Annotated in this window: 50 protein-coding genes; 13 read left to right on the forward strand and 37 right to left on the reverse strand. The window is 70.7% G+C overall.

What is annotated here, in order from left to right; genetic code table 11:
- The 8 genes from VF139_15500 to VF139_15535 form a co-directional block, all read right to left on the reverse strand.
- Positions 1-357, reverse strand: a 357-nt coding sequence (locus tag VF139_15500) for a cupin domain-containing protein (protein ID HEX6852801.1), incomplete at its 3' end; no start/stop codon positions are given.
- The gene (locus VF139_15505) at positions 354-833 is read right to left on the reverse strand and encodes a DUF4188 domain-containing protein (protein HEX6852802.1); all 480 of its coding nucleotides are present in this window, start codon (positions 831-833) and stop codon (positions 354-356) included. The genes VF139_15505 and VF139_15500, both read right to left, overlap by 4 nt.
- On the reverse strand, positions 830-1228 hold the full coding sequence (locus tag VF139_15510) for a RidA family protein (protein ID HEX6852803.1): 399 nt from the start codon (positions 1226-1228) through the stop codon (positions 830-832). Before VF139_15510 ends, VF139_15505 begins: the two co-directional genes overlap by 4 nt.
- Before the next feature lies 1 nt (position 1229).
- On the reverse strand, positions 1230-2141 hold the full coding sequence (locus tag VF139_15515) for a hypothetical protein (protein ID HEX6852804.1): 912 nt from the start codon (positions 2139-2141) through the stop codon (positions 1230-1232).
- A gap of 4 nt (positions 2142-2145) precedes the next feature.
- A complete protein-coding gene (locus tag VF139_15520) occupies positions 2146-2478 on the reverse strand; it encodes a hypothetical protein (GenBank protein HEX6852805.1) in 333 nt (110 codons plus the stop codon).
- Positions 2479-2539: 61 nt separating this feature from the next.
- Complete coding sequence (locus VF139_15525) at positions 2540-4894, reverse strand: M14 family zinc carboxypeptidase (GenBank protein ID HEX6852806.1); 2355 nt, start codon at positions 4892-4894, stop codon at positions 2540-2542.
- 49 nt (positions 4895-4943) lie between these two features.
- Entirely contained in the window at positions 4944-5756 is an 813-nt protein-coding gene (locus VF139_15530) for a hypothetical protein (protein ID HEX6852807.1), read from the reverse strand.
- On the reverse strand, positions 5753-6529 hold the full coding sequence (locus VF139_15535; GenBank protein ID HEX6852808.1) for an enoyl-CoA hydratase/isomerase family protein: 777 nt from the start codon (positions 6527-6529) through the stop codon (positions 5753-5755). The genes VF139_15530 and VF139_15535 overlap by 4 nt, the downstream gene beginning before the upstream one ends.
- 53 nt (positions 6530-6582) lie before the next feature.
- Here VF139_15535 and VF139_15540 point away from each other — a divergent pair, with 53 nt between their 5' ends.
- The 6 genes from VF139_15540 to VF139_15565 all read left to right on the forward strand — a co-directional run bounded on the left by VF139_15540 (position 6583) and on the right by VF139_15565 (position 11312).
- Positions 6583-7527, forward strand: coding sequence for an NADP-dependent oxidoreductase (locus VF139_15540; protein ID HEX6852809.1), 945 nt, complete (start codon positions 6583-6585; stop codon positions 7525-7527).
- Positions 7524-8330, forward strand: coding sequence for an alpha/beta fold hydrolase (locus VF139_15545; protein HEX6852810.1), 807 nt, complete (start codon positions 7524-7526; stop codon positions 8328-8330). The genes VF139_15540 and VF139_15545 overlap by 4 nt, the downstream gene beginning before the upstream one ends.
- A gap of 273 nt (positions 8331-8603) precedes the next feature.
- Positions 8604-8993: a hypothetical protein gene (locus VF139_15550; GenBank protein ID HEX6852811.1), complete on the forward strand. Its 390-nt coding sequence runs from the start codon at positions 8604-8606 to the stop codon at positions 8991-8993.
- Positions 8990-9457, forward strand: a complete 468-nt coding sequence (locus VF139_15555; GenBank protein ID HEX6852812.1) for a prepilin-type N-terminal cleavage/methylation domain-containing protein — start codon at positions 8990-8992, stop codon at positions 9455-9457. Before VF139_15550 ends, VF139_15555 begins: the two co-directional genes overlap by 4 nt.
- Before the next feature lie 8 nt (positions 9458-9465).
- Positions 9466-10665, forward strand: coding sequence for a DNA polymerase IV (locus tag VF139_15560; protein HEX6852813.1), 1200 nt, complete (start codon positions 9466-9468; stop codon positions 10663-10665).
- A 5-nt stretch (positions 10666-10670) separates the two neighbouring features.
- Positions 10671-11312, forward strand: coding sequence for a MarC family NAAT transporter (locus tag VF139_15565; GenBank protein ID HEX6852814.1), 642 nt, complete (start codon positions 10671-10673; stop codon positions 11310-11312).
- Here VF139_15565 and VF139_15570 read toward each other — a convergent pair.
- Both VF139_15570 and VF139_15575 read right to left on the reverse strand, forming a co-directional pair.
- Positions 11272-13206: a molybdopterin-dependent oxidoreductase gene (locus VF139_15570; protein ID HEX6852815.1), complete on the reverse strand. Its 1935-nt coding sequence runs from the start codon at positions 13204-13206 to the stop codon at positions 11272-11274. The two genes, VF139_15565 and VF139_15570, sit on opposite strands and share 41 nt — an antisense overlap.
- A gap of 22 nt (positions 13207-13228) precedes the next feature.
- Complete coding sequence (locus VF139_15575) at positions 13229-15184, reverse strand: PAS domain S-box protein (GenBank protein HEX6852816.1); 1956 nt, start codon at positions 15182-15184, stop codon at positions 13229-13231.
- Between the two features lie 55 nt (positions 15185-15239).
- Here VF139_15575 and VF139_15580 point away from each other — a divergent pair, with 55 nt between their 5' ends.
- The 4 genes from VF139_15580 to VF139_15595 are packed head-to-tail and all read left to right on the forward strand — an operon-like array spanning position 15240 to position 18397.
- Complete coding sequence (locus tag VF139_15580; GenBank protein HEX6852817.1) at positions 15240-16520, forward strand: nucleoside transporter C-terminal domain-containing protein; 1281 nt, start codon at positions 15240-15242, stop codon at positions 16518-16520.
- Between the two features lie 49 nt (positions 16521-16569).
- Positions 16570-17040, forward strand: coding sequence for an RNA polymerase sigma factor (locus tag VF139_15585; protein HEX6852818.1), 471 nt, complete (start codon positions 16570-16572; stop codon positions 17038-17040).
- A 2-nt stretch (positions 17041-17042) separates the two neighbouring features.
- Complete coding sequence (locus VF139_15590; GenBank protein HEX6852819.1) at positions 17043-17417, forward strand: hypothetical protein; 375 nt, start codon at positions 17043-17045, stop codon at positions 17415-17417.
- A complete protein-coding gene (locus tag VF139_15595; protein HEX6852820.1) occupies positions 17399-18397 on the forward strand; it encodes a hypothetical protein in 999 nt (332 codons plus the stop codon). The genes VF139_15590 and VF139_15595 overlap by 19 nt, the downstream gene beginning before the upstream one ends.
- A gap of 13 nt (positions 18398-18410) precedes the next feature.
- On the opposite strand, the gene VF139_15600 is transcribed toward VF139_15595, so the two are convergent.
- Genes VF139_15600 through VF139_15625 form a run of 6 tightly spaced genes read right to left on the reverse strand, consistent with a single transcriptional unit; the run spans position 18411 to position 24474 of the window.
- The gene (locus tag VF139_15600; GenBank protein ID HEX6852821.1) at positions 18411-19691 is read right to left on the reverse strand and encodes a sugar phosphate nucleotidyltransferase; all 1281 of its coding nucleotides are present in this window, start codon (positions 19689-19691) and stop codon (positions 18411-18413) included.
- A 40-nt stretch (positions 19692-19731) separates the two neighbouring features.
- Complete coding sequence (locus VF139_15605; GenBank protein HEX6852822.1) at positions 19732-20343, reverse strand: archaemetzincin; 612 nt, start codon at positions 20341-20343, stop codon at positions 19732-19734.
- Between the two features lie 9 nt (positions 20344-20352).
- Positions 20353-21564, reverse strand: coding sequence for a glycosyltransferase (locus tag VF139_15610; GenBank protein ID HEX6852823.1), 1212 nt, complete (start codon positions 21562-21564; stop codon positions 20353-20355).
- Entirely contained in the window at positions 21561-22235 is a 675-nt protein-coding gene (locus VF139_15615; protein HEX6852824.1) for a DUF5752 family protein, read from the reverse strand. Before VF139_15615 ends, VF139_15610 begins: the two co-directional genes overlap by 4 nt.
- Positions 22232-23029, reverse strand: a complete 798-nt coding sequence (gene otsB / locus VF139_15620) for a trehalose-phosphatase (protein HEX6852825.1) — start codon at positions 23027-23029, stop codon at positions 22232-22234. Before otsB ends, VF139_15615 begins: the two co-directional genes overlap by 4 nt.
- On the reverse strand, positions 23026-24474 hold the full coding sequence (locus VF139_15625) for a trehalose-6-phosphate synthase (GenBank protein HEX6852826.1): 1449 nt from the start codon (positions 24472-24474) through the stop codon (positions 23026-23028). Before VF139_15625 ends, otsB begins: the two co-directional genes overlap by 4 nt.
- A gap of 293 nt (positions 24475-24767) precedes the next feature.
- Between VF139_15625 and VF139_15630 the strand changes: the two genes are divergently transcribed.
- Complete coding sequence (locus VF139_15630; protein ID HEX6852827.1) at positions 24768-29423, forward strand: GNAT family N-acetyltransferase; 4656 nt, start codon at positions 24768-24770, stop codon at positions 29421-29423.
- A gap of 7 nt (positions 29424-29430) precedes the next feature.
- On the opposite strand, the gene VF139_15635 is transcribed toward VF139_15630, so the two are convergent.
- The gene (locus VF139_15635) at positions 29431-29886 is read right to left on the reverse strand and encodes a hypothetical protein (GenBank protein ID HEX6852828.1); all 456 of its coding nucleotides are present in this window, start codon (positions 29884-29886) and stop codon (positions 29431-29433) included.
- Positions 29887-29974: 88 nt separating this feature from the next.
- Between VF139_15635 and VF139_15640 the strand changes: the two genes are divergently transcribed.
- The gene (locus tag VF139_15640) at positions 29975-30799 is read left to right on the forward strand and encodes a hypothetical protein (protein HEX6852829.1); all 825 of its coding nucleotides are present in this window, start codon (positions 29975-29977) and stop codon (positions 30797-30799) included.
- Here VF139_15640 and VF139_15645 read toward each other — a convergent pair.
- The 20 genes from VF139_15645 to VF139_15740 all read right to left on the reverse strand — a co-directional run bounded on the left by VF139_15645 (position 30733) and on the right by VF139_15740 (position 46634).
- Positions 30733-31704, reverse strand: coding sequence for a 2-dehydropantoate 2-reductase (locus tag VF139_15645; protein HEX6852830.1), 972 nt, complete (start codon positions 31702-31704; stop codon positions 30733-30735). The genes VF139_15640 and VF139_15645 overlap by 67 nt on opposite strands.
- Positions 31701-32888 carry an ABC transporter permease gene (locus VF139_15650; protein ID HEX6852831.1) on the reverse strand — a complete coding sequence of 396 codons (1188 nt, stop codon included), beginning with the start codon at positions 32886-32888 and terminating at the stop codon, positions 31701-31703. The genes VF139_15645 and VF139_15650 overlap by 4 nt, the downstream gene beginning before the upstream one ends.
- On the reverse strand, positions 32885-33832 hold the full coding sequence (locus VF139_15655) for an ATP-binding cassette domain-containing protein (protein ID HEX6852832.1): 948 nt from the start codon (positions 33830-33832) through the stop codon (positions 32885-32887). The genes VF139_15650 and VF139_15655 overlap by 4 nt, the downstream gene beginning before the upstream one ends.
- 116 nt (positions 33833-33948) lie before the next feature.
- Entirely contained in the window at positions 33949-34527 is a 579-nt protein-coding gene (locus tag VF139_15660) for a DUF6448 family protein (GenBank protein ID HEX6852833.1), read from the reverse strand.
- A gap of 154 nt (positions 34528-34681) precedes the next feature.
- Positions 34682-35191, reverse strand: coding sequence for a GNAT family N-acetyltransferase (locus VF139_15665; protein HEX6852834.1), 510 nt, complete (start codon positions 35189-35191; stop codon positions 34682-34684).
- Positions 35188-35493 carry a type II toxin-antitoxin system Phd/YefM family antitoxin gene (locus VF139_15670; protein HEX6852835.1) on the reverse strand — a complete coding sequence of 102 codons (306 nt, stop codon included), beginning with the start codon at positions 35491-35493 and terminating at the stop codon, positions 35188-35190. Before VF139_15670 ends, VF139_15665 begins: the two co-directional genes overlap by 4 nt.
- The gene (locus VF139_15675) at positions 35493-35888 is read right to left on the reverse strand and encodes a type II toxin-antitoxin system VapC family toxin (protein ID HEX6852836.1); all 396 of its coding nucleotides are present in this window, start codon (positions 35886-35888) and stop codon (positions 35493-35495) included. The genes VF139_15670 and VF139_15675 overlap by 1 nt, the downstream gene beginning before the upstream one ends.
- An 87-nt stretch (positions 35889-35975) precedes the next feature.
- Positions 35976-36698, reverse strand: coding sequence for a DUF2071 domain-containing protein (locus VF139_15680; GenBank protein ID HEX6852837.1), 723 nt, complete (start codon positions 36696-36698; stop codon positions 35976-35978).
- Positions 36695-36976 (reverse strand): DUF2007 domain-containing protein, encoded by a 282-nt coding sequence (locus VF139_15685; GenBank protein ID HEX6852838.1) that lies wholly within the window; start codon positions 36974-36976, stop codon positions 36695-36697. The genes VF139_15680 and VF139_15685 overlap by 4 nt, the downstream gene beginning before the upstream one ends.
- 86 nt (positions 36977-37062) lie before the next feature.
- Positions 37063-38472: an NADH-quinone oxidoreductase subunit N gene (locus VF139_15690; protein ID HEX6852839.1), complete on the reverse strand. Its 1410-nt coding sequence runs from the start codon at positions 38470-38472 to the stop codon at positions 37063-37065.
- On the reverse strand, positions 38472-40013 hold the full coding sequence (locus VF139_15695) for an NADH-quinone oxidoreductase subunit M (protein ID HEX6852840.1): 1542 nt from the start codon (positions 40011-40013) through the stop codon (positions 38472-38474). Before VF139_15695 ends, VF139_15690 begins: the two co-directional genes overlap by 1 nt.
- Positions 40010-41869: an NADH-quinone oxidoreductase subunit L gene (nuoL, locus tag VF139_15700; GenBank protein ID HEX6852841.1), complete on the reverse strand. Its 1860-nt coding sequence runs from the start codon at positions 41867-41869 to the stop codon at positions 40010-40012. Before nuoL ends, VF139_15695 begins: the two co-directional genes overlap by 4 nt.
- 3 nt (positions 41870-41872) lie before the next feature.
- On the reverse strand, positions 41873-42172 hold the full coding sequence (gene nuoK / locus VF139_15705; GenBank protein ID HEX6852842.1) for an NADH-quinone oxidoreductase subunit NuoK: 300 nt from the start codon (positions 42170-42172) through the stop codon (positions 41873-41875).
- Positions 42169-42648 (reverse strand): NADH-quinone oxidoreductase subunit J, encoded by a 480-nt coding sequence (locus VF139_15710; GenBank protein ID HEX6852843.1) that lies wholly within the window; start codon positions 42646-42648, stop codon positions 42169-42171. The genes nuoK and VF139_15710 overlap by 4 nt, the downstream gene beginning before the upstream one ends.
- A complete protein-coding gene (locus VF139_15715; protein ID HEX6852844.1) occupies positions 42645-43175 on the reverse strand; it encodes a 4Fe-4S dicluster domain-containing protein in 531 nt (176 codons plus the stop codon). The genes VF139_15710 and VF139_15715 overlap by 4 nt, the downstream gene beginning before the upstream one ends.
- On the reverse strand, positions 43163-44167 hold the full coding sequence (gene nuoH, locus VF139_15720; protein HEX6852845.1) for an NADH-quinone oxidoreductase subunit NuoH: 1005 nt from the start codon (positions 44165-44167) through the stop codon (positions 43163-43165). Before nuoH ends, VF139_15715 begins: the two co-directional genes overlap by 13 nt.
- Positions 44164-45312: an NADH-quinone oxidoreductase subunit D gene (locus tag VF139_15725; GenBank protein HEX6852846.1), complete on the reverse strand. Its 1149-nt coding sequence runs from the start codon at positions 45310-45312 to the stop codon at positions 44164-44166. The genes nuoH and VF139_15725 overlap by 4 nt, the downstream gene beginning before the upstream one ends.
- Positions 45309-45770 carry an NADH-quinone oxidoreductase subunit C gene (locus VF139_15730; GenBank protein HEX6852847.1) on the reverse strand — a complete coding sequence of 154 codons (462 nt, stop codon included), beginning with the start codon at positions 45768-45770 and terminating at the stop codon, positions 45309-45311. The genes VF139_15725 and VF139_15730 overlap by 4 nt, the downstream gene beginning before the upstream one ends.
- Complete coding sequence (locus VF139_15735) at positions 45757-46275, reverse strand: NADH-quinone oxidoreductase subunit B family protein (protein HEX6852848.1); 519 nt, start codon at positions 46273-46275, stop codon at positions 45757-45759. Before VF139_15735 ends, VF139_15730 begins: the two co-directional genes overlap by 14 nt.
- Positions 46263-46634: an NADH-quinone oxidoreductase subunit A gene (locus VF139_15740; protein HEX6852849.1), complete on the reverse strand. Its 372-nt coding sequence runs from the start codon at positions 46632-46634 to the stop codon at positions 46263-46265. The genes VF139_15735 and VF139_15740 overlap by 13 nt, the downstream gene beginning before the upstream one ends.
- An 89-nt stretch (positions 46635-46723) precedes the next feature.
- On the opposite strand from VF139_15740, the gene VF139_15745 reads away from it, so the two are divergent.
- On the forward strand, positions 46724-47932 hold a 1209-nt coding region (locus VF139_15745), incomplete at its 3' end, for an isocitrate dehydrogenase kinase/phosphatase AceK regulatory subunit (GenBank protein ID HEX6852850.1).

The raw sequence follows: 47932 nt of genomic DNA on the forward strand, positions 1-47932 counted from the left end.
CTTCCCTTTCGGCGCGGTGAGGGTGTCGTGCTCCACGTTCCCGGTGTTCCGCACGCCGGCGGGCTCGAAGAGCATCACCTCGACCTCCTCGTCGGCGACGGGACGATGCTCCACCCCGCGCGGGACGACGATCGCCTCCCCTGGACCGAGGGCGACCGTGTGGTCGCGGAACTCCATCCGGAAGGATCCTTTCAGGCACAAGAACAGCTCGTCCTCGTGCTCGTGGTGATGCCAGACGAACTCGCCCTCGAACTTGACGAGCTTCACCTCCTGGCCGTTCAGCGACGCGACGACCTGCGGGCGCCAGTGCTCCCGGATCGCCGCGAGGCGGTCGGCCAGGACGATCTTGTCGGTCACGACGCGCCCCCGCTCATTCTTCCCCTCGCCGACGCGCGCGGCCCGGTCGCGGGGACCGAGCGTGTCGCCTTCGCGAGCCCGAACGGGGGCATGTTGACGTAGATGCACTCGACGTCGCCGGGAGGGACCCGGAAGGTCTCGTGCCAGACGCCGACGTCGCCGTTCGATCCGACCGCGCGGTTGAAGGCGGTCCAGGCGGGAAGGTGCGCGGCCTCGCGGTTCTTCGCGTACGCCTCGAGCGCGCCGAACGATTTCCAGTACTGCACGAGCACCGTCGTCCGGCCGACCCACTGCATGCCGCCCAGGCAGCCGATCTCCGGACGGGCCTCGAGCTCGCGGAGCATGCGCCCCATGGCCCGCATCACGGGCAGCCACTTGTGGGGCTTCCACCAGCGGTTGATCCGCATGCCGACGAGGAAGACGATCACCTCGTCGTCGACCAGCGCGGTGTGCCGGCCGGGCACGACGGTCCTCACGCTCCCGCCTCCGTCACGTACGCCTCGGCCTCGACCTCCACGAGCATCGCGGGGTCGATGAGCGCGGCGACCTCGACCATCGTCGCGGCGGGGCGGATCTCGCGGAAGAACTCCCCGTGGGCGCGGCCCACCGGCTCCCAGTTCGCGATGTCGACGACGAACATCCGGGTTCGGACGACGTCGCGCACGGAAGCCCCGGCACGCTCGAGCGCCGCCTCGATCGTCCGCAGCGCCTGCATCGTCTGTGCGTAGGCGTCCCCCGTCCCGACGAGGCCGTCCGGCGTCATCGCGGTCGTGCCGGCGACCCACACGTGCGGACCGACGCGCACGGCGCGCGAGTAACCGACGACCGATTCCCAGGGGCCGCCGCTGGCGACGTTGCGTCGCGGCGCCACCCTACCCTCCGCCTCCGCGCACGGGCGGCGCCGGCTCGGCCGCGGTCTCCGCCGACTCCCGCAGCTTCTCGATGACCTCGTCGTAGTACGGGCGGTCCTTGAGGCTGGCGTATTCGCCCGGGAAGCAGATCGTCGTCAGATCGGCGGCGGCGTCCGGGGCGAACGCGGACAGCGACACCGCGCAACGGGCTCCGTTGGCCAGCCGCGTGTTGTCGATGACCGGAAAGTCGAACCAGCCGACGTCGAACGTCGCGCGGGTCTCGAGCCCCGCCTCGGTGCCGTCCTGCGCCTGGACCTCGAGCCGCACGCGGACCTGCTGCAGCTTCGGATCGCTGTCCAGCACGCGCAGCGCCACGCCGAACCTGCTCCCGCCGACGGACATGGTCTCGCCTTCGAGCTCGACGCCGGTTCGGCCCACGCGCGCCAGCTCCTCGAGGTCCACCGTGCGCCGGAAGCTCTGCCCCTTTCCTTCGAGCGAGAAGAGCTGTCGCGCCGTGATGTCGCGTGCGACGCGCCGCATCCGGGCGATCTGCTCCTCCGCCTTGCGGTCGGAGGAGCCCAGGAGTCGGCGCTGGATGTCGAGGAACAGCGGCTCGAGGTTCAAGGAGTCGTGGAAGTTGTAGGCGAGAAGCTCGAGGTTGAGCAGCTTCGAATCGACGTCCTCGGCGCCGGGCCGCAGGAACGACTGGATGATCGAGACGAACATGTCCTTCCGGAGGCTCGATTCCGCCTCCTCGCGGCGGCTCATCAGCTCGGAGTAGAGGCGGGCGTTCGTTTCGGCGGCCTGCCGGCGATCGAGGACCTGCGAGCCGATCAGGCCGACGTAAGCGACCGAGATCGCCGTCAGCAACCCGCCGAGCGGGTGGAGGAGAACGGCGAGCTTGTCCCAGAAGTCCTTCGGCTCCCCGGCCACGGCGCTATTTCCGCTTCGCGACGAGTTTCCCGTCCTTCGTCTCGAGGACCACGTCCACCTGCGCGGGGTCGTCGTAGGAGACGACCTCGAGGGTCGCGGACTGCCCCTTGGCGGAGATCGTCAAGGTGCACTTCCCGGCCTCGGCGAGGACGAGGTGGTACGACCCCGCCTTGTCGACCTTGACCTCGGGATAGGCCTTGGCGCCGCACTTGGCCGATACGGCGGCGCCGGCGGCGGGGGTGCTCCCCTCGAGAATCTTGCCGTAGACCTCTCCGGCGGAGGCTGCGGACACGGCGAGCGCGAGGATCGCGACGGCGGGGACGAGGCGGTGCGTCATGGTCGGCTCCATTCCCCCCCTCGGGGGCGGAGCGAGCCTAGCGCAGACGGCGGGGTCGGGGCTACCGGGTCCCTTCCCCCGCCGGGCCCACGCCCGAGACGAGGTAGTAGAGGACCGGTCCGGACGCGGCGTCGCGGAACGCCGTCGGCGAGGCGTCGAGATCCTCCGACGAGACGTCCGCGAAGGCGGCGCGATTGGCCGGCGAGGTCGAGCGGTAGACGCGGTACCCGGTCAGCCCCGGGTAGCTCCACCACGCGAACGTGGCGCCCGACGCGTCGCGTGCGACCGAGCGGAACTTCATCTCGGGGGTCGAAGCCTCGAAGGGACGGCCGCAGATCTCGACCGACCAGCCGCGAAGCTGGCCCGTGTTCGAGGGCACGCCGTCGTTGACCTCGAGGCGCCACGTCCCCGACGAAGGCTCTCCCACGAGCCTCGAGAGCGGCTCGGCCGAGGTCCGGTCGGTCGGGAACCACGCGACGATGTCGTCGGCGGAGCCTCCCGTGCGCGAGTGCAGCATCACGGGCACGCCCGACGGCGAGACGACCTTCACGTGGAGGTCGCCGACGTAGGTGTGGCCGATGTCGGTGCGCACCCGCACGCTCGCGATCTCGACGTTCGAGGGGAAGGCGAGGGTGCTCGACGCCGTCGCGCGGTCGAGGATCGACTTCGGCGTGTCGGACGCGGCCACGGTCGTGCAGCTCGCCCCCTTCGCGGAAAGGAAAAACGGCTCGCTCGTACCCGACCCTTCCGCGCTCGTCCACGCGAAGGCGAACCCGACCTTGTGGCCGTCGGGCACCGCCGGATCGATCTCGACGCCGAAGTGCGGGGCGAGGGATTCCGCGGCGGCCCCCGCGGCGAGGTTCGGGAAGGCCGCCTGGGGACGCGTAGCGCGCGCGAACGCCGTCGTCGGCACGATCGTCGCGGTGATCCCGCTCGCCGCGCTTCCGAGGTTGCGGAGCGTGACGGCGAGATCGGTCGACTCCCCCGCGTCCAGCACCCCGTTCGCCCCGTCGACGACCCTGACCGCGTCGGGCTGCAGGTCGACGGCCAGCGGGTCGAGCGCGACGTCGAGGCGCGTCGGCGGCGAGCCGGGGGCGATCTCCACGTCGCGGACGATCCGCGACGCGTACCCGGTCGCGGAGAACCGGACGTCGTAACGCCCCGGCGTCAGGAGACGGTGGTAGTCGCCGACCTGCGGGTCGGTGAAGCTCTTCATGTCGTTCCCGACCGTCGTGATCGTCGCCGCGAGCGGCGCCCCCGAATCGGCGCCGCGCACGATCCCGCGCAGCCCTTCGTGCGCCCGCTCGAGGTATCGCAGCATCGACTCGCGGTTGTCCGTCCAGAACTGCCCGAGCTGGTTCGCGGCGGGCCACTTCGCCGCGCTGACCTCCAGGGTGATCTCCTTCCCGCCGCGCCAGACGTACATCCAGTCCTGCATTCCGCCGCGGATCGCGTACCAGTCGGACCCGTTGCAGATCCCGCGGTCGAACGACGCGTCGGCGTTGGAGGCGAACATCGTCGGATTCGCATCGGCGTAGGTGCGCGCGATCGACACGAAGGTGCTGTCGTCGGGGCTCACCGCGTAGGTGGAGACGCCGCTCGGGGTGGAGTCGTACGGGTAGTTCGCCACGACGGCCCCGCCGTGGAAGTTCGCGGTCAGCACGGGCGAGGTCCCCGACGTCCAGTTCATGACGTGTTGCGTCTCGGGCTGGCGTCCGGCCGGCGTGTCGGCCGGGTCGTCGTACTGGTCGGGGAAGTCGCGGTTGAGGTCGTAGTTGTTGGCGTTGTAGCGGCGCAACGCGGCGGTGCCGTCGGGGTTCATCGACGGGAGGATCCAGATCTCCGTGGAGTCGACGAGGCTCGAGACGCGGCTGTCGGTCGCGTAGCGGTCGGTGAGCCAGTGGAGCAGCTCGATGCACATCTCCTTGCCGACGACCTCGTCTCCGTGCATCGCCGCGATGTAGCGGACTTCGGGCTCGTCCTCCTGGGCGTCGGGGTTGTCCGTGATCTTCATGATCCAGAGGTCCCGCCCCTGGACCGACTTGCCGATCGAATGCAGCCGCGCGATCGAGGGATGGTCGGCGGCGATCTGCTGGAGCTCCGCCGTCAGGGTCTCGTAGGTGTGGTAGGCGGCGGCCTCGGGCTCCGGCCCCGGGATCTCCTCGGGAAGCTCGCTCGCGACGAACCCGAGCTCGCGGAGCTTTCCGAGCTCCTCCTCGATCACGTAGACGCGCGCCCAGGTCCCGAACACGCCGTCCACGTCGAGGTCGAGGTCGTGGAAGAGCTTCAGGTCGGCCAGGCGGTCGTTCAACTCGACGCGGACGGCGAAGACGCGGCCGGGCTCGCCGCGGCCGGCGGCGAATGCGGGAACGAAGGCGGCTGCGGCGAGGAGGCAACATCCGAGGAATCGGAGCAAACGGCACCCCCGGGGGACGAATGGGTTGTACGAGGCGGACGCCCGGCCGTCAAGGGAGCTCCCCGAACAGCGGCTCACGCTCGTAGTATTCGAAGAATATCGACGGCGCGACGTCCACCGGGATCCCGAGCGCGCGGCGCGCCTCGGACCCGTCGGGGGCGAACCCGCGCGACAGCAGCCTTCGGACCGTTTGCGCGATCGTCCCCCGGAACCCGCAGACGTAGACGACCGCGCGGGAAGGAGCGAGCTCCCCACGGCCGAGCCCGGCCGCCCGCTCGACGACGTCGATCCGATCGTCGTCAAACAGCGTCTCGACGCGGCCGCGGAACCCCTGCCAGCCGGGGTCGCCGCCGCTGAGCACGGGGATGTAACGCCCGCCGAGGATCTCCTCGAAGGTCTCGTGGGCGGTGAACTCCTCCGGGTCGCGCGCGCCGTGAAGCAGGACGGTCCGTCCGTCGTCCCCGAGCTCGCGCACGATCGACAGGAACGGGGCGACGCCGGTCCCCGCCGCCACCAGGATCCGGGCCCGCGGGTCGTCGCGCCCCACCGTGCGCTCCACGGTCACGTCCCCTTCGAAACCCGGCCCGATCCCGACGCGGGCCCCCTCCGGCAGGGCGAACAACGTCTCGACGAACGCGTCGTCGCGACGCGTCTGGCGTCGCACGAGAAACTCCAGGGTGCGTTCGGAGGGGGGGGAAGCCACCGAGAGCGGGCGGGAGCAACGCGCGCCGTCGGGGTCCACGAGGGAGAGCACCGTGTGCTGGCCGGCCTCGAACGCGACCGGCGCGTCGGGGAGCACCCGGAACAGCGCGAGCCCGCCGCCGGCGCTCCGGCGCCCGAGAAGGGCGGCGTTGAGGCTCACCGTTTCCGGCCCGACAACCCCGCGACGATCTCCTCGACGCGCGCCCGCGTTCCCGGCGAGAACCACGCGTCGAGCCACTCCGGCAGTCGCGCGGCCTCCTGGGCGCGGATCTCCGCGACGGCCGACTCCCGCAGGTAGCGCTTGGTCGTCGCGAGCGACGCGGCGTCCTTCCCGAGGAACTCCTGGATCCGCTCGAGACACGCGTCGTCGAAGCGCTCCGCGTCCACGATCTCGTGCGCGAGCCCGGCCGCCACCGCCGCGTCGTCCTTGAAGTTCCGCCCGAGGAGCGCGACTTCCGTCAGGCTCGACGGGGAGATCGCGGCCCGCAGCAGACGCGCGACGCCGAAGGGGAGCGGCACGCCGACCTTCACCTCGTTGAGCCCGAGCCAGACCCCGCGGCGGGCGAGCCGCCAGTCTGCCGTGAGGGCCAGCACGAGCCCGCCGGCCACCGCGTGGCCGTGCAACGCCGCCACGACCGGCTTGGGGAAGGCGAACATCTCGACCACGCACGCGCCGAAGTCCGCCATGAAGGCCGCCATCGCGTCCCGGTCGAGCGGGAGGAGGTCCTGCAGGTCGAGCCCCGGGCAGAAGAGCTTCCCCTCCCCGCGAAGGACGACGGCGCCGGCCCCCGGATCCCGCGCGAGCTCCCGGAAGGCGGCGCGCAGGCCGGCGACGAGATCCGGGTCGATGGCGTTGGCGTGCTCCCCCGCGAGGGTGACGACCCCGAACCCGTTCTCGACGTGGGCGCGAACCGGAACGCTCGAAGACGGCAAGGCTCACCTCCGAAGCGCGTCATTATAATGGTCGCCTTCCACGGAGACGCTCCATGCGCGCCATCGCGATCGACGCCTTCGGAGGCCGCGACCGCCTCCAGCTTCGGGACCTGCCGCGACCCAAGCCGTCGCGCGGCGAGATCCTGATCCACGTCGTCGCCGCCGGGGTGAACCCCGTCGACTGGAAGATCCGCGAGGGGCTGCTGAAGGACGCGTTCCCGCATGCGTTCCCCCTCATCCCCGGCTGGGAGGCGGCGGGGGTCGTCGAGGAGCTCGGCGAGGGGACGCAGCGCCTGCGCAAGGGGGACCGGGTCTGGACGTACGCCCGCAAGCCGGTCGTCCAGGGGGGGACCTACGCCGAGTACGTGGCCGTTCCCGAGTCGTGCTGCGGGCTGATGCCCGCGAACCTCCTGTTCGAGGAAGCGGCCGGGGTGCCGCTCGCCGGACTGACCGCCTGGCAGGAGCTCCGGCGCGCCGGCGTCACGAAGGGGACGACCGTCCTCGTGCATGCCTCGGCGGGCGGGGTCGGGCACTTCGCCGTGCAGCTCGCCAGGCACCTCGGCGCGCGGGTCGTCGGCACGGCGGGCCCCTCGAACCAGGAGTTCGTGCTGGCGCAGGGAGCCGAGGCCTCGATCGACTACACGCGCGACGACTTCGTCGAGGCGGTGCGGCTTCGATTCCCCGGCGGAGTCGACGTCGTGCTCGATCACGTCGGAGGCGAGACGCTCGAGCGGAGCTTCTCGGCGCTGCGCCCCGGAGGGGTCGTCGTCGGGATCGTGGAGCCCCCCGACCCCGAGCGGGCCCGCGCCGCTGGGGTCCGCGCGGAGTACGTGTTCGTGGAACCGGACGCCGATCAGCTCCAGATCTTCGCGTCGCTCGCGGAGCGCAAGGCGCTCCGCCCCCAGATCCGGAAGATCTTCCCGCTGCACGATGCCGCCGCCGCCCACGAGGCGAGCGAGTCCGGTCACACGCGCGGCAAACTGGTGCTGGCGCTGTGACCCGCTCGATGCGCGAGGGCTTCGTCTCGACCCCCGACGGAGCGAGGATCACCTACCGGGCCCGCGCGGGGCGCGATCCGTGGATCCTCCTCCACGGCCTCGGGTGCGACGCGACCATGTGGGACGGCGTCGTGCACGCCCTTCCCCCCGAGGTCGGGCTCGTGGTCCTCGAGCTGCGTGGCCACGGCGGCTCGACGCTCGGTTGGAGATCGCCCTCGGTCGACCTTTGGGCCGACGACGTGCTGCGCGTCGCCGGAGCCGAGGGGCTGACCTCCCCCGCGCTCGCGGGATTGTCGATGGGCGGCTACACGGCCCTCGCCGTCGCCGCGAAGTCCCCGGGATTCGCGCGGGCCTACGCCCTGATCGACACGTCGGCGTCCCCCGACGACGACAACGGCCGCCTTCGGCGGGCGAACGGGCTCGCGACCCTTCGCACCTCCGGCTGGCGCGACTACGCGATGGGTCTCCTCCCGGACCTTCTGCTGGAATCGCGCGAGGACTTCCCGCGGCACAGGGATCACCTGCTCACGATGTTCGACCGGGCGCGCGAGGCCGGGCTGGTCGCCGCGCTCTTCGCCCTGGCCTCCCGCCCCGACCGGCGTTCGCTCCTGCCCTACCTCCAGGCGCCGTGCGCCGTCGTCGTCGGTGAGGCCGACCGACTGACCCCCGTGGAAAGAGCCGAAGAAGCCGTCAACGCCCTCCCCCGCGCCCGGTTGTTCGTCCTCCCCGGCGTCGCCCACATGAGCGCGATGGAGGATCCCAGGGGGGTCGCCGAGGCCATTCGGGAGGCCGACACCCTCTGACGCCGGGGGCGGCAATTCGACTCTGGTGGGGAAGCCGACCTCGTTGCATATTGAGCAGCGCTTCGCCCGCTCGGCATTCCGAGCGGACTTGCAGGAGTCATGAGCAGGACGTCTCCTCCTTCGTCCCGTAGGCGACGGCGTCGGGCGACCGGCGTCATCCGAGACCCCCACGGGAACCGGATTTCCACCGACGCCCTCGGCGCCGGGGAGAAGCCCCCCGCGCCGAAGGGCGCCAAGCCGCAGCCGACGGCGCCGCGTCCGAGGCCGCGGCCGGTGCCCGTCGAACCCCCGGGGGGCCTGCGTCCCGCGTTCACGATCATCGCGCTGCTCGTCATCCTCGTCGGCGGGGCGTACCTGCTCCTCCCGCCCCCTCCGGTCGCCGCGCCGGTGCCGCGCGACGAGGCGGCGACGACGAAGGCCCTCTACCTCGGCGTGCTCAAGATCGAGGCGTACCGCAAGCTCAACGGCATGCTCCCCTTCGAGATGGAGGTCGCCAACATCCGCAGGAAGGACGGCTACGCCTACGAGCGCGTGGACGACCGCCACTACGTGCTGACCTTCCGGGAGGCCGACGGCCGCCAGATGAGCTTCGACTCGCACACGCCGATCGAGCGGTTCTTCGGCCCTCCCGAGGCGGTCCTCGGCGACGGGGAGGGATCGTGAGGCGCGCGCAGGCCGGGTTCACGCTCGTCGAGCTCCTGGTCGTGCTCGCGGTCCTGTCGATCGTCTCCGCGATCGCGGCCGTCAACCTGCAGGACGCCTATTACCGCGGTCGCGCCGTGAAGATCATCGAGGACGTGAACGCGATCAAGGTCGCCGCCTTCCAGTACTACACCGACCACGGCCGGTTCCCCCGCGACGTGGACGGGGGGCGCCCCCCGGAGGGGCTCGAGACCTACCTCGGCGGGCGCGTGCGCTGGGTCATGAGCGACTACAGCTACGACTGGGACCTGTGGATCCGTCCCGACGGCGACCCGGCGCACCCCGCGACCGGCGTGCTCATCGGGGTGTCGTTTCTCACTGAGAACCCTAAGCTGCGCGCCTCGGTCCTGCGCGTCTACCGTGGGCCGATCCTGCAGACCCTCTCGCAGAGCACGACGTTCGTCATCGAACCGTACCGGCCGTAGCCGCCGCGATGCGCGTCATCCTCCACGTCGACATGGACGCGTTCTACGCGGCCGTCGAGGTCCGGGAGGACCCGTCGCTTTCCGGGAAGCCGCTCATCATCGGGCACCGCGGGAGACGCGGCGTCGTCTCGACCTGCTCGTACGAGGCGCGCCGGTTCGGAGTCCGGTCGGCGATGCCCGCCGTCACGGCGGAACGGCTCTGCCCCGACGCGGTCTGGCTCCCCGGCAGGATGGACCTTTACGTGGAGGTCTCCCGTCGCATCCGGCGCCTGTTCGACGCGACGTCCCCCCTCGTCGAGCCGCTGTCGATCGACGAGGCGTTCCTCGACCTGACCGGGATCGCCGGCGACCTGGCGGGAGGGAGGGCGCTTGGGGCCGCGCTCAAGGGACGGATCCGCGACGAGGAGCGACTCACGGCGTCGGTGGGCGTCGCCCCGAACAAGTTCCTCGCGAAGGTCGCGTCGGATCTCGAGAAACCCGACGGGCTCGTGGTGCTGCCTCTCGAGGAGGTTTCGACGCGGCTGTGGCCGATGCCCGCGGGACGCCTGTGGGGCGTGGGGCCGAAAACCGCCGAGCGCCTCCGCCAGGGAGGGATCCGCACCGTCGGCGACGTCGCCGCGGTCCCCGCCGCGGCGCTCGCGGCGCTCGTCGGCGAGGACGGCGCGGCGCACCTCCACGCTCTCGCCCACGGACGCGACGATCGACCGGTGGTCCCCGATCGGGAGGCGAAATCCGTCTCCGAGGAGCGCACGTACGGCGAGGACCTCACCGACCCCGAGGAGATCGACCGCGCCCTGCTCGCGCGCTCGGAGGGGGTCGCCCGGACGCTCCGACGCGACGGCCTGGTCGCGCGCACGGTTCACCTGAAGGTCCGCACCGGCGACTTCACGACGTGGACGCGTGCCGCGACCCTCCCGCGCCCGACCGATCTCGCCGACGTGATCCTCCGCGAGGCCCGGGCGCTCCTTCGCGACCGCATCGACCTCGGCGGACGGGGCGTGCGCCTGCTCGGCGTGGGCGCGAGCGCCCTCGAGCGCGCCGGCGCCGCGCCGCCGGCGCTGTTCGAGGATCCGGAGGAGGCGCGGCTGCGCCGTCTGGCGGTGGTCGAGGACGCGTTGAAGGACCGCCTCGGGGAGGACGCGGTCACCCGCGCGCGCCTGCTCCGACGGGGCGAAGGCGAGGCCTCCTCGCTCCCGACGGTAGACTGACCGGCGTGACCGACACCCTGCTCGAAGGAGCGAAGTTCGCCCTCGCCTGTTTCGTGGCGATCTTCACGATCGTGAACCCGTTCTCCGCGGCCGGTCTGCTCGTCGCCCTCACGCCGGGGGACAGCGACGAGAGCCGGCGCCGCCAGGTCGACCGGGCGATCGTCTTCATGACGGCGATCATGCTCGTGGCCTTCTTCGCGGGAGCGTACGTGCTGCGCTTCTTCTCGATCAGCCAGCCGGCGCTGGTCCTGGCGGCGGGGCTGCTCGTGGCGCGCAGCGGCTGGCGGACGCTGACGGGAACCGACCGTCTGACCCCCGCTCAGCGGGAGGACGGCCTCCACAAGGTCGACATCTCGTTCACCCCGCTCGGCATGCCGCTTCTGGCCGGGCCGGGGACGATCTCCGTGCTGATCGGCCTCGCCGCGGACTCGAGCGGCGCGATGCGCGACGGGGCCGCGGTCGTGGCGATCCTCCTCGTCTCCCTCGTCAGCTGGCCGGTCCTCCGCGCCGCCCCGGCGGTCGTGCGCCGCATGGGGAGCTCCGGGGAGGCGGCGCTGTCGAAGGTGATGGGCCTGCTGATCCTCTGCGTCGGGATCCAGTTCCTGATCAACGGGATCGCGATGGTGGTCCGGGATCTCGCGCGATGAGCCGCACCGGCGTGTCGTAGTAGACCGCCCCGCCTCCTGCATCGGTCATCCGCGCGGGCACGAGCGCGTTGGCGCACCGCCCGTCCTTCAGCCAGCCCCCCTTCGCCATCAGGACGACGTCGCGCCGCTGCCGGTCGTCGAAACGCAGGCGCACCCCCATCGAGCCGATCTCCGACTCGACGTCGACGATCTCGCCGTCGGCGAAGCCGCGCGCCGCGTCGGGGTGGACGGTCGCCTCCGCGGGACCGTCCTGCTCTTTCGCCCACTGCGACGACTGCGCCTTTTCCGTCGAGAACGCCATCAGGAACAACGGTCGTTCACCCGGAGCCTTCGGGGGCTCGACGTCGACCTCCTGGATGAGATTCACCTTCCCGGAGGCGGTCTTGAACTTCCTGTCGGCGAAGAGGACCTTCGCGGCGAACGGGTTGCGAGGGTAGCCGTCGCGCAGCGCTTCGAGGGGGATTCCGGATTTCGCGAGGATCCTGCGCTTCCAGCTCTCCGCCCCCTCCTCGAACGCCGCGCCGAGCCCGACCCGCGAGGCGAGCGCCTGCACGATCTCGTGGTCGGTGCGCACGTCCCCGGGGCGCGCGGCGACGGGGCGGACCTCGCCGAGGTGGTGATGACCGTACGCGCCGACGAGGTCGTCGTCCTCCAGCATCGTCGTGGTGGGCAACACCACGTGCGCCGCGAGGGCGGTGTCGGTGAGGAACGCGTCGACGACCACGGTCAACTCGCGGGACTCCAGGGCGTGTCGTACCGTCGCCGACTCGGGGAGCATCGCGACGGGGTTCCCGGCGGTGACCCAGACCATCCGGACGGCGGGGTCGGTCGCTTCGAGGATCTCGCGCCCGAGCAGCGGCTCCCGGAGCGTGCGCGACGCCCCGGTTTCTCCCTTCACGAACGACGTATCGAAGGCTCCGCGGCGCTTGAAGTAGAACGACACGCCGCCCCCGGGGACGCCGAGGTTCCCCGAGATCGCCCCGAGCGCGTCGAGCACGCGCACCGTCGCCGACCCGCGCGCCTTCCGCTGCATTCCCCACCCGACGAGGATCGCCGACGGCCCGTCGCCGTAGAGGTCGGCCAGCGCCCGGAGGTCCTCGACCGGGACGTCCGCGAGCGCAGCCCAGCCTTCGAGGGAACGGGACAGCGCCTGCGCACGGAACGCGTCGAGGTGATCGCAATAGGCGGCGGCGTCCGGGTCGGTCTTGCCGGTCTCGAACAGGCGACGGGCGACCCCGAAGGCCAGCGCGATGTCCCCCCCCGGAATCGGCTGCACGAATCGCTCCGCGAGGTCGGCCCCACGGTGGCGGACGGGATCGACGAGGACGATCCGCGCCCCCTTCGCCTTCGCTTCCTTGAGGACCGGGAGGAGGTGCACGTTGCTGACGTGCGGGTTCTTCCCCCACAGGACGATCGTCCGGGCGTTCAGGAGGTCGAAGAGGTCGTTCGAGTCCTCCTCGCCGAAGTCCGTCAGCTGCGCCGCGTCCCCGGCCCCCGAACAGATGTCCCCCACCTTGATCGCGGTCGGCCCGAACGTCTCGAAGAACAGGTCCGTCGTGAATTTCACGAGCCCGAGCGTCCCGCCGCTGCGGTAGTGGAGGATCGCGGCCGGACCGGACTCCGACTGGATGCGCAGCATCTTCTCCGCGATGAGGTCGAGCGCATCGTCCCAGCTCGCCGGCCGCAGCGTGCCGCCGCGACGGACGAGGGGGGTCGTCAACCGGTCGGGGTGGTACTGGCGCTCGAGAAAACGGCTGGTCCGGTAACACAGGAACCCGCGCGTGACGGGATGATCGGGGTCTCCCTGGATCCTGACCACGCGACCGTGCTCGACGGTCGCGACGATCCCGCAGGCATCGGGGCAATCTCGGTTGCAGGTCGTGCGCAGGCGCATGGGTCGGAGGATAACGGCCGATTCAGGGGGCGTCGAGGACCTCGCGCACCCGCCTCCCCAACGCCCCCGGCGTGAACGGTTTCGCGAGGAACCGGACCCCCTCGTCGAGGATCCCGCGGTGCACGATCGCATTCGCGGTGTACCCCGAGACGAACAGGACGCGGCATCGGGGGTGGCGGGCCTGCACGTGCTCGGCGATCGCGGGCCCGCTCCGCTTCGGGAGGATCACGTCGGTCAGGAGCAGGTCGATCGCGTCCGGGTGTCGATCCGCGATCGCGGTCGCCTCCGCGCCGTCGGCGGCGACGAGCACGCGGTAACCGAGCGCGGCGAGGGAATCCGCGGCCATCCTCCGCACGACGGGCTCGTCCTCGACGAGGAGGATCGTTTCGTCCCCTCCCGCGGACGGGGGGATCGGTCGCGCGGCGACCGTCGACTCCGCCGCGACGTCGACCTGCGGAAGGTAGATCTTGAACGTGGTCCCGCGCCCGATCTCGCTGTAGAGCCAGATGTGCCCCCCGGCCTGGCGCACGATCCCGTACACCATCGACAGCCCCAGGCCGGTCCCCTTCCCCGCCTGCTTGGTGGTGAAGAACGGCTCGAAGACCCGGGCCTGGGTCTTCGCGTCCATGCCGACGCCGGTGTCGCTGACCGCGAGCAGCACGTAGCGACCCGCCACGACTCCGGGATGCTGGCGGGCGTACTCCTCGTCGAGGTGCACGTCGAGGGTCTCGAGGGTGAGCGTCCCCCCCGCGGGCATCGCGTCGCGGGCGTTCACCGCGAGATTGACGAGCACCTGCTCGAACCGCCCGGGGTCGATGCGCACCGCGCCGAGCTCGGGGGCGAGCGAGCTGTGCAGCTCGACCGTCTCGCCGAGCAGGCGCCGCAGCAGGCGCTCGACGTCCCGCAGCAGGCCGTTGAGGTCCACGACCCGGGGCTGGACGATCTGCTTGCGCGCGAAGGCGAGGAGGTGGCTCGTCAGCTCGGCGGCCCGCTCCCCCGCCGCCCGCACCTGGCGCACGAACTCGACCAGGCGCGCGTCGCCCGAGAGCTGCGCCTCCAGCATCTCCGTGTACCCGAGGATCGCGGTCAGCAGGTTGTTGAAATCGTGCGCGATCCCTCCCGCGAGCCGGCCGATGCTGTCCATCTTCTGCGCGTGGAGCAGGCGCTGCTCGAGCTCGCGCAGCTCGGTGATGTCCTGGATCGTCCCCACGACGCGCGTCGGACCGCCGTCGGGGCCGAGGAGCACCCCGGAGCGCTGGAGCACCACCCGGATCTCGCCGTCGCGCGCGGTCACCCGGTATTCGACCTGACGCTCACCGGGGTTCGCCGCGAGCCCCTCGACGAACGCCCGCACGGTGTCGCGGTCGTCGCCGTGCACGTCGGCGAGGAACTGCTCGAAGTTCGGAGGCGCACTTGCCGCCTCCCTTCCGAAGATCCGGAACGTCTCCTCGGACCAGTCCAGGCTCCCGCCGGCGTCCATCTCCCAGGTTCCGACGCGGCCGATCCGCTGCGCGCGCCGGAGCGCCTCGTCGCGCGTCCGCAATTCCGCTTCGAACGCCTTGCGCTCCGTGATGTCCCGGAGGACGACGGTGTAGACCTTCCCGCCGGTGGTGTCGGCCTGCGAGATCGACGCCTCGACCTCGACTTCCGTGCCGTCGGCCCGCAGGGCCCGGACCTCGCCGAGCGCACCCATGCGCCGTGCGGTGGACCCCGTCGCCCCGAACGATCGGACCCACCCTTCGTGCCGGGACCGGAACCGCTCCGGAAGGAAGCGGGCGAGCGGCGAGCCGACCGCCTCGGCGGCCGAGCACCCGAACATCTGCTCCGCCGCCCGGTTGAAGAGCACGATCCGCTGCGCCTCGTCGACGCTGACGATCGCGTCCATGGCGGACTCGAGAATGGCGGCGAGTCGGCTCTCGTTCGGGCCGGGGGAACCGGAAAGCTCCACGTTGGACCTCGGTGCGCTCCCCTCGGGCATGCGGGAGTGTAACGCCGCGCCGCGGCATCGCCAAGGGGAGCTACGATGCGCCGCCATGACCGCGCTGAACCTGATCTCCCTGCTCGGCGTCGTCGTCCTGGCGGCGATCGCGTGGGCCGCGGGGGGGTTCCGGCGGCCGTTTCCGGCCCGTACCGTGCTCGGAGCCGGGTGCCTGATGGTCGTCCTGGCGGCCGGACTGTTCTGGCTCCCCCCTGCCCGCGTCGCCCTTCTCGCCGTCAACGACGTCGTCCTCGCGGTCCTCGGTGCCGGCCAGGCCGGGGCGCGCTTCCTGTTCGGCCCGCTCGCCCTCAACCCCGGCGAGACGGGTCCCGGCGGCGAGGTGTCGGTCGGCTTCGTGCTGGCGGCGCAGGTCCTCCCCGCGGTGATCTTCTTCGCGTCGCTGATGGGGATGCTCTACCACCTGCGCGTCATGGAGCCGGTCGTCCGCCTGTTCGCGAAGGTCTTTCGCGGGACGATGCGCCTGAGCGGGGCGGAGGCCCTCTCGGGGGCCGCGAACATCTTCGTCGGCGTCGAGTCGGCGATGACGGTGCGCCCGTACCTCGAGCGCATGACCCGTTCGGAGCTCCTCACCCTCGTCAGCTGCGGGATGGCGACGGTCGCCTCGACGACCCTCGCGATCTACGTGTCGTTCCTCAGAGACTCCTTCCCCCTGATCGCGGGGCACCTCGTCTCCGCCTCCGTCCTCGCGATCCCCGCGGCGGTGCTCGTCTCGAAGCTTCTCCTCCCGGAGGAGGGCATCCCCGAAACGCTCGGCGCGGTCCCCCCGCTCGATCCAGGCTCCCGCCATGCCAACGCCTTCGCGGCCCTCACGGCGGGGGCGTGGGACGGGCTGAGGCTCGCGGCGGGAATCGCGACCCTGCTGATCGCCGTCCTCGGCGTCGTGGCGCTCGTGGACCTCGCTCTCGGGAAGGCACCGGGGGACCTCAACCTCGCCCGCCTGCTGGGCTGGGTGTTCGCGCCGCTCGCGTGGCTGCTGGGCCTCGACGCGAAGGACGTCCTCCCGGCGGCGAGCCTGCTCGGCCAGCGGGCGATCCTCACCGAGGTCGTCGCCTACGGCGAGCTCGCGAAGCTCGCGGCGGCGGGGACGATCACCCCGCGGACCGTGCTCGTGATGTCGTACGCGTTGTGCGGCTTCGCCCACGTGGCGTCGGTGGGGATCTTCGTGGGGGGGACGGCCGCGTTGTGCCCCTCGCGCCGGGACGACCTCGCCGGCCTCGGGCCGAAGGCGCTGATCGCGGCGACGCTGGCGACGTTGATGACGGGGGCGCTCGCCGGGGTCTTCTACCACGGGCAGACGGGGTTGATCGCGCCGTGAGAGGATCGCCCCACTTCGGGGTTGGTTCCTTGCAGGAGGCGCGAACGGGGTGGCCGAATCCCTCGATGTGAGGTCGATCTTCGAACGACACCATCTCGGGGTGTTCCGCTACCTCCGCCGCATCCTCGGAAGCTCCGCCGACGCCGAGGACCTGACCCAGGAGACCTTCCTCCGGGTGATGCGGGGGCTTCCCGGGTATCGGCCCGACGGGCGTGAAGCGGCGTGGGTCTACGAGATCGCCCGCAATCTCGCCCTGAACCGCCGTCGCGACGTCGCGCGACGCCCCGCGATCCAGTCCGCGATCCCGGAGATCCCGAACACCGCCCCACCTCAGGTCGAGCTCCAGCAGGCGCTCTCGACCCTCCCCGACCTCGACCGGGACTGCTTCCTGCTCCGCGAATCGGGGGGCCTCGGCTACGCGGAGATCGCCGCGGCCTGCGGCATCACCGAGGACGCCGTCCGTTCCCGCATCCACCGGGCGAGAACCGCGCTGCGCGCGGCCCTTGCCGGGACGAGGTGACCATGCACGACGAAGCGCTCGAGCTTCTCTCCGCCTTCCTCGACGGCGAGGTGGTCGATTCCCGCGCCCTCGCCGAGGCCCTCTCGCAGCCCGGGGCGCGCGAGGCGCTGCGCGACTGGACGCTCCTTCGGGCGGAGCTTCAGGACGGTGCGAAGCCGTCGCCCGCCTTCTACGCGCGGATGGACGTGAGCCTCGTTCGCGCGGCGGAGCCGTGGTGGCGCCGGGCGGTGCCGATCCCCTGGCCCGCGCTCGCGGCGGCGGGGGGGATCGTGCTCGCCATGGTGCTCTTCGCGGGCCGAGAGCGACCGGAAGCGCCTCCGTTTCCGACGCGCACGTTCACTTTCGAGGAGGGTGTCGAATGGCACGCGCAGTCGTAATTCTGCTCACCGCGGCTCTCGGGCTGACGGCCCAGGCCGCCACCGGGGATACCTATTCGGTGTCCCTCGAGGCCCGAGGCACGCACGTCAGGTCCGGGCTCGTGTTCGGGCCGACCGAAACGGTGTCGGACGCGGGCGCCGAGGTTCGCGTCGGAGAGTCCGCCTACGTCTATCTCTCCTTCTGGCGGCTCCCGTCCGGCGACTACTGCAATCGGGCCTCCGGGGGCTCTCGCTCGTTTGAAGAGATGCGCCAGAACCAGCCGGAGCCTGGCCACGAGGCGTTCCTCGCAACGATCCGTCCTCTCGGAAGCGAAATCGGAAAGGTGAAGTTCGAGGTCGACTGGGAGCAACTGCGTCGAGACGAATCGGGGCCCGCCGTGCGCGTCGGAGGCGACGTGCGCGTCGTGGAAATGCCCGAGGGCGAGGTTCATGTCCTCGATTTCCTCGCGGGGAAACCGACCGCCGAATCGTACTGCTACGCGAACGTCACCATCGGTGTCCGAGCCCGGATCCGCGAGGACGAAGCCCTCGCCGGCGCGCGATTCGGATACGACGTGTGGTGGAAGCACACCGACGAAAAGGGACGCATCGAGAACCGGAGATTCGTCGGTTCTGGGCGCCAGGGCGAGCCCCTGACCTTCAACCTCGGCGAGCGACGCCAGCCGGTTCCGGAGAGCCACGAGGGGAAGCGCTGGGATTCGATTATCGAGATGGTCGGAGAAGTTCAGGCGCGGGCTCGTGCGGATGGACGGATCGACCTTCGTCTCGGCGCGGGTCGCTGGGTGAGCACGGAACTGACCGGGACCCCGAGAACGGGCGGAATCGGCGACGGCGGCCGAAAGGTCGTGACGGTTTCACCGGGCGAAACGATCGCGCTGCGGCTGCCCTCGCCGCGAGGTAGGGCGGAGTTCGTCGATTCGAAGGCGTTCTACGCCGGCCACACCGACGAGTTGATCCTCACCGTGACGCGCGAAGAATAGGGACTGTCCCTATTTAGATGGTCGTTTCGTCGGGGATCACGGCGTTCTTGCGTACGATGACGATCCCCTCGCGGATGGCCCAGCCCGGTCCGTCCGCCTCCTGCAGCCCCTGCTTGTTGGTGATGCGGACGTTGCGGCCGATGTGCGCGTTCTTGTCGACGATCGCGTTCTGGATCAGCGTCCCCTCGCCGATCCCCGGCGGCGGGGAGCCGGGAGGCGCCGGCGGGAAGTAGGGGTCGAGCCCCATGATCAGCGAGCGCCGCACGGTCGCGTGGGTGAGGATCGAGCGGACGCCGACGATCGAGTCCTCGATCGTCGAGCCCACGACCTGCGTCCCCTCGCACAGGATCCCGTTGTTGAACCGCGTGGCGGTGATCACCGAGCCCGGGAGGTACCGCGGGTGGGTGTAGAACAGCCAGTTCGGGTCGCGGAACGAGAACGGCGGGTCGGCCTTCACCAGGTCCATGTGCGCGTCGTAGAACGACCGGATCGTCCCGATGTCGCGCCAGTACCCGCCGAAGGCGTAGGCCTGGACACGTTTCTCCTTCACCAGCGACGGGATCACGTGGTGGCCGAAGTCGCGCAGCTCCGGCCGGAGCGCCGACGCGAGCACGTCCTTGTTGAAGATGTAGATCCCCATCGACGCGAGGAAGGGTTTGCCCTCGGGGAGGCCGTACCGCGCAAGCAGCTGCGGGTCCGCCTCCATCCCCGCCCGCCCGGCGGCGTCCTTCGGCTTCTCGCGGAATTCCACGATCCGCCCCGTCGGGTCGGTGCGCACGGCGCCGAGCTCGCAGATCTCGGACTCCGTGCACGGCAGGACGCCGATCGTCAGGTCGGCGTTCGACTCCAGGTGCTCGCGGAGCATGAGCCGGTAATCCATCCGGTACATGTGATCGCCGGAGAGGATCATCACGAAGTCGCCGCGCGACTCGACGATGAAGTCGAGGTTCTGGCGGACGGCGTCCGCGGTCCCCTGATACCACGTGTCGTCGCCGGGGGTCTGCTGGGCGGCGAGGATCTGGACGAACCCCCTCGAGAAGTGATCGAAGGCGTACGTGCGCACGATGTGCCGGTGGAGCGAGACGGAGTTGAACTGCGTGAGCAGGAACATCCGCTCCATGCCGGAGTGGATGCAGTTGCCGATCGGGATGTCGATCAGCCGGTACTTGCCCGCGATCGGGACCGCGGGCTTGGAGCGCTGCGACGTGAGCGGGTCGAGCCGCTGCCCGCGCCCTCCGCCCAGGATGACCGTGATGACGTCGTGTTCCCGGCCCGTCGTCGGGACGCCGACCATGGGTACCCCTCCCGTAAGGGGGGAGTCTACAACGTCAGGCTCACCGCTTGACGATGCCGGAAGTCAATCGTTTGGCGCAGGCGGCGCAGAACCGCTCGTCCTTGAAGTCGATGTCCGCGAGCGCCCCCGTCGGCGCCATCACGCACCGCGGGTCCCGGCACTCCGGAAGCCCCTTGAGGCTTCCGATCGCCTGGAGGAGGACCTTGACCACCCGCGCGCGCTGTTTTCCGGGGTCGGCCTTCCGGCGGTAGAACGCCTCGCGCAGCCGCCGGACCGAGAAGACCGCGACGCGGTTCCGGGCGTCCATCTCCCCGAAAACCCCCTCGGTGTCGGGCTTGAAGAGGTCCACGTCGGTCACGAAGACGATCGCGTCGGGGTTGGCGGCGGGGACCATCACCTTCCCGGGCTCGGCGGGGGAGCCCCCCACGAGCTTCGCGACCCCTAGCCGGGAGAGCCCGGCCCTCAGCTCCGCCAGGAACGGCCCCGCGCGGTGCTGCCCCCGACCCACTTCCTCGGAGGTCCGCGGTACCGGGGCGGGCTGGCGCATCTCGACCGGGCGGCCGAGGACCTTCGAGACCTTGGCGACGGCCGCCTCGAGCTCGACGGGATCGAGTTTTCCGACGGGAACCACGGTCACGCGAAGTTCGGACATGGCGCCATCTTACGGCGCCCGCCCGGTGATCGAAAGGAAGAGGGTGAGCCAGTCCCGGAGGTGCCGGGTGAGCAGGAAGCGGTAGCGGACGAGCTCCCGCCCCTCCGTTCCCATCTCCCGCGCGGCCTGCGGGCGGTTCAGCAGATACCGGATCCGGAACGCCAACCCCTCCTCGGAGTGGACCAGGAATCCGGTCCGATGGTCGTGGACCTGCAGCGTGATCCCTCCCACGGCCCCCGCGACCACCGGTCTCCCCTTCCAGAGCGCCTCGGTGACGGTGAGCCCGAACCCCTCCTTCGTCGAGTTCTGGATCACGACGGTCGCCGCGCGCTGGAGCGCGTTGATCTCGAGATCGCTGTCGGGGGGGATGCTCAGGACGTGGACGTCGGGGTCGCCGCCGGCCTCCTCGCGGACCTCGCGCAGGACCTCCGCCCCTTCGGGGTCGTCGTCCGCGGTGCCGCCGACGAGGACGAGACGGCAGTCCTGCGTCCGGCGGACCTGACGCCAGGCGCGGATGACCCCCACCGGGTTCTTGAAGCGGTCGAAGCGGGAGACCTGGACGAGCAACGGCCGCGACCGGTCGAGGCCGAGGCCGGCGAGGCGGCGGTCGATCTCCCCTTCGGAGATCTCCCGGTTCTTGTCCGCGAGGGGGTCGATCGACGGGGGGATCAGGTATTGCGGGTGCGGCAGGTTCTGCGCGAACGGCGCGAGCGAGAACACCGACGCGTCGTAGGGCTCGACGAACCCCCGCAGGAATCGCCACACGGGGCGATAGGGCTTCGAGGCGTCGATGTGGCATCGCCAGATCCACGGGCAGCGTTTCTCGGCGAACCGGATCAGCGGAGCGGGCTGCGGGTCGTGGATGACGACGACGTCGGCGTCGAGCTCGAGTCGGGCGGCGTTCTTCCGGTTCGTCTCGAGGTAGGCCTCGCGCTGCGCGGGGGTGAGCTCGAGTCGATCCCCCTGCAGCGCGTTGTGCATGCGCTTGGTCGTCGCGAAGTACTCGGGGGTTCCCTCGAGGACCTCCCAGCGGGCGTCCAGCCCGAGCTCGTTGAAGAGCGGGACATGCCGCGCGAGCAGCTCCGCGACCCCGCCGCCCACGCGCGTCGAGTTGACCACCACGAGTCGGAGCCCCTCGAGTCGCGCCGCCAGCCGCCGGAGCAGCGCGATCCGGTCGCGGCCGACGACCTCGGCGTACTGATCGAGCCGGGCGGCCTTCATGCGTCGCCCTCCTCGGGATGTCCCTCCAGGATGCGCAGGATCCGGTGGCGCAGCTCCTCGAGGCTGAAGAAGTAGAAGTCGATCCGGCGAAGTCGTGAGACCTCCGCCGACGCGCCGAACTCCGCCTCGAGCCAGCGGGAGTAGTCGTCCGCTCCGCCGCGCAGCTTCGCCTCGTGGAAGTGGAAGTAGAGGCTGCTCAGGGGCGCATGGGCGATCCCCTCGTGCAGCTCCGCGACGCTCCACGCCTCGCGATCGGTCGGAAGCTCGAGGTAGTGCCCGGAGGCGAAGTGGAACTCGAATCCGCGCCGGGCCCACGGAACCCCGGCGAGCCCGTCGAGGTGCTCCTCCACGACCTCGAGGACGACCGCCCTGGCCTGCTCGAGGTCGGTCCGCTTGAAGGGCTCGATCGCGCTGAGCTTCTCGGCGAGCGCGCGATCGCCGAGCGCCTCGGCGACCCAGGTCGCGAAGTCGTTCGGGTAATCCCACGACCCGTAGCGATGCGCGAGGAACGACCGGTACAGGTGGTGGTGCACGACCTCGCCGGGAACCCGACGGAGCTGGTCGGCGAGCTCCTGGAGATTCGCCGCGCGAAGCCCCGTGACGACGACGAGCCCCTCGTAGTCCACGAACCGGAACGGCGCGCGCGCGCGCACCGACGCCAGGGCGGTCAACGGACACCTCCTTCCGAGAATCGCGCGAGCGCGTGGAGAAAGCGGTGCATCGCGTCGGGCGAGGCCAGCCGCCAGCGGGCCGCGGTCGCGATCCCCGGCGGGCCGACCTGGACCGTCGTCGCACCGGGACCGAGCGCCCGGAAGAGGTCCTCGTCGGTGCGATCGTCCCCCGCGGCGACGACCGAGGGGTCCTCCGGCGCGGCCTCCCGCACCGGGGGCCACGTCGCGGCGACGCGTCCCTTGTGCGCGCCCGCCGGGCGCAGCTCCGTCACCCGCCGCCCGCCGATCCGCTCGAGCCCCGACAAATCGTCCCGCGCGAGCGTGCGACGCAGCTGAAGCCGCCACGCGCTCAGCCTCGAGTCGTCCAGCTCGCGATCGTGGACGGCGAAGCCGGCGGGCTTCCGCTCGACGAAGACCCCGTCCCAACCCTCGGCGAGACCCTCGACGCGCCGCGCGAGCCTTTCCAGGCGCTCCGACATCGCGGGTTCGAGCGCGAGCCGCACGCCGGGGGCCTCCAGGCCGTGGCTCCCGAAGATGGCGATCGGACGCCCCCCGAACAGCTCGAGCACCTCCGCGGCCGGTCGACCCGAGACGAGCGCCGCCCGCCATCCGAGCGCCCCCAGGCGATCGAGCGACGCGAGGATCCCGCCGGGAATGCGGACCTGCTCGGGACGGCGAGCGATCGGGGCGAGGGTGCCGTCGACGTCGAGGAGCAGCACGCGGGCGGCCGCCCGGCGACGGGCGGCGGCGGCCACGTGGGTCGCGAGCGCCTCGGGTCGCACGGCGGATCTCACCCCGCGCGCTCCGCCCGGACCGCCCCCCCGGGGGGGAGCGCGAGGCAACGTTCCGCCCATGCCGTCGCGGGGTTGGCCTCCACGAAGGGGCGCATCCGGTCCATCCGCTCGCGCCGCTCGCGCTCGGGCATCGAGAGCGCGCGGACGAGGGTCGTCGCGAAGGCCTCGACGTCGTTCGGGTTCACGGCGAGCGCCCCCGGAAGATGCTCGGACACCCCCGCGAACTCGCTGAGGACGAGCACGCCGTCCCCGTCCCGCCGCGACGCCACGAATTCGGGGGCGACGAGGTTCATCCCGTCGCGCAGGGGGGTCACGAGCACGACCGACGCCGCGAGGTAATGCGCGACGAGCTCGGGACGGTCGAGCGCCCGGGCGCGGTAGTGGATCGGAACCCACCCCTCCCCTCCCCACTCGCCGTTGATCCGGCCGACCTGGCGGTCGATCTCCCGCTTCATCTGGCGGTATTCCTCGACCTGGTGGCGGCCGGGCACGACGACCTGGAGGAAGGCGAAGGTCCCGGCTTTGGACGGGTTGGTCCGGAGCATCCGCTCGACGGCGAGGAACCGCTCGAGGATCCCCTTGGTGTAGTCGAGCCGCTCGCCGCCGAAGAGGATCGGACGCGGGCCGTAGGCGCGGCGGATCTGCACGGAGCGGGCCTTCACCTCCGGATCCTCCGCGAGCCGCACGAAGTCCGCCGCGTCGATCCCGATCGGTTCCGCCGAAGCGCGCGTCGAGCCCTCCTCGTGCTCGAGGGTGATCGGCCCGCGGATCTCGTCGTCCGGGGCGACGACCCCGAGCGAGCGGGCGGACTCGACGAAGTTCCGTTTGTACCGCCCGACCTGGAACACGATCGTGTTCGCGCCGAGCAGTCCCCGGAGAACCTCCTCGCGCCAAGGCAGGACGCGGAAGATCTCCGCCGGCGGGAAGGGGATGTGCAGGAAGAAATCGACGCGCCCGCCAAAGCCGAGCTCGCGCAGCAGGCGCGGCACCAGCATGAGATGGAAGTCGTGGACCCAGATGCGCTCGCCCGGGCGCGCGTAACGAAGCGTCGCCTCGGCGAAGCGCCGGTTGACCTCGCGATAGGCGACCCAGTCCTCCGGCTCGAGGACGGTTTTCCCGGGGAAGTCGTGGAAGAGAGGCCACAACGCGCGGTTGGAGGCGCCGTGGTAGTACCGCGCGACGTCCCGCTCGCTCAGCGGCACTCCGCACAACACGACGCCCGACGCGAGACGCGTCGAGCGAGGCCTCGCCCAGCTCTGCGCCACCGCGGCTGCGGAGGGGAGCATCGCGCCGTCCCAGCCCACCCACTTCCCGCCGCGCTCCGCGAGCACCGGCTCGATCGCGTTGACCAGACCGCCGACGTTGCGTTTGGGCGCTCCGCGCCCCGGCTCGCGACCGATGTCGTAGGGCAGCCGATTGCTGACGACGACCAGTCCCTCGGCCACGCATTCCTCCTTCTTCGGCCGGACTCCATCGACCCTAGTGCCGTGTGCCGCCCCCCGCAACGACACCAACTCCGTGGGCGTGGTGGAGTTTCGGCGCCGGCGGGCCCGCCGCAGGGCGCTCACACTGCATCGCCTTTCCCTCGAGACACTCGGCGTCCGTGGGCGCGGCACGAAGCGGCCTGCGAGGGCGGTCCGCGGAGGGGACGTCGGGGTGGACGCGGCCCCATCCGCCCCTGCTTCAGGTCAAGTCCCGCCACGGACGGATCGCCCCGGGAAGGCTAGAATCCCGGCCCGTGAGCCCTCCCGAAACGCTGCTTGCCGCCCTCGGCGCCCTCACGGACGACCACGAGCTCGACGATTTCCTCGAGCGGCTCCCCCTCGACGAGCTCGACGAGCTCGCCCGCCACGCGCTCGCCCGGCTGCGGCTCGAGGGGGACGCGCCCTCGCACGACGCGCGGCGCGAGGCGTGGGAGCTGCTCGACGTCCTGCGCCGCTCGACGGTGCTCCGGCGCATCGCGCAAGCCGGCGCGGTCGAGGCGTGGGCGGCGCGCATGCTCGAGCTCGTCGAGGCGTCCCACTACACGACGGGGCTCCTTTTCCGGCGGCGCGCCGCCCGGTACGGCTCGAAGACCCTCTTCGAGATCCCGGCGGCGGGGGGGTGGCGGTCGCTGAGCTGGCGCCACACCGCGGCACGGGTGGAGGCGCTGGCCCGGGGGCTGCTCGCCACGCTCGGCTCCGAGGACCCGCCTCGCGTCGCGATCCTCTCCGAGAACCGACCGGAGATGGCGATCGCGGATCTCGCCTGTTTCTCCGCCGGGATCGTCACCGTGATCATCCCCGGCAACTCGACCGAGGCCGACGTCGCCTACATGCTCCGGCACGCCGGCGCGGCGGCGATTCTCGTCTCCGACCGCGAGCAGCTGCGGAAGGTCACCCGGCAGCGGGAGGCGCTCCCCGGGCTCAAGCACGTGTTCGTGATGGACGCGGTCGCCGCCGGCAAGGACGCGGTCGCCCTCGACGAGGTGTCCTCGCGCGCCGGGCAGGTCCCGCTCTCCGCCCTCGAGGACCGGGCGCACGCCTTGCGGATCGGCGACCTCGCGACCGTGATGTACACCTCGGGGACCACCGGCAAGCCCAAGGGAATCCGGTTCACCCATCGCAACATCGTCTACAAGCGGTTCTGCCGCGCGCTCGCCCTCCCCGAGATCGGCGAGGACGACGTCTTCCTGTGCTACCTCCCCCTCTTCCACACCTTCGGGCGCTACTTCGAGATGATGGGGTGCGTGTTCTGGGGGGCGACCTACTGCTTCCTCGAGAACCCCTCGATCGAGGCGATGGTCCAGGGGATGCGCCGCTTCCGCCCGACGGTGTTCATCAGCGTCCCGAAGAAGTGGATCCAGCTCTACGAGGCGATCGCCCTCGAGGCGCCTCCGGACGCCAGCTCCGACGACGCCGTCCTCGAGGCGACCCGCCGCCTCACCGGCGGACGGCTGCGCTGGGGGCTGTCGGCGGCCGGGCATCTCGACAGCTCGATCTTCCGGTTCTTCCAGCAGCAGGGGATCGAGCTGATGAGCGGCTTCGGCATGACCGAGGCGACCGGCGGCGTGACCATGACCCCGCCCGGGAGGTACCGGGACGACTCGCTCGGCCTTCCGCTCCCCGGGATCACCTGCCGCCTCGCCGAGGACGGCGAGTTGTGGATCCGCGGCCCGTACGTCACGGAGGGTTACCTCGACCTCCCCGAGGGGGAGGAGGGGATCGGCGAGGACGGCTGGCTGAGGACCGGCGACCTCATGGAGAAGGACCACGACGGGCACATCCGCCTCGTGGACCGCAAGAAGGAGATCTACAAGAACGTCAAGGGCGAGACGATCGCGCCGCAGCGGATCGAGGGGTTGTTCCGCGAGTTCGAGTCGGTCGGCCGCGTCTTCCTCGTCGGGGACCACCGCGAATACAACACCGCGCTGATCTACCCCAACCCGAAGGCGACCCACGTCGACCTGGCCGCGATGAAGGACGACGAGGAGCGCAAGGGGCACTTCCGGTCGATCGTCGCGTCGGTGAACGCCTTCCTCTCCCCGTTCGAGCGGATCGTGGACTTCGCGCTGATCGATCGCGACTTCGATCCGCATCGCGGCGAGCTGACCTCGAAGGGGAGCTTCCGGCGCAAGGCGATCGAGGCGAACTTCGCCCCCGCGGTGGCGCTGCTCTACCGCCGCGCGAACCTGCGCGTGGGCGGCGCCGACGTGGTCTTCCCGAACTGGCTCTTCCAGGCCCTCGGCCTCACCGCGCAGGATCTCCAGATCGAGCCCGACCGCCTCGTCCTCCCCGGGGGGAAGTCCCTTCACGTCCGCCGACTCCAGGACGGGATCACCCTCGTCGGCTCGATCGTCTACGCCCACCCGGCCCACGAAGCGCTGCAGATCGGCGTGTTGCTCACGACCCCGCGCCTGTGGCTGGGGAACGACGAGCTCGTCGACTTCGCCGATCTCGAGATCCGCCTGCGGGAGCGCCCCGGCCGCGCGGGAGACCGCATCGAGTGGAAGGGGCGCGCCTCGCAGTTCGCGCACGCCTCGGCGGTCTACGACGCGCTCCAGGCGCCGCACCAGCGCGCCGAGCTCGACCTCATGGACCTCCACCGCGCGGCGCTCCTGCTCGCCGGTCCCGACGACAAGCCGGCGATCGCCGCGGTGCACGTCCTCGAGCGCGCGATGGTCCAGGAGGAGGGGCCGCTGGCCGAACCCGCGCGCGTCCTGCTCGGCCGCGTCGCGGCGGCTCCGTCGCTGGCCGTGAGGCGGCGGGCGTTCCTCACGCTCCTCCCGGCCGAACGTCCCTCGCGCGTGCGCGAGTCGCTGCGCCGGTTCCTGTCGACTCCGGGCGTGATCCTCGACGCGGAGACCCGCCAGTCGCTGTGCGAGCGCAACCTCGACGACGTCCGGCTCGAGGCCTTCCTCGCCGAGGCCGAGCACCTCGCCTCGACGGAGACCGCGCCGCGCGGGGTCGAGCGCCGGCTCGCGTCGATCCTGCGCCTGCTCGCGGAGTACGGCGCCGCGCACCCGACGCGTTACCGCAAGCTGCGCGCCGCCTTCGTGCGCCTCGCGGCCTTCGCCGCGCTCCCCGACGCGCGCGAGGAGGCGGCGCGGATGCGCAGCGAGATGCGCAAGGGGTTCCGGGCCTGGATGGGACCGTCGTCGCGCGTGGGCGTCGATCCCGAGACCGGCCAGGAATACCGCTGGGACGACGTCGTGACCTTCGAGGAGGACGTCCCGGAGGACGACCGCCGCAGGCTCCTGTCCGCGATCCGGACGACCCCGGTCATCCGCGAGGCGGTGTTCCTCTTCTCGGGAGGCGCGATGCCGCGCCTGTCCGACATCCCTCCCGGCGGCGTGTGGGTCCGGACCCTCGGCTCCAAACACGGCAAGAACGTCTACCGCGTCACCGTGCAGACCCGTTTCCAGGGCTCGTACGACCTCGCGTTGAACGTGAACCACGAGCTCCCCGCCCAGCGCATCCAGGACGAGATCCGCTGGCTGATCTTGTGCGGCGACACCGGCGACCGCCCGCCCCTCGTGGAGGACTTCGGCGGCTACTGGCCCGAGTTCGACCTGTGGAGCGAGGAGTACATCCCCGGCGACACCCTCGACCGCGTCCTCCGGCGCCTCTCGCGCCACGCCAACGACGAGGACCGCTTCAAGGGGCTGTGGCCGTTCTTCGCCTGGAGCGCGCTCGCCGCCCACCTCGATTTCTGGAACCGCACCGGGCGCTCGGTCGAGGTCGCCGACCGCGCGGGGGCGAACGTCATCGTTCCGACCCACGACTACCAGACGGGCGCGCGCCTGGTCTCGATCTCCTCGGTGCGCCCGCACAAGGGGCTCGCCGAGACCTTCCGGTTCTTCCGCGAGGAGTTCTCCGATCCGATCGAGCGCCAGTACCCGACCCTCCAGGGAGAGGTTCGCTGGAACGTCGTCCTCTCGGCGCTGCTCGAGGCGGTCGGCGAGCAGGAGGGCCTCCGGATGCTGCGCGAGCTGCAGCACCGCGACGCCGGCCACCTCTCCGAAGGGCTCGCCGCGAGCCTCGCGACGTACATCCCCGCGGTGGAGGCGCACGGCTTCCTCCCCATGCGGCTCTACTTCGCGATCCGCCGCTACCGCCGCTGGGCGAAGCTGTCGATCGATCCGACCCCGTCGGCCTGCGCGCGCAACGTGCAGGAGCTTTGGGACTCCTACGGCCTCTCGAAGCTGATTCCGCAGTACCCCGGCGCGCGACTGCGCTTCTTCCGCCAGACCGTCTTCGAGTCCGCCCCCGAGCCCCTCGCGATGGGGCTCGAGGAGATCCACGAGAAGCTGCGGCGGCGCGAGCTTTCGTCCGACGCCCTCCCCGACGCGATCGCCGACCTGCGCGCGCGCATCGAGGTGGGCCCCGAGGAGGACTACTTCCTGGCGCGGCTGTCGTTCCCCTACCTTCGCCCGGAGGACGACGCGGGGTTCGTGCAGACCGACTTCGGCGGCCGCCACCAGAGCGAGATCGTCGTCACCCTCGAGGACGGCGACGGCAACCCGTTCCAGGTCCGCCACGCCCTCACCCCCAAGGAGGTCGGGCGCCTGCACCGCCTCTTCCTGAGCGCCAAGCTCGACGTCCGTTTCCGCCCCGAGCACCAGTACCTGGTCGCGATCAACGAGCGGCAGCAGATCATCGGAGGGATCTTCTACGACGTGGAGCCGCAGGCGCGCTCCGCCCACCTCGAGAAGATCGTCGTCGGCGAGCGTTACCGGAAGAAGGGGGTCGCCGACGGCCTGATGAACGAGTTCTTCAACCGCCTGCGCGCGCAGGGGTTGAAGACCGTCACGACCGGCTTCTTCCGGCCGGAGTACTTCTACGCCTACGGGTTCGCGATCGAGAAGCGTTACGCGGGGCTCGTGAAGAACCTCACGGACGGGGCGAAGGGCTAGGCCCGGCTCATTCCCCCGACTTCAGGACCGCCTGGAGCTTCTCCTCGTCCACGTACTTCGTGAACTCGCCGAGGTTCGCCGCGACGCCCTCGTCCGAGAACAACCCCTGCGCGGCGACCTGGCCCAGGACCGAGAAGCTCGACTGCATCGCGGTCTGCGGCTCGTATTTCATCGCCTTCTTCGTCTCGTTCTTGCAGGTGTCGGTGAGCAGCGTCTGGAACAGCTGCGCGACGTCGCGGTTGAGCCCGTCCCGCTGCTCGGCCGTGATCGCGGCGATCGACTTCACGTCGGGGTGCGTCGCCGCCATCGCGAAGAACCACTTGATCAGCGTGGTCTTGTCGGCGTCGGAGCTCTTCTCCACGAGGCACTGGGCGAGATCGTCGCCGTACGGGCCGGCGTGGGCGGGCACGGCGAGAGCGGGAACGAGCAGCGCGGCGGCGAAGACGGAACGAAGAACGCGCATGGAAACCTCCTGCCGCCCGAAGCTAGGGTCCGCTCCCCACGAGGTCAACCCGGCCCGACTGGAGTTATGCTCCTGCCGGAGTTTGGCCATGCGACTTACGGGAATCGTCGTTGCCCTGGCATTCGGCAACGCGGCCGCGACGCCACCCGCCCCCGACCTTCTCGACCGCGCCGCCGACGCCGTGGACCTCGCGCGCGAAGCCGGGCTGCGGATCACCTGCATCGAGCGGGTCCGCGAGGCGCGTTACGACGGGTCCGGCGAGGCCGTGAGCGAGAACGAGCGGACGTTCCACTGGGACCTCGAGCGCGACGGCGCCGGCCTGGCGGCGGTGCGGGCGAAGCCGGGCGGACGCGTCGTCGCCGGCCCCGACGACGCCTTCGGGGATCTGCGCTGGCCCGACTCCCACGCGTGGCTCGGAATCCTCGGCCGAGAGAATCGCGGGTTCTTCCGGTTCGACGACCTGGGCCTCGATCGCGCGACGGCGCGCCTCGCGTTCCGCGGCGCGCTCCCCTACGACCACGGCGACGACGTCCGGGAGTGGGAAGGGCGGATCGAGCTGGATCCGCAAACCGGCAGGATTCTGGCGATCGAGGCGGCGCCTTCGTCCCAGCTCGGACGCGGGATCAAGCGCTTCGATCTGGACATGAAGAAGACCCGGTGGGTCGTCAAGCTGTTCGGCGGCACGATCGCGCAGGGGCGTTTCGGCAGGCGCCCGAAGGCCGCGGCCGCCCGGGTCCGGATGCAAACCTCCTCCGAAGGCACCGCGCTTCCGGGCGAGGTCCGGTACGAGACGTTGCGCTGGGCCCGCCGCGGCGTCACCGCGCTCGAGCGGGCGCAGCTGCGGATCTACGAAGACTGCCGTCGCGTCGAGGCCGCGGCGTCGGATCCCGCGCTCGGGGATCGCGTCCCCTGAGCGTGAAGGGCCAGCGCCGCGTGCAACCCCCGGTGCACCGGCGTCGGAACGCCCGCCCGCTCCCCGCGCCGCACGACGGCGCCGCTGAGCCACTCGATCTCCAGGGGGGCGCCGCGAAGGAGGTCGTTCGCCATCGACGAGCGTCCTTCCGCGGGAAGGGTGTCGACGAACCGCATCCGGTCGTCGACGAAGGCGTCGTCGATCGCGACCCCTTCCGCGCGCGCGAGGGCGGCGATCTCCAGCATCGCGTCGCGCAGGAGGGCTCTCGTCGCCGGATGGGCGCGCACCTCCCCGATGGTCGCACGCGTCGCGGCGGTCATCCCGCTCACGGAGGCCAGGAAGACGAACTTCTCCCAGGTCGCCCGGCGGATGTCGGGGCTCGCGACCGCGTCGATCCCCGCGGACGAGAGGACTTCGACGACGCGGCGCACGCGGTCGGACTCGCCGCCGCCGAGCTCCCCCACCACGATCCGCTGGACCTTTCCCGTATGCACGATCACGCCGGGTTCGGGGCGGTTCGCAAGGATGTACGTGACGGCGCCGAGGACGCGGCCGGCCCCCGCCGCGTCCACGAGCGCGTCGTCCTTGTCCACGCCGTTCTGCAGCGAGAGGACCACGCCTTCCGCTCCTAGCAGCGCAGGGATCGACGGGAGGATCGAGGCCGTGTCGCCCAGTTTCACCGCCACGATCAGGAGCTGCACGGTGGCCACCTCGGCCGGATCGCCGAAGACCGCGACCCGCTCGAGGCGGAGGTCCCCGAGCTCGCTTCGGACCCGCAGGCCCGACCGGCGCATCGTCGCCGCGTGCTCCCCGCGCGCGAGGAACCACACGTCGTGCCCGGCCGCGGCGAGGCGCGCGCCGTAGTACCCGCCGACCCCTCCCGCTCCCAGGATGGCGATCCTCACCGATCCCTCCCCGCGCCCCGCGCCCAGCGCAACACCTCCGCGATCGTCGGCTCCTTGCCGTACATCAGCATTCCGATCTCGAAGATCCGTCCCGCCGCGCCGCGGACCATCCACACCGATGCGGCCAGCAGCGCGAGGGAGAGGACGATCTCCACGATGCCCGGATCGGAGAGGACCTGGCGCATCGGCAGTGCGGGGGCGCTGGTCAACGGGAAAAGCGACAAGAACCGGGCGATCCCCCCGTCGGGATCGCGGATCACCGCGATCGAGAGGACGACCGGGATGACGGGGAGCATCAGGAGCGACGAACGGCTCGACGTGTTGGGATCGTCGAGCGTGGCGGCCACCGCGGCGAAGAAGGCGTTCCAGAGGAGAAGCCCGAGGATCGTCGTCGCGACGAGCGTGACCAGGACCGACGGGCGCACGGCGGCGGCGGGGAGCGCGAAGCCCGAGGTGAGGCTCAAGGCCCCGAAGACGAGCAGGCTTCCGACCGCCATGTTGGCCACGCCGACGAGGGAATACGCGGCGATCCCGACGATCTTCCCGTCGATCCAGGCCTGCGGCGGGATCGCGGAGAGGACGGACTCGGTCACGCGCAGCTGCTTTTCCCCGGTGATCCCCGTGAGGACGTAGGCCATGCTCGTGAACGCCGCCGTCAGGAAGACTCCGATGAACACCCCGGCGGCGATCTTCTCCGCTTTGCCGCGCCGCTCGACCGAGGGATCGAGGAATCGGACCGCGAGAGGAGGCTCGGCCACGATGCGTGCGAGCGTCTCGGGAGCGAGCCCGGCCTCGGCCAGACGCTCGCGGCGCACGACGTCGTGCAGCAGGGCCGCGAGCTCCACCCGGTACCTGGGGTCCTTCTCGACGACGAGCTCGAACGCCCCGCCCGCGTCCCTCGACAGGATTCCCTGGATCTCCCCCTCGCGCAGGGCGGAGACATCGGTCGCCCGATCCGGCGACGCGGGGACGAAGCGGAATCGGCCCTCGGCCGGCGCCTCGAGCGCGACGCCGGAAACCGAAACGACGATGGTGCGGCCCCTGGCGCCCGCAACCGTCAACGCGCCGCCGAGAACCGCGCTGACGACGAGGAAGAAGAGGATTCCGAGCAGCTGGTCTTTCCACTTGAAATAGCGGCGGAACTCCCACCGGGCGACGAGCGCGGCCTGCTGCAGGTGGCTCACCCCTCACCTCCTCCCAGGCTCGCGTCGTCCGCGCGTACCGCGCGCACGAAGACGTCGTGCAGCCGTGGACGCTCGGTGGCCAAGCCCCGGATCGGCGTTGCGCCGACGGCCCTCGCGAGGAACCGAGGGAGCTCCGCGCCGGCGCTCAGGGTCAGGAGCACCTCGCCGTCGCCTTGCACCGACTCGAGCGCGTCGACGTCGGGATCGGACCGGAGCGCGTCGACCGACGCTCCCGGATCGAGCGTCAGCCTCACGCGCGGGCGGGAGTCCAGGCGGTCGCGCAGCTCGGCCATGGAGCCCGAGAGGATCTCGCGCCCGCGGTTGAGGAGGAGGACCCGGTCCGCCACGCGCTCGACGAGGTCCATCTGGTGTGCGGAGAGCAGCACCGTGGTCCCCTGGTCCCGAAGGCCGCGCACCAGATCGACGAAGAAGTCCTGGCTGAGCGGATCGAGACCGGAGAAGGGCTCGTCGAGAATCGCGAGGGCCGGACGGTGGAGGATCGAGGCGATCAGCTGCACGCGCTGCTGGTTTCCCTTCGACAACGCGTCGACGCGATCGTCGATCCGGTCGAGGAGCCCCACCCGCTCGAGCCACGCGCGGGCGCGGGCCTCCGCCTCACGACGCTCGAGACCGCGAAGCCTGCCGAAATGCACGAGCGTTCGCAGGACGGGAACGTCCCGATAGAGTCCGCGGTCCTCGGGGAGGTACCCGATGCGTTCCGCCGTCGCGCGCGGGTCGTGCCCGGCCGCCGAGAGCTCGATGCGGCCCTCGTCGGGGGCGAGGATACCCACGATCATGCGAACGGTCGTCGTCTTCCCCGCCCCGTTCGGGCCGAGCAGCGCGAACACTTCCCCCTCGTGCACCTCGAAGGAGAGGTTCTCCACCGCCGGGCGGCCGACGAACCGCTTCGAGACTCCGCGAACCAGCAGAACGCGAGGATGCACGGGGTTCCCGTCCTCGATGGGATCTTACTCCTCGGTCGCCGAATCAAGGCCCGGCGAACCGTCCCTCTCGGAGGGCGCGTCCGATCTTGTGTCCGAAACCGAGCACAGGGAGCGGGTCACTTCGCGTGCCCCTCGTGTCCGCCCGCGGCCGCGATGGCGTCGTGCACCCCCTCGACGTAGTGCACGTAGATCACGTACGCCTCGACGAACTCCCGCCCCGCCGCGACGCTCGTGTCCTTCGTCTTCGATGCTTCGAGCACACGCCGGTACTTCGCGTCGATCTCGGAGGTGAGGTGACCGACGATCGCCCGGGTCATCGCCTCGTGCGATCCACCGGCGATCGCCTTGTCGGCCATCGCGACGATCGGCTCGACCGGTTCGTCCTTGATGCCGGTGTACGGCGCGCCCTCGCCCTCGCGATGCACCCGCACCAGGGTCTCGAAGAAGTAGCGGTCGGCGAGGTCCCGCGCTTCGGGGCCCTTCGTTCGCACGGCGAGGGTCGAGTCGAACGCCTTCCGGATTTCGGGTTCCTTCGCGGCCATCACCCACTTGAGGACGGGCGTGACGTCCCCCTTCTCCAGCGCGAGCCGGGCGTCCACGAGCACGGGGCCTTCGAGGGTGTCGCAGTGGGCCCGTGCACCGGCGCAGCCAAAGACGGAGGCGAGGCCGACGAAGAGCGTTGCGATGTACTTCATGGGACAACTCCCCCTTTCGCTTCGGGGCCCGTGAAGCTCCTTCAAACGATGCGCGAACACGCTACGCCCGACACCCCGCAACGTCCAGAGCGTCGTGCTCGGTTCACTCACGCCCCCGCTCCATCGCCACGTGCCACGGCCGGCAGGGCGAGCTTCATACGATCTCCTCCCCCGCGAAATGCAGGACGTATTTCTCCTCGACGACGGGGACACCCCACGGGGCTCCGGGCACCTCCTCGACCTTGACGAAACCGGCGGCGCGGTAGAGATGCGCCGCGGCCTCGAGGGCGCCCACCGTCCAGAGGAAGATCGAGACGTACCCCTCGTCGCGCGCGAACGCGACCGCCTCCTCCAGCAGGCGCCGGCCGATCCCCGACCCGCGCGCTTCGGGGACGACGAGGTAGAAGCGCAGCTGCGCGATGTCGTCGGAGGCGTCCACGATCGCCACGCAACCGAGGAACTTCCCGTCTCGCTCGGCGATCCAGAGCCGTTCACGCGAGGAGCCGCGCAATGCCAGTTCCGAGAGCGGCCCGGCGACGTAGGCTTCGAAGCTCGCGTCGAAGCCGTATTCCCTCGAGTAGAGATCGCCGTGGAGGTGGACGATCGTCCCGAGGTCTCCGGGGCGGAGGGAGGTGCGGAGGGTGAAGGGGAAGGGCGCTCTCATCGGGGTTTCCGAACGCGCTTTCGCGGGGAGGGCGTCATCCTCCCGGGGCGTGGCTCCGCGACTCCCCTACGCCAGTAAGGATCGGCCGCCTGCCTCGCCTCGTCCAGGATCTCCTGAAGCTCTCCGGGGCGCAGTCGCGTCTTCACGCTCGGGATGTCGAGAGGAGAGGCCGCCTCACGGAGTGGGCGAACGGCGAAAACGCTCCCGTCCCGCCTGCGGATGCGGACCTCACCCTCCTTCGACGCCTCGTCGAGAACGGCGGCGAGCTGCTGCCGCGCATCGGAGTAGGTATAGACCTTCATCACGTCACCTCGAGAACTTCGACGCCGACTTCCGCGGCCACCTGGCGCAGGCGGTGATCGAGGGTAAGCAAAGGCGCATGGGCCCTGGACGCCGCCGCGAGCATGTAGGCGTCGTAGGCATAACTCCGGGTCAATGCCGCGATCCGGAGTGCCGCGTCCATCGAGACCTCGACCGTTCGAATCGGAATCTCCATGAACAACGCCCAGGCGTCGATCAACTGTCGCTCGTCGATGCGGCCCCGCCGGTGCGCGACGATGAGCGCGTTCCCAACCTCCCACGGTACGGAGGCGGGCGCGACGAGCCCCGCCCCCCGAGTCGCCCGCACGATCGCATCGCGCTCGGGTTCCCCCAGGACTACCGCCACCACGGCGGAGGTATCCAACACGATCCGCATGTCGCCTCCGTGTTGGCCAATTGTACAAGTCGTGGCCCGGAGGTCAAGCCGAGAACGGAGGGGCACCCGCCGCCCCCTCCTCGGCGCTCACCCCAGAGAAACCCCGCCGCGAACCACCACCCCCGACCCCTCGGCCACGAAAGCCGACGACGGGGGACGCGACAGCACCGTCTCGAACTCCGCGCCGTAGAGCGGTGCGACCGGCCCCTCGAAGGACGCCGCATCCGCCTTCCAGACGCGCCAGGGCGGGTGCTCGACGCGGTACTCGACCGTCGAGCCGTCGCGCTGGGTCACGTACCCCCAGTAGTGCTCGGTGATGAACTCCTCCTCCGAACCCGAGGCCGGGAGCACGGGTTCGCCGGAGAAGGCCGCCGAGAGCGAGTAGCGATGACCTGCGAGGCTCCAGCCGTATCGGGCACGGCCGGGGACGACGACGTCATGGTCCATCGGCAGGGCGACGTAGTTCTCGTTGTAGACGGTGCGCGCGACCCAGGCGATCGCGGCCTTCGGGACGATCTCCTTCACGAAGACGACGCCGCGACGCCGTCCTTCCGGCCCTTCGCGCCGCACGTAGCAGCGGAGGTTCACCTCGTCGAAGTCGCGGTGGAACGGGATCGGGATCGATCGGACGCGGGTGTCGAGGAACCGGAAGCCGACGACGCTGACGAAGGTGCGGCCGTTCCAGAGGTCGATCGTGGTCCCGCGGGGGGTGCGCGCGCGAAGCAGCTCCGGGTCGATCTCCCAGTTGAGCATCACGAGCGTGCGCCAGTCGGCGGTCAGGAAGACCGGCGCCTCCTGCGCGGTGCTCACGGCGCCTCGTCGTCTCCCCCGCCCGGACCGGCGGCGTTCCCGGCCGTGGCGTCCTCGAGGATCTGGCGCGCACGCTCGAGATCCTCTTCGGAGACGTAAACCTCGACACCGCGCGCGAAGCTCAGCGCCGGATCGACCGACCCGCAGTCGTCGGAGAAGACGATCGCCCGGATGCCTTCGGAGGCGAGCACGCCCGCGACGAAATCCGCCTCGTGGCGCGACGAAAAGGTCTTCAGGAGCGCCGGGGCCGCATGTCCGCTCATCGACTCGCCGGTCATCGGTTCACCTCGTGCCGCCGGGGGGCGGCGAAGGATCCTCGACATCAGGAGAACAGCGGTGGGGGGGCCTGTCAAACCGACCCGGCTCAGAACCCCTGGACGGCCTTCAACGCGGGCTCGACGAACACCGCCGGCCACAGGCCGCCCAGCGTGACGAGCACGACGCACAACATCACCGCGGCGAGGATCGGCGCCGGGACCGTGAACGGCTCGGCCTGCTCGTCCTTCTCGATGAACATCCACCGGGCGACGTTCAGGTAGTAGAACAGCGCCACGACGGCGAGGACCGCGCCGAGGAAGACCAGCCACCACAACCCCGCCTTCCCGGCGGCGAGGAAGACGTAGAGTTTCCCCCAGAAGCCGAGCACGAACGGGATCCCGCCGAGCGAGAGGAGGAAGACGAGGAACGCCCCGGCGACCGCGGGCGATCGACGCACGAGGCCGCGCACCCCCTCGAGCGTCGGCTCGATCCCCGCGGCCTCGATCGCCGCGATCGCGAGGAAGGCGCCGGCGTTGGAGAACAGGTAGGCGACGAAGTAGAAGAGCGCCATTCCCGCGCCGAAGTCGGTCCCGGCGGCGAGCGCGGTGAGGACGTATCCGACGTGCGCGACGCCGGAGTACGCGAGCAGACGCTTGAGGTTCGTCTGCGGGAGCGCGAGGAGATTGCCGAGGACCATCGTGAGGCCGGCGAAGACCGCCAGGGTGGGAAGCCACGACTCCGTCCGCCCGGCGAACGCCTCGAGCCACAACCGGAACAACGCGACGACCGCCGCCGCCTTCGGCGCGACGGAGAGGAACGCGACGATGGGGGTCGGCGCGGCCTGGTAGGTGTCCGGCGCCCACAGGTAGAACGGGAACATCGCCACCTTGAAACCGAAGCCGACGAGGAGCATCACGAGACCGAGCTCGAACAGCGACGGGTGCTGGAGGACGCCCGCCTGCATCCAGAAGGTCGTCCCCGCGGCCGCGAAGATCAGGCCGAGGCCGAGCACGAGGAACGCGGACGACACGCTCCCGAACAGGAAGATCTTCAGAGCCCCCTCGGGGGACTCCGGCCGCGTCTTGTCGATCGCGGCGAGGGCGTAGAGCGGGATCGACAGCAGCTCGAAGGCCACGAACAGCGTCAGATACTCGCGCGCGCTGGCGAGCGAGCACGCCCCGACCATCGCGAACAGGAGCAGGATGAGGTACTCCCCCGACCGCCGCTCGAACCCGCGCGCGGAGGCGTACGCCGACGACGCGAGCACGGTGAGCACGCCGGTCGCGAGAACGATGCGCTTGAGGTAGAGGGCGAAACCGTCCTGGATCCACGCGTCGGTGAAGACGGCGCCGGGCGAGAGACGGAACGAGAACCCGAGCAGCAGGCACAGGCCGATCAGCGCCACCCAGTAGAGCGGCGCTTTGCTCCTCTCGCGGCCGCCCGCGAGGTCGAGGGCGAGGACGGCGATCGCGAGGGCGGTGAGCCCCGCTTCGACGACGACGGCGCCCCAGTCCATCACAGGCCGCCTCCGAATCGCGCGAGGATCTCCCCCACCCCGACGTGGATGGGATCGAGCATCAGCCGCGGCCAGACTCCGAGCACCACCAGGAGCGTGGCGAGGACGACCGGCGTCCACCACTCCGAGCCTTCGAGGTCCCCGAGGTGGATCTCGTGCGCGGGCTTCGGGCCGTAGAAGATGACCCGCACCGCGCGGAGCACGTACAGCGCGGTGATGAAGGCCCCCGCGAGCGCGGGGAGGAGCCACCAGGGGTGGTCCGACGTCCAGGTGCCGAGGAAGACGAGGAACTCGGCGACGAACCCGGCGAGCCCGGGAAGGCCCAGCGAGGACAGCCCGGCGATCACGAAGAACGCGGCCATCCCCGGCATCGCGTCGGCGAAGCCGCCCATCTTCGTCATGTTGCGCTCGTGGGCCTTGTGGTAGACGAGGTTCACGAGCGTGAAGAACAGCGCCGTCATCAGGCCGTGCGCGACCATCTGGAAGACCGATCCCGAGAGCCCGGGCTCGGTCAGCGTCGCCATGCCGAGCATGACGACGCCCATGTGCGACACGGACGAATAGGCGATCAGGTACTTGATGTCGGTCTGCCAGCCGGCGGCGATCGCGCCGTAGACGATGTTGATCGAGGCGACGAGGCCGACGAGCCAGGCCCACTCCTGCCCGGCCTCGGGAAGCAGCTGGAAGCCCAGGCGCAGGACGCCGTAGGCGCCGAGCTTCATGAGCACGCCCGCATGCATCATCGAGCCGGCGGCGGGAGCGGCGGCATGGCCGTCGGGGGACCACGTGTGGAACGGCCAGATGCCCGCGAGCACGCCGAACCCGACGTAGAAGAGCAGGAAGATCCCCGACTGCAGGGCGGGGTCGAGGTCGAGCCCGGCGAGCGCCTGGAAGTCGAACGTCGGCTGCGGGAGGAACTTGCCGCTCTCGACGTAGAGCAGGAACAGGCCGACGAGGATGAACGCCGAGCCGGCGAGGAGGTACAGGGTGAGCTTCATCGCCCCGTATTCCTTCGTGCCGACGCCCACCGCCCGGAAGGCCTTCGAGAACGGCCCCTGCGCGGGGACCTCCATGGAGGAGCCCCAGATGCCGATCAGCACGTACATCGGGAGGACCGCGAGTTCGTAGAACAGGAAGAACAGGAAGAGGTCGAGCGAGACGAACACGCCGAAGACGCCCGTCACGAGCAGCGCCAGGAAGAGGAAATACTCCTTCTCGCGCTCCTTCACCGTCCACGAGGTGGTGATCGCCGTCAGGTAGATGATCGCGGTGAGGGCGACGAGGGCGAGCCCGATCCCGTCCACCCCCAGGCGCAGGTCGATGCCGATCGACGGCAGGACCGGCCAGACCTCGCCGAACTGGAAGCCGCCCGCGGCGACGTCGTAGCCGAGGAACAGCGCGACCGTCGCCGCCACCGGAGGCAGCGCCGAGGCGAGGGCGGTGAGGCGGATCGCGCGCCGGGCGGCCTGCGGCAGGAAGAGGATCGCCGCGGCCCCCGCGAACGGGGAGACGAGCAGGATGGTGAGCAGGTGCGCGCTCATCCCCGCCACCCCATCGCCATGACGGCGAGGAGCAGGAATCCGATCGCGATCGCCATCAGCGCGTCCTGCACCCGTCCGTTGGCGATCACCCGGAGGGCGGTCCCCGCCCGCCAGGTCCCGTGGGTCGCGAGATTGACGACCCCGTCCACGACGTAGCGGTCGAACCAGCCGACGACCCGGGTGAGCCCGAGGTACACCACGCGGTAGCCCCCTTCGATCAGGTCGTCGACGTACCACCGGCGCTCGAGCACGCGCGCGACGGTCGCGAAGCGCACCTTCAGCCCTGCGGGGCTCCATCGGCCGGAGAGGTAGCCGGTGTACGCGAGGGCGATCCCGGACACCGCCGCCAGCGTCCCGCAGGCGGCGATCCACAGGGGCGGGTGCACCTCCGACGCGAGACCGGGGAACGAGATCGAGGCGCCGAGGGTCTCGGGAACGGAGTGCTGGAGGGCGCCGGCGACCAGGGCCAGGACCGCGAGGACCCCCATCGGCGCGGCCATCGCGAGCGGCGCCTCGTGGGCGTGCCCGCCGTCCCGGCGTGCCCCGAAAAACGCCACGAAGAAGGCCCGGAACATGTAGAAGGCGGTGAGGAACGCGGTGAGGAGCAGGACGACGAACGCGATCGGGTGGCCCGACGCGAAGACTCCCGCGAGGATCTCGTCCTTCGAGAAGAACCCGGAGGTGGGCCACACGCCGCACAGGGCGATCGCTCCGGCGAGGAAGACGATGCCGGTGCGCCGCATCGGTTTCCACAGGCCGCCCATCGCGAACAGGTCGTTCGTGTGCGTCGCGTGGATCAGCGCTCCCGCACCGAGGAAGAGCAGGGCCTTGAAGAAGGCGTGGGTGACCAGGTGGAAGTAGGCCGCCGTGGCGGCGCCGGCCCCCACCGCGGCCATCATGTAGCCGAGCTGGCTGACCGTGGAGAAGGCCAGCACCCGCTTGATGTCCCTCTCGACGAGCGCCATCGACGCCGCGATCAGCGCCGTGAACGCGCCGATGCCCAGGACCCACGCGGCGACCTCGGGGGCGGCGGCGAGCAGCGGCGAGACGCGGATCATCAGGTAGACCCCCGCGGCGACCATCGTCGCCGCGTGGATCAGGGCCGAGACCGGGGTCGGGCCCTCCATCGCGTCGGGGAGCCAGATGTGCAGCGGGAACTGCGCGCTCTTCCCCATCGCGCCGACGTACAGCCCGCCGACCCCGAGGGCCAGCGCCGTGCCGGCCAGCGTGCCGGAGGCGGTGCGCTCGAACAGCTCGGAGAAGACGAAGGTCCCACCCGCGTACCAGAGGACGACCACCCCGAACGCGAACCCGACGTCCCCCAGCCGCGTGGTCCAGAAGGCCTTGAGCGCCGCGCGCGCCGCCTCGGGCTTGCGGTACCAGAAGCCGATGAGCAGGTACGACCCGAGCCCCACGAGCTCCCAGAACACGTAGGTCTGCAGGGTGTTGTGCGCGAGGACGAGACCGAGCATCGCGAACGAGAACAGCGAGTGGAAGGCGTAGTACCGACCCAGGGATCCGGGGGTCTCCTCGCGCATGTACTCGAGGGAGTAGACCTGCACGAGCAGGGACACGAGCGCGACCACGGCGATCATCGGCGCCGAGACCCCGTCGAGCAGGATCCCGAAGCGGATCGGGTCGAACTCCTTCATGGGAGCCCACAGCCACTCGACGACGACCGGGGCCTTCGAGGCGTGGAACGAGAAATAGGCCGCGATCGCGGAGACGAGGCTTCCCGTCATGGCGAGGATCGACAGCCACGCGGCGGGCCGGCCCGAGCGCCGCAACGGCGCGATCACCCCCAGCGCCGCGAGGGCGGCGAGCGGGAACGCGAGGCAGAGGATCGCCCAGGTCATCGCTCAGTCCTTCAGCGTCGAGAGGTCGTCGAGGTTCGAGGTCTTCCGCACCCGCTCCGCGAGCAGGAACAGGGCGAGCCCCACGGCCACCTCCGCGACGGTGATCGCGATGCCGAACAACACGAGCACGACGCCGGAGAGCAGGCCTCGCGACCACGCGATCGCGGCGATCGCGAGATTGGCGGCGTTGAACATCAGCTCGATGGACAGCATCACGGCGATGACGTGGCGGCGCGCGAGCACGCCGTACAGGCCGATCGAGAAGACGAGGAAGGCGACGATCAGCAGGTTCGCGAGGGTCACGGCCGCTCCTCCCGCCGGGCGATGACGAGCGCGCCGAACAGCGCCGCGAGCAGGAGCACCGAGAGGAGCTCGAACGGCACGAGGTAGTCGGAGAAGAGCGCGATCCCGGTGCGCGCCCCGTCGTCGAGCCCCCCGACGCCGGGGGCGGGCTGCACCTTCGCGACGAAGCCCAGGGCGGCCCCGAAGACCAAAAGCGCGAGCCCCGCGGCGACGGCGGGCCTCCGGCTCTCGATCGCCGCGTCGGGGCTGCGGGTCACCACGATGGCGAAGACGACGAGCGTGAGCACGCCGCCGGTGTAGAGCAGGATCTGCACCGCGGCGAGCAGGGGCGCCGTCAGGAGCATGTAGAACATCGCCGTCGTCACGAGCGCCCCGGCCAGCGCGTACGCCGCCCGCCAGAGCGTCCGCGCGCGGACGACGCCGAGCGCGAAGGCGACGAGCACGACGGCGAGCGCCCAGAAGAGCAGATCGCTCATGCCGTCTTCCCCCGCTCGGCATCGGTCCATTCGCGAAGCCGCGTCCCGGTCGCGTGGGACTCGAGGTCGGGCTTGCCGTGCAGGCGCCTCCCGTTCTCCAGGAGGCGCTCCTTCGAGAGGAACAACCCCTCGCGGGTGTAGGTCGGAGGGGCCAGCTCGCGGAGCATCACGATCGCGTCGGTCGGGCAGACCTGGACGCACAACTCGCACTGCATGCACGCCTGGAAGTCGAGGGTGAACCTGTCGCAGTAGGTCGCGCCGACGCCGTTCTTGCGCTCCTCGCCCTTGCGGAGCGTGACGGAGAGGATCTGCGAGGGGCAGATGTATTCGCACAGGCGGCAGCCGATGCAGTTCTCCTCGTCGGTCGCCGGGTCGATCGTCAGGGCGAAGGTCCCCGCCCGCCACTGGCGCGGGATCGGCCGCGACTCGAGCGGGTACTGCACGGTGATCGCCTTCCGGAAGAAGTTCCGCGCCGTGGCGCGGAACGCCCGGAAGGTCCCCCCGAGGATCACGCCTAACGAGACCACGGCGCGCTCCGCATCACCCACCACGCCGCCGCGACGAGCGCGACGAGGGCCGTGGGGAACAGGGCCATCCAGTTGAGCTTCAGCGCGTGGTCGATCCGGAAGCGCAGGAGCGTCCAGCGGACCCACAACGTGAGGCAGAACAGGACGATCACCTTGAGGAGGAGCCAGATCCACCCCGGCAGGAACGCGGGGCCCAGGTAGCCGCCGAGGAACACCGTCGCGCCCAGCGCGGCCGAGCCCACCGTGTGTGCGTATTCGCCGGCGTAGAACAGCGCGAACTTGATCCCGGTGTATTCGGTGTTGTACGCGGCGACGAGCTCGGATTCCGCCTCGACGAGGTCGAGAGGCGCCTTGTTGGTCTCGGCGAGCGACGCCACGTACCACACGAGGAAGGCGATCCAGCCGATCCCCGGCCAGAAGGCGAACCAGAGGCCGCGCTGCGCCTCGACGATGTCCCCGAGGTTGAACGACCCCGTCAGCACGGCGGGGACGAGCAGCGCGAGAAGCAGCGGGATCTCGTAGGAGACCACCATCGCGACCGACCGGAGCGCGGAGACGAGGGCGTACTTGTTGTTCGACGCCCACCCCGCCGCGAAGGTCCCGAGGAGGGTCAGCGACCCGAACGCCGCGAACAGGAGCAGGGAATAGGGGTGGTTGGAGATCGCGATCCCCTTCGCCACCGGGACGAACGCGAACCCGAGCAGAGCGGCGACGACGACGACGACCGGGGCGAGGTCGAAGAGCAGACGGTCCGCGGCGCGCGGGACGATGTCCTCCTTGACCAGGAGCTTCGCCACGTCGGCGATCGGCTGGAGCCACCCGTGGGGCCGGCCGACGAAATACGGCCCGATGCGGTTCTGGAAACGGGCGGCGATCTTCCGCTCGATCCAGGTGAAATAGGCGACGCACGTCATGGCGACGGCGAGCACCCCCGCGCAAAGGAGCAGGGCGACGAGCGCGTCGGGCCAGGTGGAGAGGTCGGCGAGCTTCATCGGTCGACGTCTCCCAGGACCGGATCGAGGGAGCCGAGCAGCGCGACGACGTCGGCGATCAGCATCCCGGGCGCGATGTGCGGCACGACCTGGAGGTTGCAGAACGAAGGGGCGTTGATCTTGAGGCGCTGCGGCAGCGCCTTCCCGTCGGAGACGATGTAGAAGCCGAGCTCGCCGCGCGGGGATTCGACCGCGGCGTACGTCTCCCCCGCGGGGATGCGGGCCGCCTTCGGGTTCTTGATGGGCTTGCGGGAGAAAACCGGCCCGGTCGGGAGTCCGTCGAGGATCGCGCGGACGATCCGCAGCGACTGGAGCATCTCCTCCATGCGCACCTCGAACCGCGCCCAGCCGTCCCCCGACGTCCGGACCGGCACGTCGAAAGGAAGCTCCGGGTACGCGTCGTACGGGGCCGCCTTCCGGAGGTCGATCCCGACCCCCGAGGCGCGCAGCACCGGCCCGGTGACCCCGACGCCGAGCGCGAGGTCCCGCGGGATCACCCCGACCCCCGTCGTACGCTGGCGGAAGATCGGCGTTCCCCCGGCCATGTCGACGAGATCGCGGTAGTCCTTCTCGAGGTCGTCGCACAACGTCCGGATCTTCTTGGCGATCTCCGCGTCGAGGTCGTAGCGGGCGCCGCCGAGCAGGTTGAAGTTCGTGTGGAACCGCGTCCCGGTCAGCTCCTCCATCAGGTCGAGGATCCGCTCGCGGTCGCGGAAGGCGTACATGTAGAGCGTCGTACCGCCACCGAGCGCGCCGCCGAGGTCGAGCCCCCAGGTCCCGAGCCACACGAGGTGGGAGGCGTAACGCTGCAGCTCCGCGACCATCGTCCGCAGCCACGCGCCGCGGCGCGGGACCTCGATCTTGCCGAGCTTCTCGACCGCGATGCAGTAGGCCAGCGAGTTCGCCGTCGGGGCGAGGTAGTCGTTGCGCTCGTAGATCGGGGCGAGCTGGTCCCACGCGAGGGTCTCGGAGAGCTTCTCGACGCCGCGGTGGAGGTACCCGATCACCGGGGTCGCCTTGACGACGACCTCCCCGCGCAGGTGCAGGACCAGGCGCAGCACGCCGTGGGTGGACGGGTGCTGCGGACCCATGTTCAGGGCGAGCTCCCCGAACTCCCGTTCGACGACCTCGACCGTCTCGCTCACCCTTGCGCCCCCTCGCGGGTCGCGGGACGGTACCCCCACGGCCTGTCCATCGCGAAGTCCTTCCGCAGCGGATGCCCGTCGTATTCGTCCGGCAGGAGGATCCGCCTCAGGTCGGGATGGTTGCGGAAGCCGATCCCGAAGAGGTCGAAGACCTCGCGCTCGTGCCACTCGGCCCCGGCCCAGACCAACGCGAGGCTCGCGACCTCGGCGGCGTCCTTGGCGACCTTCGTGCGCAGGAAGAAGGTGTCCATCGTGTCGGGGTTGCGCAGGCCGTGGACGACCTCGAACCCGTCCGCGCGCTCGGTGGCCGAGGCGCAGACGTAGAAACGGTAACCGTGCGCGTCGCGAAGGGCGCGGGCCGCTTCGGCGAGGACCTCGGGCGCGAGGGAAACCCCCTCGGAGAAAGGCTCCGCGGCGAATCGGACGGTCAGGGCCTGGGCGACGTCAGGCGCCGGCACGGCCGCCCTCCATGATCTTCCGCTGGAGCGCGAAGATCCCCTCGAGCAGGGCCTCGGGGGTCGGCGGGCACCCCGCGATGTACACGTCCACCGGGATCACGTGGTCGATCCCCGGGACCACCGAATAGACGTGACGGTAGTGGTCGCCGGAGTTCGCGCACGACCCCATGGAGATCACCCACTTCGGGTGCGGCATCTGGTCGTAGAGGGTCCGAATGCGGGGGGCCATCTTGATGGTGACCGTTCCCGCGATGAGCATGACGTCCGACTGGCGCGGGGTGGGCCGGAGGATCATCCCGAACCGGTCCAGGTCCCAGCGCCCGGCGAAGGTCGCCATCATCTCGATGGCGCAGCACGCCAGGCCGAAGGTGACGGGCCAGAGGCTCGATTTCTGGGCCCAATAGAAGAGCTTGTCCGAGCGCAGCAGGGCCACCCCGCCGCCCGGGAATCGGACGACCTCCTCCGAAATATCCTCGAGGCTCTTGGCCGGCCTTACCTCGTCCACTCGAGATCGCCCTTCCGCCACGCGTACGCCCACCCCAGCAGCAGCACGGCCAGGAACACGATCATCGCCCAGAAGGCGGCGACCCCGGCCTCGCGCAGACTCAGTGCCCACAGGAACAGGAACGCGGCTTCGACGTCGAAGAGGATGAACAGCAATGCCACGAGAAAGAAGCCGACCGGGGTCTGACGCCAGGCGCCGCCGAAGGGCTTCTCGCCGCACTCGTAGGTATCGAACTTGGCGGCGCGGCCGGTCTTGACCCGGTAACGCAGCAGCGCGCCCGCGACCAGCAGCCCCGCGCCGAGGGCGAGGCAGATGGCCGCGTGCACCGCGAGTCCGACGTAAGGATCGGGTGCGTTCATCGAAGGGGCGCATCCTATCAACGGACCGCGGGGTCCGGGAAGGGCCGGATTGGGATAAGTCAAGATCCCCGTCCGCTACACTTCGCGGCGTGGATGTGGGAACGGCCGGATCCGATCGCGGCGAGGCCGCCGCCGCGGCGCTGCTGGGGGCATGGGGCGCTTACGGCGACCGTTTCCTGGACGTCACGCGCCGCGCCCGCTTGCGCTTCGAGCGGCGCGACTGGAAGGGGGCGCAGGACGACGCGACGCGACGCCTCGACCTCTACGGCGATGCGATCGGGGAGGCCCTCGCCGCGGTGACGGCCCTCGGCGGCGACGCGGTCGCGTCCCGTCCCTTCTGGACCGCGGTCCGTTCCGCCTACGCCGCGCGCACGGAGGGGCGCTCCGACCAGGAGCTCGCGCGGACCTTCTTCAACTCGGTCGTCCGCCGGGTCTTCCACACCGTCGGCGTCGACCCCTCCGTCGAGTTCGTCGCCCCGCGCGAGGCCGAGCCGCTCCCCCTTCCGCCGTTCACGGTCACGAGCCGGATCGACGCGTTCGGATCGTGGGACGCCCTGGCGCGGCGCCTGACCGACCGGCTGCGGTTCGCCTGCGGATGGGAGGACGCCGACCGGGACGCCCTCGCGATCGCCGACGAGCTCCGCCAGCAGGCCCGCGGGCGCATGCCCGAAGCGCTCGAGATCGTCCGCTCGATCTTTTACCGGAGCAAGGGGGCCTACGTCGTCGGCCGCCTCGACACGAATCGCGGGAGTTTTCCCTTCCTGCTCGCCCTCGCGAATCCGCGGGGCCGGATCGTGGCGGACGCCGTCCTCCTCGACGAGAACGCGATCAGCATCGTCTTCAGCTTCGCGCGCTCGTATTTCCTGGTCGAATACGATCGCCCCCGCGAGCTCGTCGCCTTCCTGCTCTCCCTGATGCCGCGCAAGCCCCTCGCCGAGATGTACAACGCGATCGGCGCGAACCGGCACGGCAAGACCGAGCTGTACCGCTCGCTCCTCCACCACCTCGACACGACGGAGGACCGCTTCGTGATCGCCCCGGGGCAGCGCGGGATGGTCATGTGCGTCTTCGTCCTCGACGGCTTCGACGTCGTCTTCAAGGTCATCCGCGACCGCTTCGATCCGCCGAAGACCGGCGACCGCGCCGAGGTGATGAGCAAGTACCGCCTCGTCTTCCGCCGCGACCGCGCCGGGCGCCTGGTCGACGCCCAGGAGTTCGAGCACCTGGAGTTCGATCGCGCCCGGTTCGACCCGGCGCTGCTCGACGAGCTGCTCGGCCGCTGCGGGGAGACCGTCGAG

The sequence above is a fragment of the Candidatus Polarisedimenticolaceae bacterium genome, from assembly GCA_036376135.1.
Classification (GTDB): Bacteria; Acidobacteriota; Polarisedimenticolia; order Polarisedimenticolales; family DASRJG01; genus DASVAW01.

Bases quoted from the DNA above. Each gene is read 5' to 3' on its own strand.
- VF139_15520 (HEX6852805.1), bottom strand. From the start codon at position 2,478: ATGACGCACCGCCTCGTCCCCGCCGTCGCGATCCTCGCGCTCGCCGTG.
- VF139_15540 (HEX6852809.1), top strand. From the start codon at position 6,583: ATGCGCGCCATCGCGATCGACGCCTTCGGAGGCCGCGACCGCCTCCAG.
- VF139_15560 (HEX6852813.1), top strand. From the start codon at position 9,466: ATGCGCGTCATCCTCCACGTCGACATGGACGCGTTCTACGCGGCCGTC.
- VF139_15570 (HEX6852815.1), bottom strand. From the start codon at position 13,206: ATGCGCCTGCGCACGACCTGCAACCGAGATTGCCCCGATGCCTGCGGG.
- VF139_15575 (HEX6852816.1), bottom strand. From the start codon at position 15,184: ATGCCCGAGGGGAGCGCACCGAGGTCCAACGTGGAGCTTTCCGGTTCC.
- VF139_15580 (HEX6852817.1), top strand. From the start codon at position 15,240: ATGACCGCGCTGAACCTGATCTCCCTGCTCGGCGTCGTCGTCCTGGCG.
- VF139_15590 (HEX6852819.1), top strand. From the start codon at position 17,043: ATGCACGACGAAGCGCTCGAGCTTCTCTCCGCCTTCCTCGACGGCGAG.
- VF139_15595 (HEX6852820.1), top strand. From the start codon at position 17,399: ATGGCACGCGCAGTCGTAATTCTGCTCACCGCGGCTCTCGGGCTGACG.
- VF139_15600 (HEX6852821.1), bottom strand. From the start codon at position 19,691: ATGGTCGGCGTCCCGACGACGGGCCGGGAACACGACGTCATCACGGTC.
- VF139_15605 (HEX6852822.1), bottom strand. From the start codon at position 20,343: ATGTCCGAACTTCGCGTGACCGTGGTTCCCGTCGGAAAACTCGATCCC.
- VF139_15610 (HEX6852823.1), bottom strand. From the start codon at position 21,564: ATGAAGGCCGCCCGGCTCGATCAGTACGCCGAGGTCGTCGGCCGCGAC.
- VF139_15635 (HEX6852828.1), bottom strand. From the start codon at position 29,886: ATGCGCGTTCTTCGTTCCGTCTTCGCCGCCGCGCTGCTCGTTCCCGCT.
- VF139_15640 (HEX6852829.1), top strand. From the start codon at position 29,975: ATGCGACTTACGGGAATCGTCGTTGCCCTGGCATTCGGCAACGCGGCC.
- VF139_15660 (HEX6852833.1), bottom strand. From the start codon at position 34,527: ATGAAGTACATCGCAACGCTCTTCGTCGGCCTCGCCTCCGTCTTTGGC.
- VF139_15665 (HEX6852834.1), bottom strand. From the start codon at position 35,191: ATGAGAGCGCCCTTCCCCTTCACCCTCCGCACCTCCCTCCGCCCCGGA.
- VF139_15670 (HEX6852835.1), bottom strand. From the start codon at position 35,493: ATGAAGGTCTATACCTACTCCGATGCGCGGCAGCAGCTCGCCGCCGTT.
- VF139_15675 (HEX6852836.1), bottom strand. From the start codon at position 35,888: ATGCGGATCGTGTTGGATACCTCCGCCGTGGTGGCGGTAGTCCTGGGG.
- VF139_15685 (HEX6852838.1), bottom strand. From the start codon at position 36,976: ATGACCGGCGAGTCGATGAGCGGACATGCGGCCCCGGCGCTCCTGAAG.
- VF139_15690 (HEX6852839.1), bottom strand. From the start codon at position 38,472: ATGGACTGGGGCGCCGTCGTCGTCGAAGCGGGGCTCACCGCCCTCGCG.
- VF139_15695 (HEX6852840.1), bottom strand. From the start codon at position 40,013: ATGAGCGCGCACCTGCTCACCATCCTGCTCGTCTCCCCGTTCGCGGGG.
- nuoL (HEX6852841.1), bottom strand. From the start codon at position 41,869: ATGACCTGGGCGATCCTCTGCCTCGCGTTCCCGCTCGCCGCCCTCGCG.
- VF139_15710 (HEX6852843.1), bottom strand. From the start codon at position 42,648: ATGAGCGATCTGCTCTTCTGGGCGCTCGCCGTCGTGCTCGTCGCCTTC.
- nuoH (HEX6852845.1), bottom strand. From the start codon at position 44,167: ATGAAGCTCGCCGACCTCTCCACCTGGCCCGACGCGCTCGTCGCCCTG.
- VF139_15740 (HEX6852849.1), bottom strand. From the start codon at position 46,634: ATGAACGCACCCGATCCTTACGTCGGACTCGCGGTGCACGCGGCCATC.